At 29.2% G+C, this 57,671-nt stretch carries 53 protein-coding genes (1 of these 53 running past the window's edge); 27 read left to right on the top strand and 26 right to left on the bottom strand.

The window, feature by feature from the left end; translation table 11 throughout:
• A protein-coding gene (secA, locus tag FDT66_RS03460) for a preprotein translocase subunit SecA (protein WP_138534769.1) crosses the window boundary here: on the top strand, positions 1 to 346 show its final stretch. 2,996 nt of this gene lie to the left of the window's left edge; the window shows 346 of its 3,342 coding nt (coding positions 2,997-3,342); its start codon lies beyond the left edge, outside the window; its stop codon occupies positions 344 to 346.
• Between the two features lie 59 nt (positions 347 to 405).
• On the opposite strand, the gene FDT66_RS03455 is transcribed toward secA, so the two are convergent.
• The 5 genes from FDT66_RS03455 to FDT66_RS03435 all read right to left on the bottom strand — a co-directional run bounded on the left by FDT66_RS03455 (position 406) and on the right by FDT66_RS03435 (position 4,708).
• The gene (locus FDT66_RS03455) at positions 406 to 747 is read right to left on the bottom strand and encodes a hypothetical protein (RefSeq protein ID WP_138534768.1); all 342 of its coding nucleotides are present in this window, start codon (positions 745 to 747) and stop codon (positions 406 to 408) included.
• A 13-nt stretch (positions 748 to 760) separates the two neighbouring features.
• On the bottom strand, positions 761 to 1,798 hold the full coding sequence (locus tag FDT66_RS03450; RefSeq protein ID WP_171032307.1) for a DUF4097 family beta strand repeat-containing protein: 1,038 nt from the start codon (positions 1,796 to 1,798) through the stop codon (positions 761 to 763).
• Positions 1,799 to 1,800: 2 nt separating this feature from the next.
• Positions 1,801 to 2,412, bottom strand: a complete 612-nt coding sequence (locus tag FDT66_RS03445; RefSeq protein ID WP_138534766.1) for a HEAT repeat domain-containing protein — start codon at positions 2,410 to 2,412, stop codon at positions 1,801 to 1,803.
• Positions 2,413 to 2,417: 5 nt separating this feature from the next.
• The gene (locus FDT66_RS03440; RefSeq protein WP_262709555.1) at positions 2,418 to 2,891 is read right to left on the bottom strand and encodes an RNA polymerase sigma factor; all 474 of its coding nucleotides are present in this window, start codon (positions 2,889 to 2,891) and stop codon (positions 2,418 to 2,420) included.
• A 197-nt stretch (positions 2,892 to 3,088) separates the two neighbouring features.
• Entirely contained in the window at positions 3,089 to 4,708 is a 1,620-nt protein-coding gene (locus FDT66_RS03435; protein ID WP_138534764.1) for an ABC-F family ATP-binding cassette domain-containing protein, read from the bottom strand.
• Between the two features lie 184 nt (positions 4,709 to 4,892).
• Between FDT66_RS03435 and FDT66_RS03430 the strand changes: the two genes are divergently transcribed.
• Together FDT66_RS03430 and FDT66_RS03425 are read left to right on the top strand one after the other, a co-directional pair.
• Positions 4,893 to 6,275 carry a TlpA family protein disulfide reductase gene (locus FDT66_RS03430; protein ID WP_138534763.1) on the top strand — a complete coding sequence of 461 codons (1,383 nt, stop codon included), beginning with the start codon at positions 4,893 to 4,895 and terminating at the stop codon, positions 6,273 to 6,275.
• Between the two features lie 154 nt (positions 6,276 to 6,429).
• Positions 6,430 to 8,235 carry a DEAD/DEAH box helicase gene (locus FDT66_RS03425; protein WP_138534762.1) on the top strand — a complete coding sequence of 602 codons (1,806 nt, stop codon included), beginning with the start codon at positions 6,430 to 6,432 and terminating at the stop codon, positions 8,233 to 8,235.
• Between the two features lie 77 nt (positions 8,236 to 8,312).
• On the opposite strand, the gene FDT66_RS03420 is transcribed toward FDT66_RS03425, so the two are convergent.
• On the bottom strand, positions 8,313 to 8,537 hold the full coding sequence (locus FDT66_RS03420) for a hypothetical protein (protein ID WP_138534761.1): 225 nt from the start codon (positions 8,535 to 8,537) through the stop codon (positions 8,313 to 8,315).
• Between the two features lie 24 nt (positions 8,538 to 8,561).
• Positions 8,562 to 9,962, bottom strand: a complete 1,401-nt coding sequence (locus tag FDT66_RS03415; protein ID WP_138534760.1) for an MATE family efflux transporter — start codon at positions 9,960 to 9,962, stop codon at positions 8,562 to 8,564.
• Between the two features lie 126 nt (positions 9,963 to 10,088).
• Here FDT66_RS03415 and tpx point away from each other — a divergent pair, with 126 nt between their 5' ends.
• From tpx to ribB, 6 genes are all read left to right on the top strand, one after another.
• Positions 10,089 to 10,586, top strand: coding sequence for a thiol peroxidase (tpx, locus tag FDT66_RS03410; RefSeq protein WP_138534759.1), 498 nt, complete (start codon positions 10,089 to 10,091; stop codon positions 10,584 to 10,586).
• A gap of 4 nt (positions 10,587 to 10,590) precedes the next feature.
• Positions 10,591 to 10,971 carry a diacylglycerol kinase family protein gene (locus FDT66_RS03405; RefSeq protein ID WP_138534758.1) on the top strand — a complete coding sequence of 127 codons (381 nt, stop codon included), beginning with the start codon at positions 10,591 to 10,593 and terminating at the stop codon, positions 10,969 to 10,971.
• 42 nt (positions 10,972 to 11,013) lie between these two features.
• A complete protein-coding gene (locus tag FDT66_RS03400; protein WP_138534757.1) occupies positions 11,014 to 13,452 on the top strand; it encodes an FtsK/SpoIIIE family DNA translocase in 2,439 nt (812 codons plus the stop codon).
• 32 nt (positions 13,453 to 13,484) lie between these two features.
• Positions 13,485 to 14,141, top strand: a complete 657-nt coding sequence (locus tag FDT66_RS03395; RefSeq protein WP_138534756.1) for a LolA family protein — start codon at positions 13,485 to 13,487, stop codon at positions 14,139 to 14,141.
• Positions 14,142 to 14,202: 61 nt separating this feature from the next.
• On the top strand, positions 14,203 to 15,657 hold the full coding sequence (locus FDT66_RS03390; RefSeq protein WP_138534755.1) for an LptF/LptG family permease: 1,455 nt from the start codon (positions 14,203 to 14,205) through the stop codon (positions 15,655 to 15,657).
• Positions 15,654 to 16,799: a 3,4-dihydroxy-2-butanone-4-phosphate synthase gene (gene ribB / locus FDT66_RS03385; protein ID WP_138534754.1), complete on the top strand. Its 1,146-nt coding sequence runs from the start codon at positions 15,654 to 15,656 to the stop codon at positions 16,797 to 16,799. Before FDT66_RS03390 ends, ribB begins: the two co-directional genes overlap by 4 nt.
• A gap of 20 nt (positions 16,800 to 16,819) precedes the next feature.
• On the opposite strand, the gene pepE is transcribed toward ribB, so the two are convergent.
• On the bottom strand, positions 16,820 to 17,521 hold the full coding sequence (pepE, locus tag FDT66_RS03380) for a dipeptidase PepE (protein WP_138534753.1): 702 nt from the start codon (positions 17,519 to 17,521) through the stop codon (positions 16,820 to 16,822).
• Positions 17,522 to 17,631: 110 nt separating this feature from the next.
• Here pepE and FDT66_RS03375 point away from each other — a divergent pair, with 110 nt between their 5' ends.
• From FDT66_RS03375 to FDT66_RS03355, 5 genes are all read left to right on the top strand, one after another.
• The gene (locus FDT66_RS03375; protein ID WP_138534752.1) at positions 17,632 to 18,441 is read left to right on the top strand and encodes a carboxypeptidase-like regulatory domain-containing protein; all 810 of its coding nucleotides are present in this window, start codon (positions 17,632 to 17,634) and stop codon (positions 18,439 to 18,441) included.
• Positions 18,442 to 18,537: 96 nt separating this feature from the next.
• Positions 18,538 to 19,344 carry a peptidase associated/transthyretin-like domain-containing protein gene (locus FDT66_RS03370; protein WP_138534751.1) on the top strand — a complete coding sequence of 269 codons (807 nt, stop codon included), beginning with the start codon at positions 18,538 to 18,540 and terminating at the stop codon, positions 19,342 to 19,344.
• A 29-nt stretch (positions 19,345 to 19,373) separates the two neighbouring features.
• Positions 19,374 to 19,871 (top strand): DUF6702 family protein, encoded by a 498-nt coding sequence (locus tag FDT66_RS03365; protein ID WP_138534750.1) that lies wholly within the window; start codon positions 19,374 to 19,376, stop codon positions 19,869 to 19,871.
• Positions 19,872 to 19,903: 32 nt separating this feature from the next.
• Positions 19,904 to 22,033 carry a M1 family metallopeptidase gene (locus FDT66_RS03360; protein WP_138534749.1) on the top strand — a complete coding sequence of 710 codons (2,130 nt, stop codon included), beginning with the start codon at positions 19,904 to 19,906 and terminating at the stop codon, positions 22,031 to 22,033.
• Between the two features lie 149 nt (positions 22,034 to 22,182).
• Positions 22,183 to 24,390 (top strand): M1 family metallopeptidase, encoded by a 2,208-nt coding sequence (locus tag FDT66_RS03355; RefSeq protein ID WP_138534748.1) that lies wholly within the window; start codon positions 22,183 to 22,185, stop codon positions 24,388 to 24,390.
• Between the two features lie 84 nt (positions 24,391 to 24,474).
• On the opposite strand, the gene FDT66_RS03350 is transcribed toward FDT66_RS03355, so the two are convergent.
• Positions 24,475 to 24,888, bottom strand: coding sequence for a 6-pyruvoyl trahydropterin synthase family protein (locus tag FDT66_RS03350; protein ID WP_138534747.1), 414 nt, complete (start codon positions 24,886 to 24,888; stop codon positions 24,475 to 24,477).
• Positions 24,881 to 25,399 (bottom strand): isopentenyl-diphosphate Delta-isomerase, encoded by a 519-nt coding sequence (idi, locus tag FDT66_RS03345; protein ID WP_138534746.1) that lies wholly within the window; start codon positions 25,397 to 25,399, stop codon positions 24,881 to 24,883. The genes FDT66_RS03350 and idi overlap by 8 nt, the downstream gene beginning before the upstream one ends.
• Positions 25,400 to 25,518: 119 nt before the next feature.
• Between idi and FDT66_RS03340 the strand changes: the two genes are divergently transcribed.
• The 5 genes from FDT66_RS03340 (at position 25,519) to FDT66_RS03320 (ending at position 32,640) form a co-directional block, all read left to right on the top strand.
• The gene (locus tag FDT66_RS03340; RefSeq protein WP_138534745.1) at positions 25,519 to 26,205 is read left to right on the top strand and encodes a peptidylprolyl isomerase; all 687 of its coding nucleotides are present in this window, start codon (positions 25,519 to 25,521) and stop codon (positions 26,203 to 26,205) included.
• Between the two features lie 200 nt (positions 26,206 to 26,405).
• Positions 26,406 to 27,998, top strand: coding sequence for a peptide chain release factor 3 (locus tag FDT66_RS03335; RefSeq protein WP_138534744.1), 1,593 nt, complete (start codon positions 26,406 to 26,408; stop codon positions 27,996 to 27,998).
• Positions 27,999 to 28,002: 4 nt separating this feature from the next.
• Positions 28,003 to 29,556 (top strand): hypothetical protein, encoded by a 1,554-nt coding sequence (locus tag FDT66_RS03330; RefSeq protein ID WP_138534743.1) that lies wholly within the window; start codon positions 28,003 to 28,005, stop codon positions 29,554 to 29,556.
• Between the two features lie 117 nt (positions 29,557 to 29,673).
• On the top strand, positions 29,674 to 30,606 hold the full coding sequence (locus FDT66_RS03325) for a peptidylprolyl isomerase (protein ID WP_138534742.1): 933 nt from the start codon (positions 29,674 to 29,676) through the stop codon (positions 30,604 to 30,606).
• 189 nt (positions 30,607 to 30,795) lie between these two features.
• Positions 30,796 to 32,640 carry a PLP-dependent aminotransferase family protein gene (locus tag FDT66_RS03320; RefSeq protein ID WP_138534741.1) on the top strand — a complete coding sequence of 615 codons (1,845 nt, stop codon included), beginning with the start codon at positions 30,796 to 30,798 and terminating at the stop codon, positions 32,638 to 32,640.
• A gap of 65 nt (positions 32,641 to 32,705) precedes the next feature.
• Here the strand turns inward: FDT66_RS03320 and leuB are convergent, their stop codons facing one another.
• The 6 genes from leuB to holA all read right to left on the bottom strand — a co-directional run bounded on the left by leuB (position 32,706) and on the right by holA (position 39,389).
• Positions 32,706 to 33,761 (bottom strand): 3-isopropylmalate dehydrogenase, encoded by a 1,056-nt coding sequence (gene leuB, locus FDT66_RS03315; protein WP_138534740.1) that lies wholly within the window; start codon positions 33,759 to 33,761, stop codon positions 32,706 to 32,708.
• Between the two features lie 71 nt (positions 33,762 to 33,832).
• Positions 33,833 to 35,353 carry an alpha-isopropylmalate synthase regulatory domain-containing protein gene (locus FDT66_RS03310; protein ID WP_138534739.1) on the bottom strand — a complete coding sequence of 507 codons (1,521 nt, stop codon included), beginning with the start codon at positions 35,351 to 35,353 and terminating at the stop codon, positions 33,833 to 33,835.
• Positions 35,354 to 35,376: 23 nt separating this feature from the next.
• A complete protein-coding gene (gene leuD / locus FDT66_RS03305; RefSeq protein ID WP_138534738.1) occupies positions 35,377 to 35,976 on the bottom strand; it encodes a 3-isopropylmalate dehydratase small subunit in 600 nt (199 codons plus the stop codon).
• A gap of 87 nt (positions 35,977 to 36,063) precedes the next feature.
• Positions 36,064 to 37,464: a 3-isopropylmalate dehydratase large subunit gene (gene leuC / locus FDT66_RS03300; RefSeq protein WP_138534737.1), complete on the bottom strand. Its 1,401-nt coding sequence runs from the start codon at positions 37,462 to 37,464 to the stop codon at positions 36,064 to 36,066.
• Between the two features lie 469 nt (positions 37,465 to 37,933).
• Positions 37,934 to 38,386 (bottom strand): DUF1569 domain-containing protein, encoded by a 453-nt coding sequence (locus tag FDT66_RS03295; RefSeq protein ID WP_138534736.1) that lies wholly within the window; start codon positions 38,384 to 38,386, stop codon positions 37,934 to 37,936.
• A 1-nt stretch (position 38,387) separates the two neighbouring features.
• Complete coding sequence (gene holA, locus FDT66_RS03290; RefSeq protein WP_138534735.1) at positions 38,388 to 39,389, bottom strand: DNA polymerase III subunit delta; 1,002 nt, start codon at positions 39,387 to 39,389, stop codon at positions 38,388 to 38,390.
• Between the two features lie 17 nt (positions 39,390 to 39,406).
• Between holA and FDT66_RS03285 the strand changes: the two genes are divergently transcribed.
• On the top strand, positions 39,407 to 39,850 hold the full coding sequence (locus FDT66_RS03285; RefSeq protein WP_138534734.1) for a type I restriction enzyme HsdR N-terminal domain-containing protein: 444 nt from the start codon (positions 39,407 to 39,409) through the stop codon (positions 39,848 to 39,850).
• Between the two features lie 67 nt (positions 39,851 to 39,917).
• Positions 39,918 to 40,916: a glycosyltransferase family 2 protein gene (locus tag FDT66_RS03280; RefSeq protein WP_138534733.1), complete on the top strand. Its 999-nt coding sequence runs from the start codon at positions 39,918 to 39,920 to the stop codon at positions 40,914 to 40,916.
• Positions 40,917 to 40,918: 2 nt separating this feature from the next.
• Here the strand turns inward: FDT66_RS03280 and FDT66_RS03275 are convergent, their stop codons facing one another.
• The 8 genes from FDT66_RS03275 to nusB all read right to left on the bottom strand — a co-directional run bounded on the left by FDT66_RS03275 (position 40,919) and on the right by nusB (position 47,438).
• Entirely contained in the window at positions 40,919 to 41,536 is a 618-nt protein-coding gene (locus tag FDT66_RS03275) for an L-threonylcarbamoyladenylate synthase (RefSeq protein WP_138534732.1), read from the bottom strand.
• A gap of 97 nt (positions 41,537 to 41,633) precedes the next feature.
• On the bottom strand, positions 41,634 to 42,335 hold the full coding sequence (locus FDT66_RS03270; RefSeq protein ID WP_138534731.1) for a response regulator transcription factor: 702 nt from the start codon (positions 42,333 to 42,335) through the stop codon (positions 41,634 to 41,636).
• Between the two features lie 12 nt (positions 42,336 to 42,347).
• Entirely contained in the window at positions 42,348 to 43,916 is a 1,569-nt protein-coding gene (locus tag FDT66_RS03265; protein WP_138534730.1) for a sensor histidine kinase, read from the bottom strand.
• A 103-nt stretch (positions 43,917 to 44,019) separates the two neighbouring features.
• Entirely contained in the window at positions 44,020 to 44,616 is a 597-nt protein-coding gene (coaE, locus tag FDT66_RS03260) for a dephospho-CoA kinase (protein ID WP_138534729.1), read from the bottom strand.
• A 3-nt stretch (positions 44,617 to 44,619) separates the two neighbouring features.
• Positions 44,620 to 45,558, bottom strand: coding sequence for a YbbR-like domain-containing protein (locus FDT66_RS03255; RefSeq protein WP_138534728.1), 939 nt, complete (start codon positions 45,556 to 45,558; stop codon positions 44,620 to 44,622).
• 101 nt (positions 45,559 to 45,659) lie between these two features.
• Positions 45,660 to 45,980, bottom strand: coding sequence for a preprotein translocase subunit YajC (gene yajC, locus FDT66_RS03250; protein ID WP_138534727.1), 321 nt, complete (start codon positions 45,978 to 45,980; stop codon positions 45,660 to 45,662).
• Between the two features lie 9 nt (positions 45,981 to 45,989).
• Positions 45,990 to 46,451, bottom strand: a complete 462-nt coding sequence (locus FDT66_RS03245; protein ID WP_138534726.1) for a DUF1573 domain-containing protein — start codon at positions 46,449 to 46,451, stop codon at positions 45,990 to 45,992.
• A gap of 51 nt (positions 46,452 to 46,502) precedes the next feature.
• Positions 46,503 to 47,438, bottom strand: coding sequence for a transcription antitermination factor NusB (gene nusB, locus FDT66_RS03240; RefSeq protein WP_138534725.1), 936 nt, complete (start codon positions 47,436 to 47,438; stop codon positions 46,503 to 46,505).
• A gap of 262 nt (positions 47,439 to 47,700) precedes the next feature.
• On the opposite strand from nusB, the gene FDT66_RS03235 reads away from it, so the two are divergent.
• Both FDT66_RS03235 and FDT66_RS03230 read left to right on the top strand, forming a co-directional pair.
• Positions 47,701 to 49,482, top strand: coding sequence for an ABC transporter ATP-binding protein (locus FDT66_RS03235; protein WP_138534724.1), 1,782 nt, complete (start codon positions 47,701 to 47,703; stop codon positions 49,480 to 49,482).
• Between the two features lie 78 nt (positions 49,483 to 49,560).
• Complete coding sequence (locus FDT66_RS03230; protein WP_138534723.1) at positions 49,561 to 49,920, top strand: PUR family DNA/RNA-binding protein; 360 nt, start codon at positions 49,561 to 49,563, stop codon at positions 49,918 to 49,920.
• 134 nt (positions 49,921 to 50,054) lie between these two features.
• Here the strand turns inward: FDT66_RS03230 and FDT66_RS03225 are convergent, their stop codons facing one another.
• Both FDT66_RS03225 and FDT66_RS03220 read right to left on the bottom strand, forming a co-directional pair.
• On the bottom strand, positions 50,055 to 51,116 hold the full coding sequence (locus FDT66_RS03225; RefSeq protein WP_246034749.1) for a chorismate-binding protein: 1,062 nt from the start codon (positions 51,114 to 51,116) through the stop codon (positions 50,055 to 50,057).
• A gap of 9 nt (positions 51,117 to 51,125) precedes the next feature.
• The gene (locus FDT66_RS03220) at positions 51,126 to 51,548 is read right to left on the bottom strand and encodes a PaaI family thioesterase (RefSeq protein WP_138534722.1); all 423 of its coding nucleotides are present in this window, start codon (positions 51,546 to 51,548) and stop codon (positions 51,126 to 51,128) included.
• Between the two features lie 71 nt (positions 51,549 to 51,619).
• Between FDT66_RS03220 and FDT66_RS03215 the strand changes: the two genes are divergently transcribed.
• The 4 genes from FDT66_RS03215 to FDT66_RS03200 all read left to right on the top strand — a co-directional run.
• Positions 51,620 to 52,123, top strand: a complete 504-nt coding sequence (locus FDT66_RS03215) for an IS1096 element passenger TnpR family protein (protein ID WP_138534721.1) — start codon at positions 51,620 to 51,622, stop codon at positions 52,121 to 52,123.
• A 151-nt stretch (positions 52,124 to 52,274) separates the two neighbouring features.
• The gene (locus tag FDT66_RS03210; protein WP_138534720.1) at positions 52,275 to 53,174 is read left to right on the top strand and encodes an ABC transporter ATP-binding protein; all 900 of its coding nucleotides are present in this window, start codon (positions 52,275 to 52,277) and stop codon (positions 53,172 to 53,174) included.
• Between the two features lie 23 nt (positions 53,175 to 53,197).
• Positions 53,198 to 54,043 carry an ABC transporter permease gene (locus tag FDT66_RS03205; protein WP_138534719.1) on the top strand — a complete coding sequence of 282 codons (846 nt, stop codon included), beginning with the start codon at positions 53,198 to 53,200 and terminating at the stop codon, positions 54,041 to 54,043.
• A gap of 44 nt (positions 54,044 to 54,087) precedes the next feature.
• Positions 54,088 to 57,671 (top strand): PKD domain-containing protein (locus FDT66_RS03200; protein ID WP_138534718.1); only part of this gene is annotated, 3,584 nt, incomplete at its 3' end.

Here is a 57,671-nt window from a genome sequence, read left to right as displayed (position 1 = left end):
ATTTAAAACAACTGTTGATGAAATTAATAAAGAAGTACTATCTTTCTTATTCAAAGGTGAATTACCTGCACAAGATCGTTCTCAAATTTCTGAAGCTAGAAACCAAAAAAGAGAGCGATTAAACACTAGTAAAGCAGATGTGCAAAACTCTACAGAGCAAGCCATTCAAAACTCAAAACAACAAGCTACAGAACCTGTAGAAACAATTGTTAGAGAACAACCAAAAATTGGTAGAAACGAACGTGTTACCATTAAAAATGTAATGAGTGGTGAAGCTAAAGAGGTTAAATTTAAACAAGCAATTCCATTGATTGAAAAAGGGGAATGGGTTTTGGTAAATAAATAAAAACGATAAAAATATTGCATAAAAAAACCGTTTAGAAAATTCTAAACGGTTTTTTTTATTTATTTACTTAAAGTATTCGCTGTAAAGTGAATTTCTTCTTTATCCCAATCTTCTTTAATAATTAGATTGGTAAACTTTTTTCTCACCAATTTTAAGGCTTCTCTGTAAGTTATTTCTTCTTTATTCTGATAAAACTTTGCATTGTGCCTATTTAAAACTTTAATACCTGCTAATGCCTCTCTTTTAGTTTTTGGATACTTAAATGTAGGTTCTTCAATTTGTTTATCAGGTTTTTCAACATTTATATTTGTATTGTTTACTGGTAAAACATCACTTGTATTTTGTCCGTTTATAACCATTACAGTAAATGACAAAATAGTTACTATTATTTTAAATTTCATAAGGTATAATTTTTTACTGTTTTCTTAAATATATGTTTCCTAAACCTGCATTTAACTTCATTAAAGTTTTTCCTGAGTTTAGTTTTAATTTCATTTTTTGCAAACCTTCAGTTTCTTTTTCGTCCATAATTTTAAAGTTGATGTCACTAAAAATATCACTAGCAATTGCATCTACATTTAGGCTAGCTACAGTTGGTAATGTAATATCAATAAAACCATTATTTGAATAAACTGAATATAGTTTTTTAGGTGTTTTCTTATCAAATTCAATAGTTACATTTCCTCCAATTGTATTAATTGTTACAGGACCACTAACATCTTTTAAATTAATATTATGTATTGAGGTGGATATGGCTGCTTCACCCTCAAAGTTAGATAAACTAGATTTTTCTGAATTAAAGAAAAAATAATTTCTGTCCTTTTTTTCTGTGGAACATTTTGTTGACCAATTTAATCGAATAGAATTAGGAATTTTAATTTTGTATTGTTCTCTATTACTTGTCATGATAAAACGAGATTCTGTATCGTCTTTAAAAAGCAATTCATTACCATTTTGTTCAATAATAAAGTAAATTGCCAATTCACTATTTTCATTTTTCTTCCCTAATTTTTTTAAACCATCTTTTCGTTTTGTATCATGCATTTTAAAAAATACAGTTTTTGGTCTTACAGTTGTATCATTTTCAGAATACACACCACTTACTGCAGTAGAAGTTACTTTCCAGTTTTCTCTATTTTTTCTTTTTAAATAATTACTAGAAGCGCCTTTAAAAGAATATACTCTACCATTTAAATAGTTTGATTTGAGCGAGTCTTTTTTAGATTTGTCATTTATTTTTCCACTAACAAATGCTTTAAAATTATTTTCTCTTTTTTGATGTAAACTTTCAATAATTACTTCATCACCATCATAACCTTCAATAATAAAGCTTTTAGAAGAACATATTTTTAAAGTTCCTTTGTTAAATTTAATTTTTTTCTCTTGTGCATTTGTACTTAAAAAACAACATACAATTGCTAAAATAAATGTGTGTTTGATATTTTTCATCATGTTTATTTGTTTATTTCAACCATAGCTAAAGTGGCATTATTTTTAACTATAGGAAAGGTTTCTTCATTATTTATTAATTTTTCAAGAGGTTTTTGTGCACGATTTTCTCTTAAAATACTTAATGCTTTTATCAACTTAATTTGTACTAAAGGTGTTTCTTCATTCTCTAAAGCTGCTATTAAATTTTTTCTAATTTTTTCGTTTGAAGGAAACTTTAAAAGTGCATCAATGGTTGCTATTTTTACATTTGCATTATCATCTTTATGCAATAAACTGCACAACCTATTAATTATTTTTTTGTCCTCTTTTTCATACTCATCATTAAATTTATAAACACCTTCCAAACGTTTACCTGCAGAATCTGCATTTAAATTTGCTAATAATTCTTTTTTATTTTGACTAGATTTCACAGTGTTTTGAAACCAAAAAATTGATGCAATTACAACCGCAAAACAAGCTGCAATAGAAATGTATTTTAAATACAAAAGTTTTTGTTTTTTAGGTTGATGTAACTTTGATTTTAATAAAGCTTCAAAATTTGCATCAGAATTTGATGACATTTTATCGCTTGTAAAAGCTGCTTTATGTTCTTGTATAAATTCTTTAATTTTCATTTTCTTTATTTTTTTTGAATCATTTTTAAAAGTTGGTCTTTACCTCTTTTATATTGATTTCTAACGGTGCTTTCTTTTAATTTTAATATTGTTGAAATTTCTCTATGATTGTAATCTTCAATCATGTACAAAATCAAAATTATTCTATATTTTTCTTTGAGCTTGTAAATACATTTTTTAATAAAATCTACAGAAATTTCTGAAGGAACTTCATCTATTGTATTCGCTTGTTCTGTTTCTAAAACAAATGTTTCATCAACAAAAACAATGTTTTTCCTTTCTCTAATTGTATCTAAAGCTTTATTAATTACAATTCTTTTTAACCAAGCTCCTAAATTTGCATCATCTTTTAGTTGATGTATTTTTTCAAAACCTTTTATAAACGAATCTTGAACGAGATCTTCTGCTTCTTCCCTACTTTTTACAATTCTTACAGCACTACAAAACATCATATTCTTGTAGTTATGATATATTTCCATCTGAGCAGAATAATCATTCTTTTTACAATTTTGTATGAGTTGTTTTGTGTTCAAAAAAAGGTTGGTTAATTTTCTCTTACAATATAAGAACGCAAATTTTGTAAATGTGTCGCACTTTATTTTATTTTTTTTATAAAAAAAAAGACCTAACAGATTTTAACTTCTGTTAGGTCTTCATATTTATAAAAATATATGTTTTAAGAATACATTTTATCTCTTAACTCTTTTATTTTTGGATCCGATAAATAATCATCGAAAGTAGAATACCTATCAATAGCTCCTTTTGGAGTCAACTCTATAATTCTGTTTGCCACAGTTTGAGCAAACTCATGGTCATGTGTAGAAAACAAAATGGTTCCTTTAAAGTTAATTAGTGCATTGTTTAAAGATTGAATAGATTCCAAATCTAAGTGATTGGTAGGTTCATCTAAAAGTAATACATTTCCTCTTTTCATCATCATTCTTGACAACATACAACGTACTTTTTCACCTCCAGAAAGTACGTTGCTTTTCTTTAAAGCTTCTTCTCCAGAAAAAATCATTTTCCCTAAAAAACCTCTTAAAAAAACTTCTTCACGTTCTTCTTCAGTTTGTGCATATTGTCTTAACCAATCTACTAAGTTTAAATCACCATTTTGGAAAAAATCAGAATTATCTAATGGTAAATAAGATTGTGTTGTAGTTACACCCCAAGAAAACTTTCCTGCATCTGCTTTTTCATTTCCTGATATAATTTGATAAAAAGCAGTAATTGCTCTAGAGTTTCTAGAAATTACAGCAACTTTATCTCCTTTATTTAAATTGATGTGAATGTCATTAAATAGTTTTTCGTCTTCAAACGTTTTTGATAAGCCTTCAACATTTAAAATTTGATCTCCTGCTTCTCTATCTCTATCAAAAATAATGGCAGGATAACGTCTGCTTGAAGGTTTTATATCTTCTACATTTAATTTATCAATCATTTTTTTACGAGAAGTTGCTTGTTTTGATTTTGCAACGTTTGCTGAAAAACGACGAATAAATTCCTCTAATTCCTTCTTTTTATCTTCTGCTTTTTTGTTTTGTTGTGCTCTTTGTTTAGCTGCTAACTGACTAGATTCATACCAAAAAGTATAGTTTCCAGAGTAGTTATTTATTTTACCAAAATCAATATCAGAAATATGCGTACAAACAGCATCTAAAAAGTGTCTGTCGTGAGAAACTACAATTACAGTATTTTCAAAATTTGCTAAGAAGTTTTCTAACCAAGCAATGGTTTCGAAATCTAAATCGTTGGTAGGCTCATCCATTATTAAAACATCTGGATTACCAAAAAGCGCCTGTGCAATTAATACACGTACTTTTTGTTTACCATCCAAATCTTTCATTAACGTATAATGTAAATCTTCAGAAATACCTAAATTAGAAAGCATTGCTGCAGCGTTAGAATCTGCGTTCCAACCATCCATTTCTTCAAATTTAATTTGCAATTCACCAATCTTTTCTGCATTCTCGTCTGTATAATCTGCATACAACTCATCAATTTGTTTTTTTATTTTAAACAAATTTTTGTTTCCCATAACCACAGTTTCTAAAACAGGATATTCATCGAAAGCATAATGATCTTGAGATAGAACAGACATTCTTTTTCCTGTTTCTAAATGAACATGACCTGAAGTTGGCTCTTGCTCACCTGAAATAATTTTTAAGAAAGTAGATTTTCCTGCGCCATTTGCACCAATAATTCCGTAACAATTTCCTTGTAAAAACTTGGTGTTTACTTCATCAAACAAAACACGCTTACCAAATTGAACTGATAAGTTAGATACTGATAACATAGTACTCTTTTTAAATTTTGTGCAAAAGTACAAATTCCATTTTGGTTTTTGGACGAAATAATGATTAGTTTTTTATCGAAAAATTAACAGTAAATACAATATAAATACAACCATTTTTAACAGTGAATTAACAAGGTTGCCTGTTTTGAATTTTTACATTTGTGTGTTACATTAACAATAATAAATGAATAAAAATATATTTTACATATTACTATTTTTAGCAACTTTTATTAGTTGTACAAACAATAAAAACACAGAAACTTTTTTTGGTGGTAAAATTATTAATCCAAAATCAAGACATGTTGTTTTGTACTCTATGAAAAATGTAATTGATACGTTAAAATTAGACGCTAGAAATAAGTTTATAAACAAGTACAAAGGTTTAAATGAAGGACTTTACTACTTTGTTCATGGTGTAGAAAACCAATATATTTATATTGAACCTCAAGATAGTTTGATGCTGCGTTTAAATACTTGGGATTTTGATGAATCGTTAGTGTATACTGGAAAAGGTGCAGAAAGAAATAACATTTTAATTGATTGCTTTTTAGAAAACGAAAACGACAACCGTTTTTTTTACGCTTTAAATGAATTAAAACCAAACGCTTACAAGAAGAAAGTAGATTCCATACTAGCAATAAGACTGCAAACTTACAATAGCTACATTACAGAACACCCAAATGAAACTGAAGGCTATAAAAAAATATTAAAAACAGCTTTAACTTTTCCTATTTATTCACATATGGAAAGTTATCCTATTGAACATGTTAAGTATAAAAGACTTAAAAGTTTTCCAAAAATAGATGCTGCCTTTTATGATTACAGAAAGAAAATAGATTTAAATAGTGATTCTTTAATGTATTACACACCTTATGCTGAATACATTAGAAATTATTTATATAACATTACTTATTCTTTAGGGCACAAACCAATGATGAAGAACTATTCATCTAAGTTTACAATGGATTTGTTATCTACAATCAACTCAAAAATTGATTCTGAAGACTCTAAAAATGCTTTTCTTAAAAGAACTGTTTTAGATCATTTTTACAAAAAATCAAGCTGTAACATTAATGAAAATACATTTCAGTCTTTTTTCGAATATTCTAGTAATAAAGAAGATAAAGAACTCATTAAAAAACTTTTAAGCGATAATAAAACTTTAAAGAAAGGTACCAAATTAAAAGGCTTTCCTATTCTTGATTTTACAAATCATGAAATTGATATTGAAGAAATTATAAAAGATAAAAAAACCGTACTTTATTTTTGGAATCCAGAATATGTTTCAAGAAACTATATTGCTTCAAAGTTTAAATATTTTAAAAACAATTATAAAAACATACAATTTTTAATTGTTAAGATTGATGGAAATAATAAAGACCAAATAAATCGTATAGACATTAAGGACCAATATTTTATCAATGCAGAAAATCCTGCAAACTCCTTTTTAACGAGCAAAATGCCAAGAACCATTTTAATTAATAAAAACGGAATTATAGAAAACGGTTTTGCATCAATATCTTCTCCAAAAATTTACACTCAACTTAGAGAATTGAACAAAAATTAAATAAATTGTTTAAAAATTGCTATTCATTTAATTTAATGTACCTTTGCACGTTTTTAATTTTGATTTTTTTTCAATAAAAATCAATAAAAAAACAAGTCGAAAATTATAATTTGATTTGCAGGTGGGCGTTCTGTGAATCTACAAAAACACAGTAATGTCAACATTTAAAGAAATAGGGCTAAAAGCACCTATAGTAAAAGCATTAACAGATTTAGGTTATGAAAAACCAACTGTTATACAAGAAAAAGCAATTCCTCAAATCATATCTTCTAATACAGATTTAAAAGCATTTGCTCAAACAGGTACAGGAAAAACTGCAGCATTTAGTTTACCAATATTAGAACTTTTAGATGAAAGTAATAGCAATGTACAAGCAATAATACTATCTCCAACAAGAGAACTTGCAGTACAAATTGGTAAAAACATTGAAGACTTTTGTAAATACTTACCAAATGTAAAAGTTACAACAGTTTATGGTGGTGCAAATATGGAACAGCAAATAAGGTCGTTAAAAAGAGGATCTCAAATTGTTGTTGGAACTCCAGGTAGAACTGTAGATTTAATCAACAGAAGAGCTTTAAAATTAGGTAATGTTCAGTGGCTAGTTTTAGACGAAGCTGATGAAATGTTAAACATGGGCTTTAAAGACGAACTTGATAAAGTTTTAGAAGCAACTCCAGAAACAAAACAAACCTTATTATTTTCTGCAACATTTCCAAGAGAAGTGGAATCTATTGCAAGAAATTATATGACAAAGCCAGTAGAAATTACTTCTGGTGAAAAAAATCAAGGTTCAGATAATGTAAGTCACGAATATTATTCGGTTACCGAAAGAACACGTTACCCAGCTTTAAAGAGAATTGCGGATTTAAATCCAGATATTTATGCCATCATTTTTTGTAGAACTCGTAGAGAAACGCAAGAAGTTGCTGATAATTTAATAAAAGATGGTTACAGTGCAGATTCTTTACATGGAGATTTATCTCAAGGTCAAAGAGATTCTGTAATGGGCAAATTCCGTAAAAAAACAATTCAAATTTTAGTAGCAACAGATGTTGCAGCTCGTGGATTGGATGTTACTGAATTAACACACGTTTTAAACCACAAATTACCAGATCAAATAGAAAACTATACTCACAGAAGTGGTAGAACTGGAAGAGCAGGTAATAAAGGAATTTCCATTGTTTTAGTAAATGGAAAAGAAAAAGGTAAGCTTAGAGCAATTGAGAGAATTATTAAAAAGAAATTTGTAGAAACCAAAGTTCCTACAGGTAAAGAAATTGTTCAAAACCAATTAATGAATTTAATTGATAAAGTTCAAAATACAGAAGTAAACGAATCTGAAATTAGCGAATTCTTACCAAATATTTACGAAAAATTAGAAAGTTTAAATAGAGAAGAATTAATTCAAAAATTTGTTTCTTTAGAGTTTAATACCATGTTAGCATACTACGAAAATGCTAAAGATTTAAACGATTTATCATCTAGAGATAATTCTAGAGCTAGATCTACTAATGAAAACATGACACGTTTTTTTATTAATATTGGTAGAAAAGACAGCTTAAATCCTGGAAAATTAATTGGTTTAATCAATGAGCAAAATATTGGAGATAAAATAGAAATTGGTGCAATTGATATTTTAGATACTTTTTCATTTTTTGAAATTGATAAAAATTTCGAAGATAAAACTTTAGAAGCTTTTGCTGCTAATCAACCAGATTTTGATGGACGTTCAGTAAATGTAGAAATTACAAAAAAAGAACGTTCTGGAGGAGGAAGAAGAGGAGGAAAAAAACCTTTCGGTAAAAAAGATGGAGGTTTTGGAAGACGTAGAAGTACAGAAGGTTCTTCTAAAAGAAGTAGCGATTTTGGAAGAGGAAAATCTGACAGACGCTCATCTAACTCTAGCAAAGACAGAAAACCAGGTGGTTTCGGAAGAAAGCGTAAAGAAAAATCTTAATATGTATCTTACAACATAAAAAACCTCATTTCTTAACTGAAATGAGGTTTTCTTTTTTTTAATTGTTTGATAAATTATTATTGATATTGTTTCATCTCTTCATCATAAAACTCACCAGCTTTGTCCATCAAATCTGCTAATTCTGTTGCAATATCTTCTTCACTTTCTCCAGTTAAATCTTCAAACCACTCAATTTCATCATCTTTTAAATTAATTACAAATCGTGGAAACTCAGTATGTAATACAAAAATATCATCTGGAAAATTACTGTTATCTGCTAATAAAAATTTTGGTAAATTCATTTTAATTTGTTTTTTATGAAAGCCTTAAACCTGTTGTGGTATTTCTTGTTCTTGTTTTTCTCTTATTAATTTTAAAGTTAAGAAATTAAATCTTATAAATAATAAAATAGAAGCAGTTGTTAAACCTGCCAATAATCCTAACCAAATTCCAAAACTTCCATACATATCTTCTTTACCTAAAAAGTAAGAAACAGGAAAACCTACAATCCAATATGATATAAAAGTTAAAATAGTTGGTATTTTAACATCTTGCAAACCACGTAAAGCCCCTAAAACCACCACTTGAATACTGTCTGATATTTGAAAAAAAGCAGCTGCAAGTAATAAATTTGAAGCAATTGATAAAACCTCCATATTATCATTAAAATTTACGGAGTCATTTAAATCTACATAAATGTTAGGTAAACTTTTATGAAAGATAAAAAATATCAAAGCAAAAAAAGTTGCCAATAAAGTTCCAAGAAAAAAAAGTGAAAAAGCAATTCTACGAAGTTCTTTAAAATTTTGCAATCCTTTTTGGTTTCCTACTCTAATCATTGAAGCTACACTCAACCCCATTGCAACCATAAAAGTCATTGATGATAAGTTTAACGCTATTTGATTTGCTGCTTGCGGATTTTTACCCAACAAACCACTCAACCAAATAGCTGCTGTAAAAATAGCAACTTCAAAAAACATTTGCATCGCGCTTAAAGAACCTAAATTAATAATCTTCCTAATCATTAAAATATCTAAAACAAAAAATTGTATTCCTTTTACAATTCGTCCAGATCTTTCTTTAAATCGCAAAACCAACCATAAATAAATAACCATAATTATTCTAGAAACTAAAGTTCCATATGCCGCACCAACTATACCTAATTCAGGAAAACCAAATTTCCCAAAAATTAGTAAATAGTTTAAAATTATGTTTATAATATTTGCCAAAAGTGTTGCATGCATTGGATATTTAGTCATAGACATTCCATCACTAAATTGCTTAATAGCTTGAAAAACAATTAAAGGAATTAGTGAAAAAGCAACCAAGTCTAAATAAGGAATTGCCAACGCAACAACTTCCTTTGGCTGTTGCATTAAATGCATTAAAGGTTTGGAAAAGAAAACGACTAAAAACATTAAAATACCTAAAACAGTACATAGAAATAGTCCGTGTTTATAGGCAGACCTTGCTTGTTGAAGGTTGTTTGAAGAGTCTGCTTCAGCAATTAAAGGTGTAATCGCTGTAGAAAAACCAATTCCAATTGACATTGCAATAAACATAAAACTATTTCCCAAAGAAACTGCAGCCAATTCAGCAGTTCCAATTTGACCAACCATTATATTATCAACAAAGCTCACAAAAGTATGACCCAGCATACCTAACATTACTGGTGCTGCAAGTTTCCAATTGTATTTGAACTCAGATGTGTATTGAGAAATATTCAATTTTATTCATTTTTCGGAATGCGAAGATACATATATCATAAAGATTTTTCGCATAACAACTTCCGCAATTTTGCTTGAAGTATTAGAAGAAATTTAGTTATTTTTGACAAACTAAAATTCTTAAAAATGGCAGATATCACTTTAAAAGGAAACGCAATACAAACTATAGGAAATTTACCTAAAATTGGTGAAAGCGCACCAGATTTTAAATTAACAACAGTAGAATTAGGACATAAAGGTTTGACCGATTTTTCAGGAAAAAACATCATTTTAAATATTTTTCCTTCTGTTGATACTGGAACTTGTGCAACTTCCGTTCGTGAATTTAATAAAAAAGCATCTGCATTAGAAAATACAGTTGTTTTATGTATTTCTAAAGATTTACCTTTCGCTCAAGCTCGTTTTTGTGGTGCAGAAGGAATTGAAAATGTAGAAATGCTTTCAGATTTTGCTACTGGTAGCTTTGGTAAAGATTATCAATTAGAAATTAAAAACGGACCACTAGCCCACTTACTTTCTAGAGCTGTAATTATTGTTGATACGAATGGAAAAGTAATATATACAGAGCAAGTTCCTGAAATTGTAGATGAACCAAATTACGAAAAGGCTTTAAAAGCGTTATAATTTCATGAAAAATCCTAACGACGGTTTTTTTAGAGGAAGATTGCGAAGTTTAAAATTTGCATTTAGAGGTGCTTGGTTACTAATTACTACTGAAGATAGTATAAAAGCACAACTTTGCATAGCTCTTTTTGCTATTGGATTGGGATTTTATTTTGATATTTCTAATACAGAATGGATGCTACAATTTTTAGCAATTGGTCTTGTTTTAGTAGCAGAAGCTGTAAATACAGCTATTGAAGAAATCGCAGATTTTATTCATCCAGAATTTCATGTAAAAATTGGTTTTATTAAAGACATTGCTGCAGGCGCACCAACTTTTGCAGCTATTATTTCTTTAATAATTGCGGGTTTTATCTACCTACCAAAAATCAATTTATTATTTTAGCAAATAAGCACAAAATAACTTTTAAAATTATTTAAAAAATTAATGGCTAAGAAAAAACAAAGCACAAAAAAAATAAGCAGTTCTTCTGAAAACAAACCTTCTGTTTTTGCTTTCTTAAAAACAAAGCAAACCCAAACAATTATTGGTTTTTTTCTGTTATTTCTAGCCTTTTTTTTATGTATTGCTTTTATCTCTTTTTTCTTTAATTGGCAAGAAGATCAAAGCACCATTTCTCAATTGAGTAATAAAGCTGTAAAAAGTAAAAATTTATTGGGTAAAATTGGTGCCAATTTAAGTCACTTTTTTATTTATAAAGGTTTTGGAATTGGAGCTTTCATCATAGCTTTTCAAATTTTTAGAACAGGTTTATTTGTTTTATTTCAACAAAAATTTGCCAAAATTATAATTTCTTGGAATTGGGCATTAATTGCAATGCTATGGCTTTCTATAACTTTAGGTTTTGTTAACGATAAATTTGCACTATTATCAGGTATCATTGGCTTTGAAATTAATGAATATCTTCAAACTTTTACTGGTAAAACAGGGCTAACCATCATCTTAATATTTGTATTAATCACTTACTTAGTTTTACGATACAAATTAACTTTTCATGAGTTTTTAGAACGTTTAAAGCAAAAAAGAGCAGAAAAAGAACAGAAAAAACAAGAAGAAGATGAATTAGAAGTTCCTCAGAATGATTCTATTGAAACAGATCAAAGTAATAAAGTAAATTTAACAACAACGCCAACTGAAGATAAAAAAGAAAAATCGGAGTTTGAGCTTTCTGTTGAAAATTTAACCCCAACTATTTCGAAACATTCAGACGTTAGTGCTAAAAAAGAAAAACTAACACTTACTGTTGAAGAAAAAAATGAAGAAGATTCAGAACCTGAAGTAGAAATTGATGTTGCCATTCATAGAGAAGAAGAACACGAAACAGAGAATTTGTCTGACAAATTAGTAAAAGATTTTGGTGAATTTGATCCAACTTTAGAGTTGGCGAATTTTAAATTTCCGACTTTTAATTTACTAAAACAGTATAATGAAACAATTTCTATTGATCCTGAAGAACTAGAAGCAAATAAAGATAGAATTGTAGACACATTAAAAAACTACAAAATTGGTATCGCAGAAATTAAAGCAACTGTTGGACCTACAATTACTTTATACGAAATAGTACCAGAAGCAGGAATTAGAATTTCAAAAATTAAAAATTTAGAAGACGATATTGCACTCTCTTTATCTGCTTTAGGAATTCGTATTATTGCGCCAATTCCTGGAAAAGGAACTATTGGTATTGAGGTGCCAAATAAAAAATCTACCATTGTTTCAATGCATTCTGTAATTTCTTCGAAGAAATTTCAAGAATCTACTATGGAACTTCCTATAGCCTTAGGTAAAACAATTTCTAACGAAACTTTTGTTATAGATTTAGCAAAAATGCCTCACCTATTAATGGCAGGTGCAACAGGACAAGGAAAATCTGTTGGTTTAAATGCTGTATTAACCTCTTTATTGTATAAAAAACATCCTGCAGAAGTTAAATTTATTTTGGTCGATCCAAAGAAAGTAGAATTAACTTTATTCAACAAAATAGAAAGACATTATTTGGCAAAATTACCAGATGTTGAAGAAGCTATTATTACAGATACTACAAAAGTTGTTCATACTTTAAATTCACTTTGTATAGAAATGGATAATCGTTATGATCTGTTAAAAGCAGCTATGGTTCGTAACATTAAAGAATACAATATTAAATTTAAAAAACGAAAATTAAATCCAAATGATGGTCATCAATTTTTACCATACATTGTTTTAGTTATTGATGAATTTGCCGATTTAATTATGACTGCTGGTAAAGAGGTAGAAACACCAATTGCACGTTTAGCTCAATTGGCAAGAGCAATTGGTATTCATTTAATTGTTGCAACTCAAAGACCTTCTGTAAATGTAATTACAGGTATTATAAAGGCAAATTTCCCTGCAAGAATTGCATTTAGAGTTACATCTAAAATAGATTCTAGAACCATTTTAGATGCTGGTGGTGCAGATCAATTAATTGGTCGTGGAGATTTACTATATACAGCTGGAAACGATATAAATAGAATCCAATGTGCATTTGTAGACACGCCTGAAGTAGAAAAAATTACAGATTTTATTGGCTCTCAAAAAGCATATTCTGAAGCATTTTTATTACCTGAATACGTAGATGATGAAAGTGGCACAAGTATTGATATTGATATTGCAGATAGAGACAAATTGTTTAAAGAAGCAGCAGAAATTATTGTTACAGCACAACAAGGTTCAGCTTCATTATTACAAAGAAAATTAAAATTAGGATACAATAGAGCTGGTAGATTAATAGATCAATTAGAAGCTGCAGGAATTGTTGGCGGTTTTGAAGGAAGTAAAGCTAGACAGGTTTTGGTTCCAGATTTAGTAGCCTTGGATGCTCTTTTAGAAAACGAAAAAAACATATAAATACTTTATTTAGGTATATTAGAAAACAAATTATGAAAAAAGTAACATTATTATTTTTAAGTTTATTTTTAACAACAATAGCCTTTTCTCAAAGCGGAGAAAAAGCAAAATCTTTATTAGATGAAGTTTCAACGAAAATGGGTGCATATAAAAATATGTACATTGGGTTTAGTCAAACCTTAAGTAATAAAGATGCTGGAATTAAAGAAGGTGATGAACCACCAATTAGAGGTGAAATAAACTTAGAAGGAGAAAAATACATTTTAAATTATCTAGGTAACCAATTTATATATGATGGTAAAAAATTATATGTAATAAACCATGATGAAAAAGAAATTTCTATAACAGATGGCGATTTAGGTGGTGATGATGGTTTCATTTATCCATCAAAATTACTGACTTTTTATAAAGAAGGTTATAATTTTAAAATGGGTAAATTAGAAAACAATCAAGGAAGACAAATACAATATGTTACCTTAAATCCAATAGATAGTAATTCTGATATTGTAAAAGTAGAACTTGGTATAGACGCAAAAACAAAGCATATTTTCAATTTAATTCAAACAGGTTCTAACGGATCTAAAACCACTTTTACCATTACTAAGTTTAAGAAAAATGAAGAATTATCTGAAAATTTTTTCAAATTTAATAAAGCGAAATTTTTAAGTCAAAATTATACGATTGACTAATTTTTTCCAATTAACAGAAAATTAGTAGCATATTTATATTTAAGAAACTACTTTTGCTACAATGAAAATTTTAGATAAATACATCTTAAAAACGTTTCTAGTTCCTTTTTTTGCTACATTTCTTATTGTACTGTTTGTTTTGGTAATGCAAATTCTATGGCAAACATTCGAAAACATAGCTGGTAAAGGAATTAGCCTACCTTTTATTTTAAAATTTTTATACTACACAACTCTTGGTATTGTACCACAAGCATTACCAATTGGAGTGCTATTATCATCTATAATGGCATTGGGTAGTTTGGGTGAAAACTATGAGTTTGCAGCTGCAAAATCTGCAGGAATATCACTTCAAAGATTGGTAAGACCTTTAGTTTTTTTAACTATTATTTTAAGCGGAATTAATTTTCTATTTTTAAATAATATTTTCCCTTACGCTACATTAAAACAACGAAATTTATATTATAATATAAAAAAGAAAAAACCTGCATTAGCATTAGTTCCAGGGAGTTTTAATAGTGATTTACCAAATTATCAAATAAAATTTGATGAAAAATATGGTGAAGAACAAAACCTACTTAAAAATGTACTTATTTACCAATTAAGTAATATATATGGAAACCAAAAAGTAATAACTGCAGAAAGAGGTAAAATTATTTCAGAAGAAGGTAGTCGTTATATGACGTTTATTTTATATGATGGCTATTATTACGAAGATCATACAAAAGCAGCAAGAACTCCAGATAAAAGAGCAAGCATGCCAGCTTCACAAGCAACTTTTAAAGAATATGAATTTAATATTGATATTTCTGAAGTTGTTGGTGATGGTGCCTTAGATGAAGAAAAGTTTAAGAATAGTTATAATATGAGAACGTTAAATCAACTAAATGATACCATTCCCATATTAAAAAATTCTTATGATGAAATGCTTTTATCAAGATCAAAAACTATCGCTAACATTGCATTTGCAAAAGATTTATATCAATATAACGATTCTTTAAAACCTAAAATTGAAAATCAAGAAAATATATTAGAAAATTTTGATTTGCAACAAAAAATCACCATTCTAAACGCATCAATATCAAAAATGAACAGTGCTCATAGCAATGTGAAAAATAATTCCACAAGCATAAAATACAAACGAAAAAGTCTAAATTTTTATGACTCTGAATTTTATGGTAGAATCGCACTTTCTTTTTCTTGTTTAATTTTATTTTTTATAGGAGCACCTTTAGGATCAATTATAAGAAAAGGTGGTTTTGGCTTGCCAATGATTTTAGCAATAGCCATTTATGTAATTTATTTCTTCGGAAATACGCTTGGAAAAAACTTAGCAGAAGAAAGCTCTATATCCTCTTTATTAGGCTCTTGGATTTCTACCATGGTAATGTTACCTGTAGGGATTTTACTAACAAGAAGAGCCACAAAAGACAAAGGTATTTTTAATGTAGATGCTATACTTTTACCTATTTCAAATTTCTTTAAAAAAATGATGTCTAAAAAAGACAAAAAAATATGATGACTCAAACAACCGAAAAAAACACAAAATTGCACAAAATTTCAGAAGCTATAGAAGATATTAGAAATGGAAAAGTAATTATTGTTGTAGATGATGAAAATAGAGAAAATGAAGGTGATTTTTTAGCTGCTGCAGAAAAGGTGACTCCAGAAATGATTAATTTTATGGCAACTCATGGTCGTGGATTAATTTGTGCTCCTTTAACAGAAAAAAGATGTAAAGAGCTAGATTTAGGAATGATGGTTTACAACAACACAGACCCAATGGAAACTGCCTTTACAGTATCTGTAGATTTACGTGGAAAAGGTGTAACCACAGGAATTTCTGCTTCAGACAGAGCTTTAACTATAAAAGCGTTAATAGAAAAAGAAACAAAACCTTTTGACTTAGCAAGACCAGGTCATATTTTTCCATTAAGAGCAAAAGAAGGTGGTGTGCTAAGAAGAACAGGTCATACAGAAGCTGCCATAGATTTTGCACGTTTGGCTGGTTTACAACCTGCAGGAGTCATTGTAGAAATTATGAATGAAGATGGAACCATGGCTCGTTTACCAGAACTTTTAAAAGTTGCCAAAAAATTTGATATTAAAATCGTTTCTATTGAAGATTTGGTCGCTTACAGAATGGAGCATGATTCACTTATTGAAAAAAAGGAAGATTTTGATATCAAAACCAGATTTGGTGATTTTAGACTTAGAGCATACCAACAAACTACCAACAATCAAGTTCATATTGCGTTAACAAAAGGCTCTTGGACAAAAGAAGATGCAATTCTTACTCGCGTAAATTCTACCTTGGTAAATAATGATATTTTAGGAACATTAACCAACAATGCTGATAAAAAGCTTGAAGAAATGTTTCAAGTAATAAATACTGAAGGAAAAGGTGCTATTATTTTTGTAAACCAACAAAACCAATCACAAAATTTACTAAATAGGTTACAAATTTTAAAAGAAAATCAATTAAATAACGATTTAAAAGCTCCTGCAATAAAAATGGATAACAAAGATTTTGGAATTGGAGCTCAAATTTTACATGATATAAATATTAGTAAATTAAAGTTAATTACAAATACGCCTCAGTCTAAAAGAGTAGGTATGATTGGGTATGGTTTAGAAATTGTAGAATATGTTTCTTATTAACCAATAAGAAACATATTTAGTTATATTAAAACCTCTACTCCACTTTCTAATTCTTTTGGCTCTTCGTCTTGCTTAAACAATCTTGCAGTGTATTTTCCTTGAAGTGTTATTTTTGTATCTTCTACAGAAAGCCAACTTCCTTCGCGTAAACCTAAAACAGGTGTTTCATTAAAAACATGAAATTCTTTAATTCTAGTTTCACGTGTTTCCCCCATGTGTTTTGAGTCTTTAATTGGATCTAAATAATGTGCGTTTATATTAAAAGGAATACAGCCTAATGTTGTAAAACTTGGTGGATAAACGATTGGCATATCATTCGTATTCATCATTGTAACTCCACAAATATTACTTCCTGCACTAGTACCTAGATAAGGTATTCCGTTTTCTAAAACCAATTTTAAATCACTTAAAACATCGTTTTTATACAATTGATTCACCAATTCAAATGTATTTCCACCACCTGTAAATATAGCTTCGGCATTTAAAATTGCTTTTTTAGGGTTTTCGTACTCGTGAATTCCTTTTACAGTAATATTTATTTTTGTAAAAGCCTTACCAGCAATAGTTGTATAGTTTTCATAAGAAATTCCTCCTGGTCTTGCATAAGGTATAAAAAGTACTGTTTTTATGCCTTTAAAATGGGTTTGTAAAGTTGGTAACAAATAGTCTAAATATCCACTTCCATAAATGGTTGAAGTACTTGCAATTATCATTTTTTTCATACTTCAAAAATAGTAAAATAGTTTAAGAAACATCAATTTAACAGCATTTTACAATTCCATTAGTAGAGTTTTAAGAGGGTGTTCTATTTTCTTTGTGGCAAATCAACCAAATGAAAAAAACACTACTTCTCTTTTTATTTCTAAATTCTATTTTTTGTTTTTCACAAAAAAAACAAACTTTTTTCTACGGAAAAATAATAGATTCTACTGCAGTTGTAGCAGATGCCCACGTTATCAATTTAAATTCTAAAAAAGGTACTTTTTCTAATAATGATGGTTTTTTTAAACTTACAGCAACAGAAAACGACAGTTTACAAATTTCTTCTATTGGTTATAAAACAACTTTTATTGTAGTAAAATCATTTAATTTTAGAGAAAAAGTAAACTTTATTACTTTGGTAAAAGAAACCTATTCTTTAAATGAGTTTACTTTAAAAAGACATGATTTAACCGGAGTTTTATCATTAGATATAAAAAAGCTACCTGTAAATCGTAAAGAAAAAATAGTAAAAGGTTTGGTTGCTGAAATTAGAGAAATGGGGTTTGATAAAATTTCTAAAATGCCTATTGGTAATGACGAAATACACTTAGCCAAACCAAACGTTGTAAGATTACCAAATACTTTTCAAGGTTTTGGTTTTAGTTTTAGCTTAGGCTTAGGAAATTCAACAGTAAAAGAACAACGTTTAGCTGAAAAATTAGAAGAAAGCGAAAAAACGACAAAGGAAATTATTCTTCTTTTAGGTGATAATTTCTTTTCAAAAGAACTTAAAATACCTAAAGAACACCAATACCGCTTTTTAAATTATTGTGCATTTAAAGGAACTGAGGAGCTTTACAAAAACAATAAAATCTTAAAAATGATTTCTATTTTTAGAAAAGAAAGTATCTCCTTTTTAAAAACCATAAAAAACGATTAAAATAAAAATCAATTTTAACAGAAGTTTGGTCAGAATTTTTTAAATTTATTGACTTATAAATAACTCTATTAATTAGAAAAATCAAACTTCTTTTATATGATAAAAAAAATACTCTTTTTTATTAGTATTTGTCTATTTTCAATTTCAACTTACTCACAATCTGGTAGAGCCATTATAAATGGAAAAGTTACTGACTCTTTAAGTACGGTTAGAAATGCGAACATCATTAACTTAAAAACAAACCAAGGTACTTTTACTACAGATGATGGTGAGTTTAGAATTTTCGTAAAAGTAGGTGATTCTCTTAGAGTTTCGTCTGTACAACACAATACAACATTTGTAATTATCAACAAAAAAAACATTGAAAGTAAGTTTATAAACGTAAAATTATATTACAAAACTATTGTTTTAGATACTTTTGAACTTAGAAGAAATAATTTATCTGGTAGATTAGGAATTGATACGAAAAGCGTCCCAAAAAATAAAAAAGATTCTTTATTGCGAAGTGTTATGGATTTTTCTGACGTAAATATGAAAGTTGTTGAAGGAGATGATTATATTGATAAAAGAGTAAGACCTCCAATTAATAATACAGATCCAACAAGAAATTTTGTTGGTGCAGGTGCTACTGCTATCATTCCATTTAAATATTCTGAACGGTTATGGGCATTAAGAAGAGAATTGGCTGTTAAAAAAGAATTTCCATATAAAATAATGTCAGAGTTAGGTGAAAAATTTTTCTTTGAAGAATTAAAAATTCCTGTAGAAAATTACTTTCATTTTTTAGAGTATTGCAATCCTTTAGGCATCGAAAAATTATATAAAGAAGGTAAAACTTTAGAAATTATAAAAATGCTACAAAGAGAAAGTAAGTCTTATTTAAAAATTATAAAAAAAGAGTAATTTGGCTCAATAATTGTTTTTTAATAAGTATGAAACATAAAAAATACCTATTCCTTTTTATAATAATTCCACTACTCTCCTTCTCTACTCATAAATATTACTTGAGCTTAACTCAAATAAAATTTAAAGAAGAAGCCAAATCTGTACAAATAATTATCAATGTTTTTATGGATGATATTGAAAAGGCTCTTAATGAAGATTATAATATAGATTTACAGTTAACCACAAAAAAAGAACTTGAAAATAACGATGTTTTTTTTGAAAAATATTTAAAAAGTAAACTAGCATTTAAAGTAGATAATCTTTCAAAAGATTTTAAATATTTAGGAAAAGAATATGAAGGCGATTTAGTCTTTTTTTACTTAGAAATAGAAAATATACCAAGCGTAAAGAGTATAGATATTTCTAACAAAATTTTAATAAAACACTTTCCAGAACAACAAAATTTAATAAAATCTAAAGTAGGTAATAAAAATAAAAGTGTATTACTCTCAAAAGACAACTACCAAGAAAAATTAACATATTAACACGAAAATAAATTAATTCAAAACCTCAAAATATGAAAAACATAGGTGCTTTAATCCTTTCTTTATTTTTTGTTTCAACTGCTTTTATGGCACAAGAATCAAAAACGAAACAAGGGCATACAAATGAAAACAAGTTTCGTCAATTGCATGAACTTTTACCAACACCAAATTTACAAAGAACTGCTTCTGGTGCACCAGGTGTAAAATACACACAGCAAAAAGTAGATTATAATATGGACATCATTCTAGACGATGAAAACACAAGAATTTACGGTAATGAAACCATAACATATCACAACAATTCAGATGATAGTTTAGCATATTTATGGGTACAATTAGATCAAAATATGCGTGCAGCAGATTCTAAAACACCAGACATACAATCCACTTCGATTCCTGATAAAACATCTACAACAAGATATAATAAAGCTTATGTAGAAGATCCTTTCGATGGTGGTTTTAAAATAGAAAGTGTTACAAATATGGATGGTAGTAACTTATCACATACAATCAATCAAACCATGATGCGTATAAATTTAAAAAAACCTTTAGCATCTGGTGAAATATTTGAATTTAAAATAAAATGGTGGTACAACATTAATAACCATAGAACTCAAGGTGGTAGATCTGGTTACGAACATTTTACAGAAAACGGAAATAACAATTACGTAATAGCACAATTTTACCCTAGAATGTGTGTATATGACAATGTAGAAGGTTGGCAAAATGATCAATTTTGGGGACGTTCTGAATTTGCACTAGAATTTGGAGATTTTACAGTAAACATCACAACTCCAGATGATCATATGCTTGGTGCAACTGGTGTATTACAAAACCCGAAAGACGTTTTTTCTAAAACAGAATTAAAAAGAATTGAACAAGCCCGTAAATCTTTTGACAATCCTGTAATTATAAGAACTCAAGAAGAAGCTGAAAAAATTGAAAAAAGCAAGTCTAAAAAAACAAAAACTTGGAAATTTTATGCTGAAAACGTTCGTGATTATGCATTTGCTAGTTCAAGAAAATTTATTTTTGATGCAATGGCTGTAAACATTAATGGTAAAACAGTAATGGCAGAGTCTTTATACTCAAAAGAAGCAAACCCTTTATATGGTGATCATTCTACAAGAGCAGTTGCACAAACTTTAAAAACATATTCTAGATATACATTTGATTACCCTTACCACAAAGCAATTTCAGTAGACGGACAAATGGGAATGGAATATCCTCAAATCTGTTTTAACCCTGGAAGACCAAATCCTGATGGAACTTATTCTGATAGAGTAAAATACAGAATGATAAAAGTTACCATACACGAAGTTGGTCATAACTTTTTTCCTATGATTGTAAATTCTGACGAAAGACAATGGACTTGGATGGATGAAGGTTTAAACTCTTTTATGGAAATGTTAGCAGAAAAAGATTATGATGAAAACTTTCCAATCGTTAGAGGTTATCCAAAAAATATTGTGGGTTATATGAGTGGAGATCAATCAAGAATTGCTCCAATTATGTCAAAAGGAGATCATGTATATAGCTTTGGTAACAACGCTTACGGAAAACCAGCAACAGGTTTATGGATGTTACGTGAAACCATAATGGGTAAAGAATTATTTGATCATGCATTTAAAACCTATTCACAACGTTGGAAATTCAAACACCCAACTCCAGCAGATTTCTTTAGAACAATGGAAGATGCATCTGGTGTAGATTTAGATTGGTTTTGGAGAGGATGGTTTTACACCACAGATGTAACAGATATTGGTATTGCAGAAGTAAAAAAGTTTTATGCTGAAGATGCTAATAATGAAACTGTAAACTTTATAGAAGATAAAAGTGAAGGATTAAGTATTAACAAACCAAAAAACGCTAAATCTAAATATTTTTATGAAATTACGTTTAACAAACCAGGAGGTTTAGTTATGCCTATTATTGTAGAATACACTTATGACGATGGTTCTTCAGAGAAAAAAATGTATCCTGCAGAAATATGGAGATACAATGATAAAATGGTTACAAAAACAATTCACTCTAACAAACAAATCACAAAAATCGTAGTAGATCCAGATTTAGAAACTGCAGATGTAGACACATCCAATAATAGTTTCCCAAGAGAAAATAATGATAAGTTTAGTAAATTTAAAAACAAAGTAAAAAATTAAATAAGCTTCTCAACAATTTTAAAGCGATATGATTGAATTTTCATATCGCTTTTTTTTGTAATAAAGATTTGTTAAAACTTTAACTAAATTTAACTTATTTGATAATTATACTTAATTTGCATGATATTTTTAAAATCAATTCAAACAAAATGAAAAAACTTTCTTTAGTCGTATTTTCACTTTTTTTTATCAGTTTTACTGCAATAGCACAAGAAACTAAAAAAGAAGAAAAGAAAACACAGCAAGGTCATACAGACCAAAACAAATTTAGGCAAATGAAAGATCTTTTGGCAACTCCAAACGATCAACATAATGCTGCAGGTGCTCCTGGTCATCAATACACACAACAAAAGGTAGATTATGTAATGGATATTCGTTTAGACGAATCCAATAACAGAATTTATGGTGATGAAGAAATTACATACCACAATAACTCAAAAGACCACTTAGAGTATTTATGGGTACAATTAGATCAAAACATGAGAGCAGATGATTCTAAAACACCATTGGCAAGATCTAATAGTGCATCTGCATTTGTAACTCCAGATAATTTTAAAAGTTCTTACATGGACCAGAAAAAAGGTTTCGGATACAACATTACAAAAGTAGAAAGTGATGGTAAACCATTATCTCACACAATTAACAGAACTATGATGCGAATTAATTTACCAAAAGCATTAGCTCCTGGTAAAACATTCGAATTTAGAATTCAGTGGAATTATTTAATTAATGACATTAATAAAGATGGAGGTCGATCTGGTTTAGAAACTTTCGAAGATGGTAACAATAACTATACAATAGCACAGTTTTTTCCAAGATTAGCAGTTTATAATAATGTTGAAGGTTGGCAAAACATGCAATTCTGGGGTCGTTCTGAATTTGCTCTAGAATTTGGAGATTATGAAGTAAACTTAACTGTACCTTCAGACCATATAGTAGAAGCAACTGGTTCTTTACAAAACGAAAAAGATGTATTAACGAAAACACAACGTAAGCGTTTTGAACAAGCTAGAAAAAGTTTCGACAATCCTGTTTTAATTGTAACACAAGAAGAAGCAGAAAAAAATGAAAAAGGAAGAGCTACAGGTACAAAAACTTGGAAATTTAAGGCTGAAAAAGTAAGAGATTTTGCATTTGCTTCTTCAAGAAAATATATTTGGGATGCAATGGCTGTAAACATTAACGGTAAAACTGTAATGGCTACATCTTTATATCCAAAAGAAGGAAATCCATTATGGGAAGAGCATTCTACAAGAGCAGTTGCAACTACTTTAATTGAGTATTCAAAATTAACTTTTGATTATCCTTATCCAAAAGCTGTTTCTGTACATTCTGAAAGACAAGGAATGGAGTATCCAATGATTTGTTTCAACTTTGGACGTCCAAATCCTGATGGAACATATTCAGACAGAACTAAAAAAGGAATGATTGGTGTAATTGTACACGAAGTTGGTCACAACTTTTTTCCAATGATTGTAAATTCTGATGAAAGACAATGGACTTGGATGGATGAAGGTTTAAACTCTTTTGTAGAAATTTTAGCAGAAGACGTTTATGATCCAGAATTATTCGCAATGAATCCTGCAAAAAATATAACAAGATATATGGGTGGTGATCAATCAAACATCTCTCCTATTATGTCTCAAGGTGATTATGTAAAGCAATTTGGCCCAAATGCATACACAAAACCAGCTGCTGGTTTATATATTTTGAGAAAAACAATTATGGGACCAGAATTATTTGATCATGCATTTAGAACGTATTCTCAAAGATGGATGTTTAAGCACCCAACTCCAGAAGATTTCTTTAGATCTATGGAAGATGCTTCTGCAATGGATTTAGATTGGTTTTTTAGAGGTTGGTTTTACACAACAGATGTTACAGATATTGGTATTAAAAGCGTTAAGCCTTTATACTTAACTGATAAAGAAAACGAAAGAGTTACCAAATTAAAAGAGCAATACAAGCAATATTTTGATAATTTAGGTGATTTAGTATACATTACAGATAAAAAAGAAGACGCTAACCCTAATGCAATGAATAAATATGCAGATGGTAAAGAAGTACCTTCTTACTTATATTCTGTAGAATTTGAAAAACCAGGAGGTTTAATCATGCCACTTATCGTTGAATTAACGTATGCTGATGGAACTAAAAAAAGAGAAACTTTTCCAGCGCAAATTTGGATGAGAGATGACAACTCTGTAAAAAGAGTATTTGCTTCAACTAAAGAGGTAGTAAGTATTGTTGTAGATCCAGATTTTGAAACTGCAGATGTTGATACTTCAAATAACAACTGGCCTAAAAAAGACGGTGACAAGTTTGATGAATTTAAAAATAAGAATAAAAAAGATTAATACAATCTTTATATAAAACTTAAAAGCCTCGTTTGCAAATCGCAAACGAGGCTTTTTTATTATTTATAATAAAATCACATGCAACTAATCTCCAGAATAGCTTACAAAGTTTCTTGGAGTTTCGTACAGCGTTATTTTTAAATCTAAATGATTTGGTAGTAAGTTTCTTAATTTATTATAAGTAACTACGCAAATGTTTTCTGCAGTAGGGTTTAAATCTTTAAACTCAGGAACTTCAATATTCAAGTTTTTATGATCAAAACAATCTTCAATTTCCGTTTTTATATGGTTTCGTAAAATTCCCAAATCATAAACATAACCAGTTTCTTTGTCAATTTCCCCTGTTAATGAAACTATTAACTCATAATTATGACCATGAAAATTTGGGTTGCTACATTTGCTAAAAACTTCAAAGTTTTTATCATCACTCCAATCTTTTCTATACAATCTGTGTGCAGCATTAAAATGTGCTTTTCTATGAACTGTTACTTTAGGCATTGGCTAGTTTTTCGTAAGATTTATCAAAAATAATTTTAAACCACTCTGTATAAATTTCAGGCTTATTTTTTATATCTGCTTTTACAGCTTCCAAAGTCATCCATTTGTAATTTTCAGCTTCCTTTTTATTTAATTTCGGAGCTTCTTCATAATTTCCAACCATTACGTGATCAAATTCATGCTCGGTCAAACCATTGTCAAAAGGTGCCTTGTACATAAAAGAAAAAACCTCTTTTAATTCTGTTGTAAAGCCCATTTCTTCTTGCAATCTTCTTTTTCCAGCTTCAATATTACTCTCTCCTTCTCTTTGATGAGAGCAACATGTGTTTGTCCACAATAAAGGTGAATGATATTTTGATGCAGCTCTTTGCTGTAACATCAATTCTCCTTTTTTATTAAAAATAAAAACAGAAAAAGCTCTATGCAAAAGTGCTTTTTCGTGTGCTTCAATTTTTTCCATCAAACCAATTTGTTGGTCGTTTGTATCTACTAAAATAACTTGTTCTTCCATTATCACAAAAATAAGAAATGATGTAGCAATAAATCTTAAAAATCCATTAAAACCAATAATAATTTTCTATTCTTTTATATCGATGATTTATCTTTGGAGTTTGCAAAACAAATTTAAACGTGAATTTTTTTAATAGAATCTTAATTATTTTAGTTGTTTTTTCATTTTATCAATGTAAGAATCAAGATAAAGCGAAACAAAAATCAACTACATTTCAAAAACAACAAAACAAAAAACCAATCGTAAAGAAAGCTTGGGACAGCTTAAATAGAAATAATACAGAAGCTTTTTTTAATGAATACAGCAAAAAAAATAAAGAAAGTATAGTTCTTATAAAAACCGAATTTGGAAATATAAAATTACGCTTATTTGAAGATGTTCCAATTCATAAAGCTAATTTCATATTTTTAACAAAAATCAAATATTTTGATACTACCGTATTTTATAGAATAGCAAAAAACTTTGTAATTCAAGGAGGTAATTCCGATGAAATGTACACGCAAAAACAACGAAGAAAATACGGTAATTACTTGCTAAAACCAGAGTTTAGAGTACATAGAACCCATAAATATGGTGCATTGGCTGCTGCTAGAGAGTGGGAAGAAAATCCAAATAAATTATCCAGTCCTTTTGAGTTTTACATTGTACATAGCAAAAAAGGAGCACATCATTTAGACAATGAAGATACTGTTTTTGGCGAAGTGATTTCAGGTTTTGATACAATGGATAAAATATCAAAAGTAAAAGTTGGTATAGATGAATGGCCCTTAGAAGATATAAAAATGAAAATTGAAGTGTTAGAATAACTTTTTCTATTTCGTACTTTATTTAAAATAAGAATTTATAATCTTTTAAGCATCAATCAAAAGAATCAAAAAAATCAAAAGAGAACAAGAAAAGATGCATTAAAATGTATTTATCTGCTAAATATGTTTTTGTTTTATCTAGGTTAAATCACTATAAAAATTAATGAATAAAACCTATATTTGCACCTCAAAATTTGAAGATGGGCTTTTTAGAAGAAATCAAACGTAGAAGAACTTTTGGCATAATTTCACATCCAGATGCTGGTAAAACCACATTAACGGAAAAATTACTTCTTTTTGGAGGTGCAATACAAGAAGCAGGTGCTGTAAAAAGTAACAAAATAAAAAAAGGTGCCACTTCCGATTTTATGGAAATTGAACGTCAGCGTGGAATTTCTGTAGCGACTTCTGTATTAGCATTTATTTATAAAGAAAAAAAAATAAATATACTAGACACTCCTGGACACAAAGATTTTGCTGAAGACACTTACAGAACATTAACAGCTGTAGATAGTGTTATTGTAGTAATTGACGTTGCAAAAGGTGTAGAGCCACAAACCGAAAAGTTAGTTGAAGTTTGTAGAATGAGAAGCATACCAATGCTTGTTTTTATTAATAAATTAGATAGAGAGGGTAAAGACGCTTTTGATTTATTAGATGAAGTGGAACAAAAACTAGGTTTACGTGTTACTCCAATGAGTTTTCCTATTGGAATGGGGTATGATTTCAAAGGAATATATAATATTTGGGAAAAAAAATTAAACCTTTTTTCAGGCGAAAATAAAACCACTATTTCTGAGGGTGTGCAGTTTGACGATTTATCAAACCCAGAATTAGATAAAGCTGTTGGTGAAAAAGCTGCGAACACATTGCGTGAAGAAATTGAATTGATTGATGAAGTTTACCCAACATTTGATAGAGACGAATATTTAAAAGGAGAATTGCAACCCGTATTTTTTGGATCTGCATTAAATAATTTTGGAGTTAAAGAATTGTTAGATGCATTTATTGAAATAGCTCCATCACCTCAACCCAAAAAAGCGGAAGAGCGTTTGGTAGATTCTAAAGAGAAAAAAATGACTGGATTTGTGTTTAAAATTCATGCAAATATGGATCCAAAACATAGAGATAGATTAGCATTTATTAAAGTTGTTTCTGGTACTTTTAAAAGAAACTCACCTTATTTACATGTCCGAAATGGGAAAAAAGTAAAATTTTCGAGTCCGAATGCATTTTTTGCAGAAAAAAAAGAAATCGTAGATGAATCTTTTCCTGGAGATATAGTTGGTATTCATGATACTGGAAATTTTAAAATTGGTGATACTTTAACAGAAGGCGAAGAACTAAACTTTAGAGGAATTCCAAGCTTTTCACCAGAACATTTCCGTTATGTAAATAATGCAGATCCAATGAAAGCTAAACAACTATACAAAGGTTTGGATCAATTAATGGATGAAGGTGTTGCTCAGTTATTTATTTTAGAAATGAATGGAAGACGTGTAATTGGTACAGTTGGAGCATTACAGTTCGAAGTAATTCAATATAGATTAGAACACGAATATGGTGCAAAATGTACCTATGAAAATTTACAAGTCCACAAAGCTTGCTGGGTAGAGCCACAAGACAAAAAAAGTGAAGAGTTTAAAGAATTTAAGCGTGTAAAGCAACGTTATTTAGCTAAAGACAAACAAGGTCAATTAGTATTTTTAGCAGACTCTGAATTTACAATACAAATGACCCAAAGTAAATACCCAACTGTAAAATTGCATTTTACAAGTGAGTTTAAAAAATAGACCGATGAAGAAAATATTATTCTTATTATTCGTAATAATTAGTTTACAAGCTTTTTCTCAAAATAATGAATCTTTTTCTTCATTAAAGATAAAAGAACTAAGCAACAAAATAAGATTAAACTATATTTTAATAGAACAACCAACAGATAAAGTTAGTTACCAATTAGAACCAAAAATGGGCTTTTTTGGTTTAAATTATTTAATACCATTAAACGATTGGCTATATACTGGTGCTGGTTTTCATGGAGCTTTAACAGGAGATCAAGGAGGTTTGTTCACATTAGGTGTAACTTTAGGTGTAAATACACCTATTTATAAAAACTTATATTTTGATGCAAATGTCCATTTTGGAGGAGGAGGAGGATATCGTTCTTTGGTAAATGGTGGAGGAATTATTTATCCAAATATTGGATTACAATACAAGAAAAATGATTTTTCTTTTGGTGTACAATATGGTTATATGAATTTCTTTACAGGAATACAGAAAGATAGTAATATTTCTTTCTTTGTAGAAATTCCAACAACATTAAGAGTTGCTTCTTACGAAGATGCAAATAAATCATTTTCAGTAAACGATAACAGTAAACCCGCAGTAAAAAGTGTACAACAAATTACATTCGATTACTTCTTTCCAAGAGGTAATTCTAGAACAGATGCAAGTACAACTCCTCGATACAAACCAATTGACCACACGTTATCTGTTTTAGGATTTGAATATCAACGATATTTAACACCAACAACTTTCATCTACGCTCATGTAGACGCTATGTATGGTGGCTTAACTGCTGGTTTTATGGATGTTTTTTTCGGAGCAGGAAAAAATTTGAGACTAACAAATAGAATTAACCTTTTTGGAAAATTAGGTATTGGAGCTGCAGGTGGAAGAATTTTTCCAGAAGGTGGTTTAACTGCCTATCCAAATTTGGGTGCAGACATTAGAATTACGGATAGGTTTGGTTTAAGTGGTCATGCAGGATATCATAGATCTATTGGAGGTATTGCAAGTTTTGAAGCTTATACAGCAGGTTTTAGCATTAAATACTATGGTTTAAGTGGTGGAACAAAAGATCCTTTTACTGGTGAAGCTGTAACAGAAATTAAAACACAAGGATTAAGAATTAGTGTTGAAAATCAAACGTATTTTGATGTAGCTAAATTCGGAATTCCTGCAAGTGATTTGCAATTAATAGGTTTAAAAGTTCAATACGATTTAAATAAAAGATTTTACATAGCTGGAGAAGCTTCTTTTGCATACGAAGGAAAATCTGGTGGTTATGCGCATGGTATCTTTGGCTTAGGTGTAAAAAGTAATAAATTTTTAAATGATAATTTTTCTTTATTTGCAGAAGCAGCTGCTGGTGTTGCTGGTGGAGGAAGAGTAAATTCTGGTGAAGGAGTGCTAATAAGACCAACTGCAGGAATTAATTACCATGCAAATGACGATTTATCTTTTCATATTTCTGGTGGACAAATGTGGTCACCATTTGGAAATGTAAATTCATCGAACATAAACATTGGATTAACATATGGTTTCTCCATTTTAAATGCAAAAAAATAAATATTTCTGAATTTATTTCAGAATATAAATAAGTGTCCGTTCGAGCGCAGTCGAAAACTATTGTAAATGACCTCTCGACTGCGCTCGAGCAGAAAAAATCGATTAAAATTAAATATTATGAATAATGGAATCTATGCAAAATTCACAACTTCAAAAGGTGAAATTTTAGTACAATTAGAAAATGAAAAAGCCCCAGGTACAGTTGGTAACTTTGTAGCCTTAGCTGAGGGGAATTTAGAAAATGCTGTAAAAGAACAAGGAACTCCTTATTATGATGGCTTAAAATTTCATAGAGTTATACCAGATTTTATGATTCAAGGTGGTTGTCCATTAGGAACAGGAACTGGAAACCCAGGTTATAAGTTTGATGATGAATTTCATCCAGATTTAAAACATGATGCTCCAGGAAAATTAGCAATGGCTAATTCTGGTCCTGCAACTAACGGATCTCAATTTTATATAACTCACGTTCCTACTCCATGGCTAGATGGTAAACATACCGTTTTTGGTTCTGTAGTAGAAGGGCAAGATGTTGTAGATGCAATTTCTCAAGGTGATGAAATTAAAACTTTAGAAATTATTAGAGTTGGCGAAAATGCTGAAAAATTTAATGCAGTAGAAGCTTTTAGAACTTTTGAAGGCGCTAGGGAAAAACGTGAAGCAGAAGCAAAAGCTGCACAAAAAGAATTATTAGATAAAGTGGCTGCTGGTTATGATGAAACAGAAAGTGGTTTACGTTATCAAATATTACAAAAAGGTACAGGAAAAAAAGCGACTAAAGGTGCTGGTGTTTCTGTACATTATAAAGGACAATTATTAGACGGAACTGTTTTTGATTCTTCATACAAAAGAAAACAACCAATTGATTTTAATGTTGGTGTTGGACAAGTAATTTCTGGTTGGGATGAAGGAATTCAATTATTACAAGTAGGTGACAAAGCACGTTTTGTAATTCCTTCTCATTTAGCTTACGGTTCTGCTGGAGCTGGAGGTGTAATACCACCAAATGCAACATTAATTTTTGATGTTGAATTAATGGATGTAAAATAATCTTAAAAAGATATAATTACAAAACCTCAAAACTATTTTAGTTTTGAGGTTTTTTTATGGTTTTATTTTTTTGAAATAGATATTTCATCTATGATAGATAAATAATCAACTTTAACAAAATCATAAAATTTAAAAATTATCAAACAATTGTAATTATTGTAAATTCACAAGCTCAATAAAATAGACGAAATGCAAAACAATAAAATTCAAAAATATATAGAAAACGTCATAGAAAACATGCCTAATGATTGGTTAAATTTAACAACACATAGGTTAGATATTTATGATGAAGAGTTGGCAAAAACACAATTCTTAAAAAATTTTGAAAACTTATTCAACAATAATATCTACGAAAAATCAGCATTAGCAAACCTACCAACTGCATACGATTATATTCGTTTAGGACACCCTTTGTCTTGTATCTTAGAATGGAGTATTGCAAAAAATAATGATTTACCTTCGGAAAACATTATCAGTTTCGACTCTAAAACCATGCCTATACTGGCTGTTTTAAGAAGCAACTTATTACTAAACAAACCTACCAGAATTAACTACGTTAACGAATTACCAGATTTATTTGATGTTGAAAAATTAAAAACTGTTTATGGATATAAGTTCGAATTAAAAAAAGTTAAGCACGTTAAAGAAGTTCATGAGTTTGAGGGAAGTAATATTTTTATTGATCAAAATGAGGAAAATTTAAATTTTAATCTATCATCAAACATAGATTTTTACATTAACTATAAAAATAAATTAGGAAGTATTCTTCTAATAAACGGAAAACAAAATGAAAAGTACGTTTCAGAAATCCAGCATGTAAGAAGACGAGAAACAATTGCTATGACTCCAAAAAACACTCTGCGTGCTTTAAATTCTTTTGTAAAAAAACCTCTCAACAGTAAGGTTGATAATACTTTTGAAAAAGATAAAAAAAATGTATTGCAACATCTTAAAAAAATTACAGGTACAATTACACAACCATTAGTTTCTTCAAGTGGTTTATCTATTCAATATGCCATTATGATGGGTTTAATTGATGATGCTCAAAATAATTACAAAGGAAAAAAAATTAAATTTATTGTACCTCCAAATTGTTATGGTGGTACAAATGACCAAGCAAGAAGAGTTGCAGCGTGTATTAAAAATGTTGAAATAGTAGATTTACCTGTTGACGGTGATAACGATATGATAAAAAGTATAGATACTGTTTTAAATAAAATTGCTAATGAAAATGCTGTACCATTTATCATTGCAGAAATCCCAACAAATCCAAGAGTTGAAGTCCCTAATTTGGTAGCACTAAAAAAGGTTTTAAATGCAAAAAGAAAAACTTCAGAAAACGAAAATGCAATTGCTCCAGTTTTTATTTTAGATCAAACATTTTGTCCGAATGTTCATTTTTTAGGAGAAAACGAAACACTTTCTGATGTTAAAAGTATTTCTTATGCAAGTGGTTCTAAGTTTCCTAGTGGTGGAAAATGTACTGCTGGATATTGTGTTGCTAATGAAAATGCTGCTTATTTAATGAATAAGATAGAAAGTCATTTAAATATTTGTGATAATGAAGCTACAGATTTTCAATATAAAATATTAGCTGAGCAACTTCCTTCTATGACTAATAGAATTTATGATGCTTATAAAAATACACGTGAATTTGTAAGTTATATTCAAAAAGTTTTACCTGAAGCAAAAATAAACTTTGTATCAAAAGAATTAGCAACATTAGGCTTTACACCCTCTGTTTTTTCATTGGATTTACCTACTAAAGGTACTACTGAAATAGAAAAAGAAAATTATAAAAGAACCCTAAACTTAAAGTTGATTCATTTAATGATTTCTGAAATACCTGATGAAAGTAAGTTTTGTGTAAGTTATGGACAGTTGAAAGGTTGTTACTGGACAGTTCCTGCAACTTCAACTCAAGGAACTACAAAAGAAGGTGATAAGGATTATATTGTACGTGTTTCAGTTTCTCCAAATTTGGATTTGGAAAAACATAAAAATGTTTTTTTAGATTTTGTAAAACAACTTTAGCTATCTTTTTTACTAAAACTTTAAATAAAAAAGCACTCTTTTATAAGAGTGCTTTTATTTTTTCTTTAAACATTTTCTGCTAACCAGTCTCCTACTTCTTTTGTTCCGTAAGATTTTCCTCCGTCAGCTAAATCTTCTGTTACTATTCCTTCATTTAAAGCTTTGTTTACAGCATTTCTAATTGCTTTTCCTTCTTCTTGTAAACCAAAGTTTTCGAACATCATTGCTGCAGATAATACTGTAGCCATTGGGTTTGCAATATTTAGCCCTGTTGCTTGTGGATAAGAACCATGAATTGGCTCGAACAAACCAATATCTGCCCCTAATGAAGCACTAGGCATTAAGCCCATAGAACCAGAAATTACTGATGCCTCATCTGTTAAAATATCTCCAAATAAGTTTTCTGTAATCAAAACATCATAGCTATTTGGCCATTGTACCAAACGCATTGCAACAGCATCAACAAACTCATAAGAAACCTCTACTTCTGGATAGTCTTTTTCCATTGCTTGCACAGTTTCTCTCCATAATCTTGAAGTTTCTAACACGTTTGCTTTATCTACACAACATAATTTCTTTCCACGAGTCATTGCTAACTCAAAACCTTTTTTTGCTAATCGTTTTACTTCCTCTCTTGTATATACACAATTGTCAAAAGCAGTTTCTCCTTCATCTCTTCTACCCTTTTCACCAAAGTAAATTCCACCTGTTAATTCACGAAGAAAAACCAAATCTGTACCTTCAATACGTTCTCTTTTTAAAGGAGATTTATCTAATAAAGATGGAAATGTAAAAGTTGGTCTTACATTTGCAAACAATCCTAATTTCTTACGCATTTTTAACAAACCTTGTTCTGGACGAACTTTTGCTGAAGGATCGTTATCAAAACGTGGATGCCCAATAGCGCCAAATAAAACAGCATCAGAAGAAGCACAAATTTCATGTGTTTCATCTGGATAAGGTTCACCAACTGCATCAATAGCAGCTGCTCCTGTTAACGCTGGTTTCCAATTAATTTCGTGATTAAATTTTTTTGCAATAGCATCAGATACTTTTACTGCTTGGTCTATTACTTCTGGACCAATTCCATCTCCTGCTAATAAAGCGATATTTAATTTCATATTTATTTTGACTTTTGGCTCTTTGGCCTTTTGTTATTAGCTAAATGCTAACTCTTAAAAGTAAAAAGCTATTATATAATATTTAACATTTTTTCAGTGGCTTTAATTGCAGATACTGTTTGATCTGAATCTAAACCACGCGTTATAAATTCTTTTTTATCGTTTTTCCAAGTGATAATCGTTTCACATAATGCATCAGAATTACTTCCAGGAGGAATTCTAACAGCATAATCTATCAATTTTGGTAAATCTTTTTTACTGTGTGTTTTGTATAGTTTTTTGAGTGCGTTCATGAAAGCATCATACTGCCCATCACCTTGTGCATGTGCTTCATACAAAACTCCTTCTACCCTAAGTTGTAGTGTAGTTGATGGTTTCATACCTCTTGCATGACCTAATACATAATTCTCTACAACAACTCTTCTTTCAATTGTGTCACTACTTAAAACGTCAGAAATAATGTATGGTAAATCATCTTGAGAAACCACTTCTTTTTTATCTCCCAGTTCAATAATTCTTTGGGTAACTTTTTTTAGTTCCTCATCATTTAAACTTAAACCTAAGTCTTGTAAATTTTTTTGAATATTTGCCTTTCCTGAAGTTTTACCTAGCGCATACTTTCGTTTTCTACCAAAACGCTCAGGCATTAAATCATTGAAATAAAGATTGTTTTTATTATCTCCATCAGCATGTATTCCTGCGGTTTGTGTAAACACATTGGCACCAACAACAGGCTTATTCACGGGAATTCTAAAGCCTGAAAAAGTTTCTACTAGCTTACTGACTTTATTTAAAGCGGTTTCGTTTACAGTAACTTCTACGTCCTTTAAAAAGTCATTAATAACTGCAATGACACTTGCTAAAGGTGCATTTCCTGCACGTTCACCCATTCCATTTATGGTTAAATGCAAACCATTTACACCCGCTTTTACAGCTTCCATAACATTGGCAACTCCCAAATCATAATCGTTATGACCATGAAAATCGAAATGTGTATTTGGGTATTTACTACGAACTTCTGTAATAAATATAAATGTTTCATCTGGAGTTAAAATTCCTAATGTATCTGGTAATAAAATGCGTTCAATATTTTGATCCGTTAAAAAATCTAAATACTCAAATACATAGGCTTTGGAATTTCTCATTCCATTAGACCAATCTTCTAAATAAACATTGGTTTTTATATTATGTTTTGATGCTAAATCAATGGTTGCTTTGATATCTGCAAAATGTTGTTCTGGTGTTTTTTTTAGTTGATATTTAAGATGATTTAAAGAGCCTTTGGTTAATAAATTCTGAACTTTAGCTCCAGCTTCTACCATCCAATCAATGGACTTTCCACCATCAACAAAGGTTAAAACCTCTATTTTTTCTAAAAAATTTTGTTCTTTAGCCCAAGAAGTAATTTTTTGTACAGCTTCTAATTCTCCTTTAGAAACTCTTGCTGATGCAACTTCAATACGATCTACTTTCAGCTCTTCTAACAATAATTTTGCAATTGTTAGTTTTTCTGAAACTGAAAACGACACTCCTGATGTTTGTTCTCCATCACGCAGTGTCGTATCCATTATTTCAATCTTTCTACCAGTCATAAAATCAACCTTAAAATTGCGTTTTAAAATGGTCTTGTTTCAGCAAAAGCAGAAATTTCGTTTTCGATGTTTTTTAAATAATCAATGTCATCAAAACCATTTAACATGTTTTCTTTCTTGTAAGAATTAATTTCAAAAGATTCTGATTCTCCTGTTGCTACTAAAGTTACTGTTTGATTAGGTAAATCAACTTTAATTTCCGTTTTTGGGTCTGCCATAATTGCATCAAATAATTTGTCTGCAAATTCTGGAGAAACTTGAACTGGTAACACACCTACATTTAAACAGTTTCCTTTAAAAATATCTGCAAATTCAGAAGAAATTACACAACGAAGTCCAAAATCATATACAGACCAAGCTGCATGTTCTCTTGAAGAACCTGAACCAAAGTTTCTACCTCCAACTAATATTTTAGAACCAGCATAAATCTCTTTGTTTAATGGAAAATCTGCTTTTGGTGTTCCATCTTGATTGTATCTCCAATCACGGAAAAAGTTCTTATCAAAATCTACACGTTCTGTTGCTTTTAAAAATCGAGCAGGTATTATTTGATCGGTATCTACATTCTCGATTGGTAATGGATATGCTGTACTTGTTAATACATTAAATTTATCGTAAGCCATATTTTTATGCTTTTAGCCTTTAGCTATTAACTATTGGCAATAATTTATAATTTTTAGCTAATGGCTAAAAGCCAAAAGCTATAGCTTTTATGCTGTTAATAATGTTCTTGGATCTGTAACTACACCTTCTACTGCAGATGCTGCTGCTACTAAAGGACTTGCTAATAAAGTTCTTGATCCTGGACCTTGACGTCCTTCAAAATTCCTATTAGACGTTGATACTGATAATTTTCCTGCTGGAATTTTATCATCATTCATAGCTAAACATGCAGAACAACCTGGTTCTCTTAATTCGAAACCAGCATTCGTTATAATTTTATCTAATCCTTCTGCTTTTATTTGATCTACTACTTTATGTGAACCTGGAACTAACCAAGCAGTTACATTTGCTGCTTTTTTTCTTCCTTCTACAATAGAACAAAATGCTCTAAAATCTTCTATTCTACCATTTGTACAAGAACCTAAAAATACAAAATCTATAGGCTTGCCAATCATAGCATCACCTTCGTTGAAAGACATGTACCCTAAAGATTTTTTATATGTTTCTGCTCCTCCTTTTACGTTCGCAGCAACAGGAATTGATTTTGTTACACCCATTCCCATTCCTGGGTTTGTTCCGTATGTAATCATAGGCTCAATATCTGCTGCATCATAATTAAATTCTGCATCAAATTCTGCGCCTTCTTCAGTATATAAAGTTTCCCAGTATTTCATGGCTTTATCCCAATCTGCTCCTTTAGGAGTTTGAGAACGTCCTTTTATATATTCAAATGTTTTTTCATCTGGTGCAATCATTCCTCCTCTTGCACCCATTTCTATAGAAAGATTACAAACAGTCATTCTACCTTCCATAGACATATCTTTAAAAACATCACCAGCATATTCTACAAAATAACCAGTGGCACCAGATGTTGTTTGTTGAGAAATAATATACAAAGCAACATCTTTTGGAGTAACTCCTACACCTAATTTTCCATTTACGTTGATACGCATTTTTTTAGGTTTGGGTTGCATAATACATTGCGTAGACAATACCATTTCAACCTCTGAAGTTCCAATACCAAAAGCAATAGCACCAAATGCGCCATGAGTTGATGTATGAGAATCGCCACAAACAATAGTTGCACCAGGTAATGTAATTCCGTTTTCTGGCCCTACAACATGTACAATTCCGTTGTTTTTATCTCCTAAACCCCAATGAGAAATTCCGTATTTTGCAGCGTTTTTTTCCAAAGCATCTAACTGATTTGCAGACAAAGCGTCTTCTACAGGTAAATGTTGATTTATAGTTGGTGTATTATGATCTGCAGTTGCAAATGTACGCTCTGGATACACAACACTATTTCCTCTACTTTCTAATCCTAAAAAAGCTACAGGACTTGTAACTTCATGTATAAAATGACGATCGATAAAGAACACATCTGGTCCGTCTTTTACACTACGTACTACATGTGAATCCCATACTTTGTCAAATAATGTTTTTGCCATTTTAAATTTATATTTAGTAACAATTTCTTATATCAGCTACCAAATATAGAAGTTTAAGAGGTATTTGTAGTTTTGAAAAAATTATTTACACTATACCCAATCGTTAAAGCAATGTTTATTTTACTGAAAAACAGATGTTTAAACCACTAAAAAATACGATGTCTATCTCGTTTAAAGTGTTTCATTTTTTACTAAAAACTCTAATTTTGAAATCTATTTCCTTAAATTATGAAAGTGTTTTTTGAGATATTCACTCATCAAAAAGTGTAGATTCTATGTAGGTTAAAGTTTAAAAAGTAGCTTGTGTTATTTGGTTTGGAGTTAGATATTTATAGTCTCTAATAAAATCAATAATTGTATTTGCTCTACAAGCAGTAGATGTTTTTTAACATCTAGTTATAACTGTATCTAAAACATCTAATAAATAAAAAATTTTTTATTAGTAAAGAATTATACTTTGATAAAAAAATTACACACCAAATTGTGTTAAGTGATGGTCTAGATGTTTATAAAACATATTATTCCACTCGTTTTTAGTTAGTTTTCCAAAAGAGTGAGATTCTTTGTTATCAAATTCATTTTCACCTAATTGTTGTGTCTTATTAATAAAATCAATTAATCTTTTCTTTTCTGTTTCAAAAAGCTTTTCTTCTTTAATTAAAAATTGCGGTGCGGTTTTACCGTTTTTTGGGTATGGTTTTTCAGAAACTACTGAGTTTTTAATTACTGTTTTTAAAATCCATCTTGTAAAAGCATTTGGTTTTGGATGTTTATTTGTATAAACCATTTCATATGTTACACAACAGTGTGCTAGCATTTGTGCTACAGACATTGTACCCCAATTTGGCTGTGTTTCTGGAGTTAGTTTTTCAATTCTAGAAATTACCTCATTAGAAACTTCTTTTGTAAAAATATTTTTCATTTTAATGTAAAATTTTAAATAATAGTTCCTTTAAAATATCATCTGGAGTTTGTTTTGCTCCAACTCCTTTACTTTTTACGTCTGCATCTCTTAAAAAAGCAATTACTTGTGCAACTTTACGCATTGGGTAATTTCTTGCAGCTGCAAAATATTCATCCACAAAATAAGGATTTACACCCAATGTTTTTGCTACCGAATTTTTGGATTTGTCTTGTAAACCGTGAAACATGAGTAATTGTGTAAAAAAACTATTTAACAGTGAAACTGTCATTATTAATGGATTGTTTTTTGGGTTTTCGGCAAAATAATTGATAATTCTGTTGGCTTTTACGATGTTCTTCTCTCCTACAGCCTTTCTTAATTCAAAGTTATTAAAGTCTTTAGAAATACCAATATTCTCTTCAATATGTTTATCATTAATGATTGTTTCTTTTGGAAGAATAAGCATTAACTTATTTAATTCGTTTGAAATTTTACTTAAATCTGTTCCTAAAAACTCCACTAACATTAAAGCCGCTTTAGGTTCAATTTGATATTTTTTTCCGCTCAAAACTCTACGAATCCAATCTGAAACTTGATTTTCATACAATTTTTTACTTTCGAAAACCAGTCCTGATTTTGCAATTACTTTGTGTAGTTTTTTACGCTTATCTAGTTTTTTATATTTATAATTGATTACTAAAACTGTAGTAGGTTGTGGATTTTCTGCATAAGCAACTAATTTTTCAATATTTCTACTTAAATCTTGTGCTTCTTTAACAATTAAAACTTGCTTTTCTGCCATCATTGGAAAACGTTTTGCTGCAGATACAATGTCTTCTATAGCTACGTCTCTTCCATACATTACCTGTTGGTTAAACCCCTTTTCTGTTTCATCTAATACAGTATCTTCAATAAAATCAGAAATTTTATCAATATAATATGGCTCTTCGCCCATTAAAAAATAAATGGGTTTTAAATTTCCTTTCTTAATATCTGAAACAATTGCGTTTATTTCGTTCATTTTCTTACTTTTGATTGATGCAAAAACTCAATCTACCTAACTATAATTTTAAACTCAAAAGTAACGAAAATAAGACGCTTATTTTTGATAATTTGAGAAAAAAATATATGGTACTAACTCCAGAGGAATGGGTTCGCCAACATTTTGTACAGTTTTTGATTGATGTTAAAAAATATCCTGTTTCTTTAATTGCCTTAGAAAAGCAATTGGTAATTAATAACCGTAAAAAAAGAACAGATATTTTAATTTTTAATAATGAAGGTAAACATGATATTATTGTTGAATGTAAAGCTCCCTCAATAAAAATCACACAAGATACTTTTGATCAAATTGCACGTTACAACTTAAAACTAAGAGCTAATTATTTAATTGTTACCAATGGTTTGTCTCATTTTTATTGCAAAATGGATTTTGAAAATGAAACATACGTTTTTTTAAAGGAAATTCCAGATTACCAATAAATTTTTGAATTTCAAATTAACTTATTCTTATAAGGCAAACTAATTTTTAAAATGTAAATTCGCAACCTTGAAAACAGCCATTGTCATATTAAATTGGAACGGACAAAAACTTTTAGAACAGTTTTTACCTTCAGTTGTAAGTTTTAGTTCAGAACTTGCAGATATTTACGTGGCTGATAATGCATCTACAGATACTTCTATTTCTTATATAAAAGAATTTTTTCCTTCCGTGAAAATTATAGAAAATGCTATAAATGGTGGATACGCAAAAGGCTATAATGATGCTTTACAAATTATTGATGCCGATATTTATTGTTTACTAAACTCTGATGTAGAAGTTACAGAAAATTGGTTAGTACCTATTTTACATCTTTTTAAAACTGAAGAGAAAACTGCTATAATTCAACCAAAATTATTAGATTTTAAGGATAAAAAAAAGTTTGAATATGCTGGTGCTGGAGGTGGTTTTGTAGATTTATATGGTTACCCATATTGTAGAGGACGTGTTTTTAATAATTTAGAAACTGATGATGGACAATTTAATGATACAAAAGAAATATTTTGGGCTTCTGGAGCTTGTTTGTTCATAAGGTCTAAAATATATCATCACGTAAAAGGTTTAGATGAAGATTATTTTGCACACCAAGAAGAAATTGATTTATGCTGGAGAACACAAAATATTGGGTACAAAGTAAAATACGTTGGTAGCTCCACTGTTTATCATGTTGGTGGTGCAACTTTACAAGAAACAAACCCACATAAAACTTATTTAAACTTTAGGAATAGTTTATTAAATGTCATTAAAAACGTACCTAAAAAATGGTTTTTATTTGTTGTTTTTTCACGCTTGATTTTAGATGGAATCGCTGGAATTAAATTTATTGTTGAATTAAGACCAATTCATACATGGGCTATATTAAAAGCTCATTTTAGTTTCTATAAAAACTTTTTCAAGTTTTTAGGAAAACGAAGAAAACTGCAGAAAAAACAAGACTACAATTTGCATACAAGTATTGTTTGGCAATATTTTGTATTGGGTAGAAAAAAGTTTGATGATTTAAAATAGATTTATAAAATATCTAAACTTCCTTTCCCTTCTCTAACTACTGTTGGCTCATCTGTTAAGTCTATTACAGTTGAGGCTTGATTATCACCATAACCACCATCTATAACTACATCAACTAAATTTTGCCACTTCTCGTAAATTAACTCTGGATCTGTGGTGTATTCTAAAACTTCATCATCATCTCTTATGGAAGTAGATACAATAGGGTTTCCTAAAGCTTCTACTAATGTTCTTATAATATTATTGTCTGGAATACGAATACCTACAGTTTTTTTCTTTTTAAATACTTTAGGTAAATTGTTACTTCCTGGTAAAATAAAAGTATATGGTCCTGGTAATGCTCTTTTTAGAATTTTAAAAGTGGGTGAATCTATTTGTTTTATGTAGTCAGATAAATGACTTAAATCGTTACAGATAAAAGAGAAATTCGCTTTTTCTAGTTTAACGCCTTTTATTTGTGCTATTTTTTCTAAGGCCTTATTGTTAGATATATCGCAACCTAAACCATAAACAGTATCTGTAGGATATATAATTAAACCTCCAGCACGCAAAACTTTTACCACCTTCGCGATTTCTTTTGGATTTGGGTTTTCGTTATAAATTTTTATGAATTGCGCCATCTACCTCAATTTGAGTTAAAATAATTGTACTAAAAATACAAAAAACTCAGTTTGTTTGCAAACTGAGTTTTTATTTTATAGGGAAGTTGTTTTTAGATTAAGTTTTATCTACCAATCTAAAACCTTCTCCATGAATATTTAAAATTTCTACGTTTTCGTCTTCTTTTAAATATTTTCTTAATTTGGCGATGTAAACATCCATACTTCTAGATGTAAAATAGTTATCATCTCTCCATATTTTTGTTAATGCTAATTCTCTTGGCATTAAATCGTTTTTATGAATTGCTAACATACGTAACAATTTTGCTTCTTTTGGAGATAATTTTGTTGGTTCTCCATCTTTTCCTACAGACAAATGTCTTAATTTAGAGTTGAAGAAAAAACCACCAATTGTAAACTCAAATTGTTCGCTTTCTGCAGTACTATCTGTTTCTTTACGTTGTAAAATTGCTTTAATTTTATGCAATAATACTTCAGAATCAAAAGGTTTGTTTAAATAATCGTCTGCTCCTACAGCATATCCTTTTAAAACATCTTCTTTTAATGTTTTTGCCGTTAAAAATATAATTGGCACTTCTTTATTAGTGCTTCTAATATCTTGTGCTAAAGAAAAACCATCTTTTCTAGGCATCATAACATCTAAAATACATAAATCATAATCGCTGTTTTTAAACATGATTAATCCTTCTATACCGTCTTTTGCATGTGTAACGTTGTAGTCGTTTAATGCTAAATAATCTTTTAAAACTGTTCCAAAATTTGGATCGTCTTCTACTAATAAAATCTTTTTACTTCCCATTGTTTTACTTTTTTAAATTAAAGGTAATTTTACTGTGAACGTACTTCCTTGTCCCTTTTCACTTTCGACAAAAACCGTTCCATGATGTTTTTCTACTATTTCTTTTACATAGGCCAAACCTAAACCATGACCTTTTACGTTGTGAATGTTTCCTTTTTGTTCTCTATAAAATTTATTGAAAATTTGTTTTTGTACAGCTTTTCCCATTCCTATTCCTTTGTCTTGAATTTTGAATATGAAAAACTTGTTTGTGCTTTCTGTATAAACGTCTATTATTGGTGCTCCTTCAGAATATTTTATTGCATTTTCTAACATATTTACAACCACATTTGTTAAATGAAATTGATTTCCAGGTAGTTCTGAAACTACTGCTTTGAAATATGTTTTTATGCGTCCTTTTCTATCATCTACCAATAAACTCACGTGTGTGATTGCGTCTTCAATTACGTCGTGAATATCTATGGTTTCCTTACTTAAATCAATTTGATTTTTTTCTAATCTAGAAATTCGTAAAACGTTTTCAACTTGTGAATGCATTCGTTTATTTTCATCTCTAATCATTTGCACGTATCGTAAAACTTTATCATTATCTCCTAAAATTTTAGGATTTTTAATAGAGTCTAAAGCCAAATTTATGGTTGCAATTGGCGTTTTAAATTCGTGTGTCATATTATTAATAAAATCAGTTTTAATTTCTGATATTTTTTTCTGACGAATTAGTTGATACAATGAACTTGAAAATGCAATAATTATAATTAGTATAAAAAATAAAGAGAGCAACAAAATACTAGATATACCTGATAATATGTGCTCATTTTTTTTAGGAAAGGTTATGTATAAATCATATTCAACATCTCCATCTTCATCATTAAACAACGGATAAGGATAGCTGTTTTTTCTGTTGATTGTATAATAACCTGACTTTAATTTTGTAGCTAAACCATCTTTTGTATACACTCCATATTTGAAATCTAAAAAAATGTTTCTTTTCGCTAATTCTTCTTTTATGGTGTTGTTTAGCTCTTTGTTGCTAATTCTTAAATGTATTGGTTTTCTGCTATTATAATCTTTATATAATTTATCAATTTGTATGTCTTCTAAATCTTGATAATTTTTGGTAAATGTAAATTTTGTTTCGTCGTTAGATTTAAACAAATCATCAACACTTGTGGTAATTCTTGTTTCAAAATAATCTTTTTTAGCTTTAAACCTTTTAAATATAACTGAATCGTTATTTAAAAAATCGGTTGGCAGCTTAAAATTTTCTTCTAAAATGGTACTTCCGTAAGTAAATTTACGTTTGGTTGTTGTATCAATTTCTTGAATTAGCAAACTTTTTAGTTGTGCGTTATCTGCACTCCCTTTTTCTTTAATGAAATTTTGAATTTTTTTCCTAAAAAGGCTCGTTTCACTGTTCTTAATTCTTTCGGTTGCACTACCTAAAGATATTTGAACATCATTTTTAAATTGTTCTTGCCTACTTTCTAATGCATTGTTTATCCAATACAGTTGTACAGTAATAATTCCTATTAAGGAAATACTCATCAAAACAACGATGGTAATAAACATTTTTCTTCGCATAAATCAAATTTAATACATTCAAAATTTGAAATTATAGTTTTTAACTTTAATTAACTGATTTAGTGAAATTTTAAGTGTTTTTTAACAAAAAAACTGAATAATATTAAATCAAGGTTGTTTTTTGTGTTAAAATATTATGAATATTATTTACCTGTTTTGAATTTTTTTCAAGTAAAATATTCTCTATTAAGTAGTTAGATTGAAGTAGTTTTTTTTCTTCTTTAAATTGGCTATTTATTCTTGCTAAAATTTCTGATTTTGTAGCATTATCTCTTTTTTGAATTCTTAAAATTCGTTCTTCTAAAGGCACATAAACAGAAATTATAAAATCACACATTTTGTCTGCTTTACTTTCAAACAGAATTGCATTTTCATATATGATATAAGTTTTGTTTTGATGTTTTTGTACAAAGTTTTTAAAATGAAGTTTTACTTCTGGATGTACTATGCTATTTAAAATTGCTAATTTACTTTTGTTATTAAAAACAATATTTGCAATAAACTGCCTGTTTAATTGGTTGTTTTGGTAAGTGTTTTCTCCAAATGCTTCAATTAATTTTGTTTTAATTGTTTTTGAAGAATTCATTAGTTTTTTTGCTTCCAAATCTGCAATGTAAATAATTACATTTTCTTTTTCAGCAAACATTTTTGCAACAGTTGTTTTACCACTTCCAATACCACCTGTTAAACCAACTATCATTTTTTATTTCTGAATTAAAAAATCAACTTTATTTGGTACTATTTTATAACTTTTCACAAATTTTGATGCTTGTGTTACTTTAGGTATCAAATAATTTAAATTATTTTCTTTAGCAACATTGTAATTGCATTCAACTTGAAAAGAACCTTCATTAATTTTATTGAAGTTAGAGAGTGAAACTACAAAAACAATTTCTACCGTTTTTGGTAAGGTAGTTAACTTTACATCTGAAGGTAAATTTGTTATTCTGTATGGAACTTTTAAAGTACCTTCTGTAAATTTTTCCACTTTACCTTCTACATAAACCTTGGTTTTTTTAAATTTTAAGTTTGTACTGTTTTTAGGTTTTAAAATGCTTACTTCTTTTTTAAAATCGCTTTTTACGTCTTTCATTACTAAGGAAGATAATTCTAACGCTGATAAGCTATCTATTTCTTTTTTAGGCCCTGAAACTACAATACTATCTGGTATTATTTTTATTTCGTTTGATAAATCGTAACCAATAAAATACTGAATATCTACATTTGGTTTTAAAGCAATTTTTTTACTTGTTAAAGTTCCTAAATCTAACAATAAAGAGTCTTGTAATATTTCTTGAACACGAACACCTGAAGGAAGTTGTTTTTGAATACTACCCAATTGATTTTTGGTAAGAATATAATAAATATCATTCTTCTTTCTTGATAAATTGTTCGCTTTAATTTGTATTGGTTTTTTACCAAAATTGGTTTTTAAAAGTTTAAAACCTGAAGCTTTTACAATAAGGTTGATTTCTTTTCTGGGTGCAGATTGTAATAATTTATTTTGAGAAATGCTATTATATTCTATTGGATAATTTAGCGTAGTAACATACTCTTTGGAAAGTGTAATTAAAAACCAAATAAGTACTGAGGCTAATAAAAAGCCTACAAATGTTTTGGGTATTTTACTTTTTGATTTCAATAGTTTTTATTTTAATGCAATCTACATAAAAGCAGGGAAACAAAAAAGTGAGTATCATCTAAAAAAAGACCATACTCACTTTAAATATTGTTTGTGTGTTTTTATTTTTTGTCTGCTGGTTTTAAGTATTTTTTACTTAATTCCATAGAAATTGCAGAGCGTTCAAATTTTATTCTTCCAGCACCAGTTTCAATAGTTACAGTATTATCTGCACTATTTACGTCTGTAATTTTACCGTGAATTCCACTTGAAGTAATTACTTTAGAACCTGTTTTTATTTCTGCTTGAAAAGCTTTTTCCTTTTTTTGACGATTCATTTGTGGTCTTATCATAAATAAGTATAAGACTAAAATCATTGCTGCAAAAGGTAGCATACTCATTAAACCTCCTGATTCTGCTTGTAATATTATTGTTTGAAACATTCTTTTAATTTATTTTGCTTTTGGTGTTACTGAACCTTTTAAAGTAAGAATTTCTCTACCAGATTCTGTATTTGTAGTTAAAGTTACTGTTTTCATTTGTCTGTTAGGTTTTCCTGAAGTATTAAATTTCACTTCAACATCACCAGTTTCTCCTGGTTTTATTGGTGCTTTTGGCCAAACAGGAACTGTACAACCACAAGATCCAGTTGCATTTGTAATTACTAAATCTGTTTTACCAGTATTTGTTACTTTAAATACAGTTTCTACAATATCGCCTTCATTTACAGTACCAAAATCATACTCTTTTTTATCTAAAGAAATTGATGCTGTTCCTTTTTTAATTTCAGCATCTCTAGTTTTTGCATTTTCTAAATTTCCTTTATTAATTTTTGAAGTAGCATTGTCATTTCCACAAGAAACTAAAGTTGCAGAAGCAATTACGAATGCGAATAAGAATGATATTTTTTTCATTTTGATTATATTTTTTGTAAAAATAATAAATTAATTATGGTTTACAAGATTTTAAAGTAAACCTCTACCTATTTTAACAATTTTTTTCTCGTTTACAAACTCCTTAGAAATTCTGTCTAAAACTCCGTTTATAAAATAACTACTTTTAGAGGTAGAATAGTCTTTAGAAATTTCTATGTATTCATTTATTGTTACTCTGGTAGGTATTGAAGGAAAATTAATAAACTCTGTAATTGCCATTTTTATTAAAATCATGTCAATATCTGCAATTCTATCCGATTCCCAATTTGGAGTTTTGTCTACAATATCTTTTTCATAATCGGCTTGTTTTAAAACAGTTTTACGAAACAAGTTTGAAACAAAATCTTCATCATCTTTGTCTTTATATAAAGAACCTAAAACAAATAATGTGTTTTTTTGTTTGCTTAAAGATTTTACAACCCAAGTATTTACAAAAGGAATATCATCTACCCAAGAAATCATTTTATCTTCAAAATAGTCACCTAATTTTTCATTTGGTGCAATAATTTGCTTGAAAAAATCAATAACAAATGTTTTATCAACTTTAAAAGAATCTTCTTCTGTATTTAAATATTTTTGATACAAATCACTTTTTTGTAATTCGTCAAAAATAATTTTTACATATTCGTCATCTAACTCCCAATTATTTAATTTATTTAACTCAATATAGCCTTCTACACTCACGCTTTCGGCAATTGCATTGATTAATTTGTTGTCAATAAATTTTGTGTTGGGTTTTAAATCTGCTGAAGTTGCTAAGATTTTCTTTTTAGAAAGTGCAATTTTTTTGGATGCCAATTTTTGTACTTCTACCAACAATTGTAGGTTTAAAACGTACAAATCAAACATTTTTAAAATACTATGTTTTAAAAATTTTTCTTCTCTAACAAGGTCGTCATTATGAGATTGTGCCATTGCATACACAGATTGCATTACTTTAACTCGAATATGTCTTCTGTTAATCATTTTCTAAAAGAACTTAAATATGTAAATTGTTAAATGTTTTTTTAACACGCTGCAAAAATAGTATTATTTTATTTTAAATGATATTGTTTTTAAAATCTTTTAAAGAAACTTCACATTAAAAATACGTACCCATTTTGGCAAAATTTTAAGTGATTAAATAGTATCTTCGTAGCTTAAAATATTCTTTTTTTCGGTGTATTTTATTCAAAATTTATCGAAAACATAAAAACTTTATACATTTTAAACAATTTAAATAACAGAATTGAAGGCTTTAAAATACATTAATAAATACTTTATTAAATACAAATGGCGATTGTTAATAGGTATATTAATAACCATTCTTTCTAAAATTTTAGCATTAAAAGTACCGCAAATTGTTGGAGATTCTTTAAATGTTGTTGAAGATTACCAAACAGCAAAAAAAAATAATGTTTCTGAAGCAGAACTAGCTATTTTATTAAAAGAAGTTGAGCACGAACTTTTAATGAATATATTAATAATTGTTGGAGTTGCAGTTTTAGCTGGTTTTTTTACTTTTTTAATGCGCCAAACCATTATTGTAACTTCTAGATTAGTGGAGTTTGATTTGAAAAACGAAATTTATCAACAATACCAAAGGTTATCACTAAATTTTTACAAAAAAAACAGAACTGGCGATTTAATGAATCGAATTTCCGAAGATGTTTCTAAAGTACGTATGTATGTTGGTCCAGCTGTTATGTACAGTATGAATATGATTGTACTCTTAGCAGTAGGTTTTACGCAAATGATAAGCATTGATGTAGAACTAACAATGTATACATTAATTCCATTTCCTTTTTTATCTATTTCAATTTTTGTTTTAAGCAAAGTAATTCATAAAAGAAGCACCATAGTGCAGCAATACTTATCAAAATTAACCACTTTTAATCAAGAATTTTTCTCTGGAATAAGCGTAGTAAAGTCTTATGGAATAGAAAAACAAATCATACAAGATTTTGATGAAATTGCAAATCAAAGCAAAGAAAAAAACATACACTTACAACGAGCAAATGCACTTTTTTTTCCATTAATGATTTTATTAATTGGCTTAAGTAATTTGATTGTAATTTATGTTGGCGGACAAAAATATATAAATGACGAAATTCAAATTGGTACCATTATAGAGTTTTTATTATATGTAAATATTTTAACATGGCCAGTTGCAGTTGTTGGCTGGGTAACTTCTATGATACAACAAGCTGAAGCTTCACAAGCAAGAATTAATGAATTTTTAGATGAAGTACCAGAAATACAAAATCATAATAATTCACCAACAAATTTAATAGGTGAAGTTGCTTTTAAAAATGTAACATTTACTTATGATGACACCAATATTACTGCATTAAAAAATATCAGTTTTACAGTAAAACCTGGAGAAACTGTTGCTATTCTAGGAAAAACTGGTTCTGGAAAATCTACCATTATAGAACTAATTGCACGTTTATACGATACCAAAGAAGGAGAAATTCTTTTGGATGGAAAAAATATTGAAGATGCAAATTTAAATGATATTAGAAACCAAATTGGTTTTGTACCACAAGACCCATTTTTATTTTCTGAAACAATTGAAAATAATATAAAATTCGGAAAAGAAGATGCCACAGAACAAGAAATTATAAAAGCAGCAAAAGATGCTGTTGTACATGAAAATATAATCGATTTTCCAAGAGGCTATAAAACCATTTTAGGTGAAAGAGGTGTAACACTTTCTGGAGGACAAAAACAACGTGTTTCCATTGCAAGAGCCATTATTAAAAATCCTAAAATATTAATTTTTGACGATTGTTTATCAGCTGTAGATACTGAAACTGAAGAAAGAATTTTAGAAAATCTTAAAAAAGTATCACAAAATAAAACCACTTTTATTATCAGTCACCGAGTTTCATCTGCCAAAAATGCCGATAAAATTTTAGTTTTAGACGATGGTAAAATTACACAACAAGGAACTCACAATCAGTTATTAACAGAAAAAGGTTATTACAAAGAGCTGTATGAGCAACAACTTTTAGAAAAAGAAAATTAATCTTTAACATTGCTACATTAAATATTTTGTTAGATTTGTTACATAAAATAAAAATTATAACTACTATTTATAAAGATTATGGCAGAGAGAGTTGAACAGGAAGAAATTTTTTCACAAGTATTAAGAGCAGGAAGAAGAACCTACTTTTTTGATGTAAGAGCAACAAAGGCAGATGACTACTACTTAACAGTTACAGAAAGTAAAAAATTTACGCACGATGATGGAACTTTTCATTATCAAAAACACAAAATTTACTTGTATAAAGAAGATTTTGCAGATTTTCATGAAATGCTAAAAAAAGCAACAGATTACATAGTTACCGAAAAAGGAAATGAAGTAATTAGCGAGCGTCATCAAAAAGATTTTAAGAAAGAAGATACTTCTGAGGAAACAAAATCTACAGGAAGCTTTACAGACGTATCTTTTGAAGATATATAAGATTTAAAACTTAAATCGTATCAACTATTTTAATGAGCAATTTCAAAATTTAGTTCATACAAACAATTTCAATTCAAATTCAATTTTACACATTGCAAAAAGCCACAAATTTACTATTTGTGGCTTTTGTTTATTTATAAAACTTGTTTCATTGTTTTTGCTTTGGAAACTGTTTCTTCCCATTCATTCTCAGCATTACTATCTTTTGTAATTCCACCGCCAACAAAAACCGAAGCAACATCATCCTGAACCTTCATACAACGCAAATTAACAAATAACTGAGTTTTTTTTAATGTTGAAGTTGCATTTTGAAGGTTTAATTCACCTAAAAAACCTGTATAAAAACTTCTGTTATAAGATTCGTTAGTATCAATAAAATCTTTGGCTATTTTTCTAGGCAAACCACATACAGCTGGTGTTGGATGCAAAGCTCTAATTAATTGTTCTAAAGTTGAACTTTCTTTTAGCATTCCAGATACTTTGGTTCTTAAATGCAATAAATTTCCGGCTCTAATGGTTTCTGTTTTATCAATTATTAAATTAGTAGTGCTATCTTTTAATTGATTTTTAATAAAGTTAGTTACCAATTGTTGCTCTTCTAACTCTTTCGATTTCCAAACTGGTTTTTCAGTGTTATTATAAACTTGAGTTCCTGCCAATGACATGGTTTTAAAAGCCTCATCTTCAATTATTAAAAGTGTTTCAGGGCTTGCACCAAACCACAAACCTACTTTTGGATGAAACCAAACATACACAAAAGCATTTTTGTAAGTAAAAAGTAATTGTTTGTAAATTTCTAAAACATCGAAATAAGAAATTTTTACAAGTTCTTCTCTAGAAATTACCACCTTTTGCAAATCTGTAGTTTTTATTTCATGAATTGCTTTTTCAATTATTTGAACATGTTTTTTTTTGGAGGAATCATCAACAGAAAAAGGTTTTTTTTCAATAATTTTTTCTTTGTTAACTAATTCTTCTGAAATAAAAAGTGCTCTATTTAATGGAAATAAAATTGATTTTTCAGCACTATCAAAAGGTGCAAAAACAAAACCACTTTCCGTAAAATTATCTACAAAATGTAACTCATCATCATTCATAAAAAAACCAGTAACAGTAGTTTCGTTAGGTTTTCTATAAACTACAAATGGTAATTTATCATTAAAATGATAGGTGATTTTTTCGAGTAAATTATTCAATACTAAACGTTATTTTTTATGAATATCTAAAACAATGTTGGTCATTTTTGCTACGGAAATAAGCTGATTATTTTCATCAACAATTGTAACTTCCCACAAGTGAGTTGTTCTACCTTTATGAATGTTTTTAGCAGTAGCAAAAACGGTACCTTCTCTTTTACCTTTTATATGATTTATAGAAAGTTGAATTCCGTTTATAAACTGATTTTTATGATCAATAAAAAAGTTAGAAGCTGCACTACCAACACTTTCTGCTAAAGCAGCTGTTGCACCTCCATGTAATTGTCCATAAGGTTGATGAACTCTAGTATTCACAGGCATTTTTGCAGTTAAAAAATCATCACCAACATTAACATATTCTATATCAAGAGTTTCCATAAGCGTGTTTTTAGAGCGCTCATTAAATGCTTTCAAAATTTCAGTTTTGTTCATTTACTATTATTTAATATGTAAAAATACACATAAAAATTTGTATTTTTGCACTCGAAAAGTTAAAGCATTATATGTACAAAATACGCGTAATTTTAGACACTAACGAAGATGTAATTAGAACCATTTTAGTAAATGATGCTATTAATTTAGAAGATTTACACTTTACAATTGCGAAGTCTTTTGGCTTTGAAGGGCAAGAAATGGCATCTTTTTACAGAACTGATGAAGAATGGAATCAAGGTGAAGAAATTCCGTTATTTAATATGGCAGAGGCAGGTGAAGGACTTTCTATGAAAACCTGTGCTTTATTAGAAACTTTACCTGAAGAAAATGACAAACTTATTTATGTTTATGATTTTCTTAAAATGTGGACTTTTTATGTAGATGTTGTTCAAATTTCTGATGAACAAAAAGATGATTTACCAGCCATTATTTTAAACGTTGGTGAAATTCCAGAAAAAGCACCTGAAAAAGAATTTATTGCAGAAAATCCAGAACAACTTTTTGGGGATGAAGGAGATATAGATGATGATTATGGTCATTTTGATGATGATTTTGATTACACTGAGTATTAATCAAAATAATTTGCTACCTACCTTAAAATATGGTTGTTATATAATCATATTACCAATTACACAAATACGCTTTTAAACAATAACAAATTTTTCCCGTAACAATTTTGTAAATTAGTCGTCTTACAATTATAACTGACTAAATACAATTTCTTTGGAAACTATCTTATCACTCAAAAATCTCGATAAAAAATATGGTGCTGTTCATGCAGTAAACAACCTTTCTTTTGATATTCAAAAAGGAAATGTTTATGGCATTTTAGGACCAAATGGAAGTGGAAAATCAACCACTTTAGGTATTATTTTAAATGTTGTAAACAGAACTTCTGGTGAATTTTCATGGTTTGACGGAAAATTATCTACACACGAAGCATTAAAAAAAGTTGGTGCTATAATTGAAAGACCAAACTTTTACCCATATATGACAGCTGTACAAAATTTAAAATTAATTTGTACTATTAAGGGAATTTCTTCAGAAAAAATCGACGAAAAATTAAAAACCGTAAATCTTTACGATAGAAGAGATAGTAAATTCAAAACATTTTCTTTAGGAATGAAACAACGTTTAGCAATTGCATCTGCATTGTTAAATGATCCAGAAATTTTAATTTTAGATGAACCTACAAATGGTTTAGATCCTCAAGGAATTCATGAAATTCGTCAAATAATTCAAAAAATTGCAAGTACAGGAACAACTATTTTATTAGCCTCTCACCTTTTAGATGAAGTAGAAAAAGTATGTTCGCATGTTGTTGTAATACGAAAAGGAATAAAGTTATACAGTGGTAGAGTTGATGAAATGACAACCTCAAATGGTTTGTTTGAACTAAAAGTAGAAGAAAACGAAGCTAACTTGTTATTAGAACTTGAAAAACACCCTTCCATACTTAAAGTTACCAAAGAACATGACATCGTAATTGCGACTTTAAATGATACATTAACGGCATCAGAAATGAACTCATTTTTATTTAAAAAAGGTATTGTTTTAAGTCATTTGGTAAAACGTAAACCAAGTTTAGAACAGCAATTTTTAGATTTAACAAACAACAACTAATCATCATTTTAAAAAATAAAGTCATGCTAAGACTACTAACTATAGAATTTCATAAATTAAAATACAATAGAGCCAGTAAGGTTTTATCGCTAATTTATTTTGGCTTATTAACTTGTATCGCTTTAATAGCTGCTATTAAGTTTGATATTGGTCCAATAAAATTTCATTTGGCAGAAATTGGTATTTTTAACTTTCCATACATTTGGCATTTTAACACCTATATTGCTGCTATTTTAAAATTCTTTTTATTATTAGTCATTGTTTCTATGATGTCTAATGAATATAGCTACAAAACATTAAAACAAAACTTAATTGATGGTTTGAGTAAAAAAGAATTTATACTTTCTAAGTTTTATACTGTTATTGTTTTTGCTTTAATTTCTACATTATTTGTTTTCTTAGTATCTTTAATCTTAGGCTTATTTTATTCAGATTATACAGAACTTGCAATTATTACTTCCGATTTACAATACCTTCTTGCCTTTTTTATAAAACTGGTAGGTTTCTTTTCTATGGGATTATTTTTCGGAATCTTAGTAAAACGTTCTGCATTTGCAGTGGGTGCTATGGTTGTATGGTTTTTTATTGAAAGTATTTTTAAAGGATACTTATTTTGGACTTTTAAAGACTCAGAAAATACAACTGAAAAAGTAGATGGTGTAATGCAATTTTTACCTTTTGAAGCGATGGCTAACTTAATAAAAGAGCCATTTTCAAGACTAGGTGCTGTAAGGTCTGTAGCAAGTCAAATTGGTGAAACTTTTTCTAAAAGTTACGCTGTAGATTTTTCTACTGTTGTAATAGTTTCTGTTTGGACATTCATATTTATTTATTTGTCTTTTACACTGTTAAAAAAGAGAGATTTGTAGTACTTTTTAAATATATTTGACGTTTACTATACAAATAGCGTCAAATGAAGAATTTTTTACCTCTTTTTATACTTTTTTTTACATTAAATTTATTTTCTCAAAAAGAAGCCAATTTTTGGTATTTTGGAAATAATGCTGCTTTAGATTTTAATTCAGGAACTCCAGTTCCTGTTTCTGGTAGTCAATTAAATACACTTGAAGGTTGTTCATCGTTTGCAGATGCTGATGGTAATTTATTATTTTACGTTGGAGCATCTACACCAACCACTAATAATTTAACAATTTGGAATAAAAACAATACTCCCATGCCAAACGGGGTTGGTTTAGAAGGAGATTCTTCTAGTTCTCAATCTGCATTAACAGTTCCTGCTCCTGGAAAACCTAATATTTATTATCTATTTACAGTGGGTGCTCAACAACCTAGTAATAATGCAGGTTTTTGGTATTACACAATAGATATGTCTTTAAACGGAGGTTTGGGTGAGGTTGTTGCTGGTCCTCAGGATTTAGGAAACCCTGTAGATCACTCTAATTGGTCTGAAAAAGTAACAGCTGTTAGAGCAAAAGATTGCAATGCTTTTTGGGTAATTTCCGCTCATGGAAATAATTTTTATGCATATAAAGTAGATGATATGGGTGTTAATGTCGGAAACCCAACTATAAGTAATATAAACGGTTACAATGCAAGTGCTGATCCTAGAGGATATTTAAAAGTATCTCCTGATGGATCTAAATTAGTTTCTGCGAATATGTCAAATGGAGCGTATCTATTTGATTTTAATGATGAAACAGGTGAAATTACCAATTTTAATGGAGCAAGATTTGCTGTACAATTTGATCAATCTCAGGTTAATGGAGATGTATATGGTGTAGAGTTTTCTGCATCTAGTAGAAGGCTTTATCTGTCTACAGGTAGAATTAATAGTTCTAATGAAAATTTATATCAAATAGATCTTACTCAACCAACTATAGAAGACATGAATAATAGTGTTTTTCTTGTTCATACTTATTTTAATTCTAGAGGAGCTTTACAACTAGGACCTGATGGTAAAATATATTGGACCTCAAATGAATCTAATTTTATAAGTGTTATTAATAATCCTGAAAAATTAGGGAGAGATTGTGATTATTCACATCTTTCTGTAAAAGTTGGTGATGGTAGTGTCACTGCAAGTCAAGGTTTACCTCCATTTTTATCATCCTTATTACTACCAATTGAAATTACTGACGCGGATACAAATACAGCCATAAATAATCAAGATTTAAAATTTTGTATTGGACAAGATAAAACTATAGTATCAGAAATAGTTAGTGGAAGTGGTATAACTTATGAATGGAACTTTGACAATGGAACTAGAATTTCTTCAGTTTCTTCAGATAAGGATTTATCTCTCATAAATATAATGCCTGATGATGCTGGTTCCTACACATTAACTGTAAAACTTACGGACGATTGTGGAAATGTTACTCAATATAACGCAACTTTTAACGTAGATATTTTCGAATCTGCAACCGCAACACAACCCTCTAATATTGATTTTTGTGATGTTGATAGAGACGGATTTAATGAATTTGATTTACAAGCAGACAGAACCTCTGATATTTTAAACGGACAAGACACTACTACTTTTGAAGTTTTGTATTATACAAATTTAGCAGATGCAACTTCTGGTGATAACCCTATTGCAAATCCATATACAAATCCAACCGCATTTAGTCGACAAACAATTTTTGCTAGAGTTCAAAATAAAAATGCATCAGAAGCTTGTTTTGATATTACTAGTTTTGAATTAAATGTAAATGATTTACCTGTACCAACACAACCTACAGATTATAGAATATGTGATGATACTGCAAGTGGTAGTGATACAGATGGAATCATTGAAACCTTTTTACTAAGTTCAAAAGACTCAGAAATTTTAGGTTCTTTAGACGCTAGTTTGTACAATATCACTTACCACACAACACTTACTGGAGCTCAAACTGACAATACTACTGATGCTATTGATAAAAACACAAATCGTACTGTTACAAATTCAGAAAGAATTTTTGTGCGTATAGAAAATGTAAATAATACTAGCTGTAATGCTGTTTCAAATGATGCTGCAGGAAGTTCGTTTACTTCTTTTCAATTAATTGTAGATCCTTTACCTGTATTAAAAGCAAATCCTGAACTAGATCATTGTGTTGCATTAGGTACAACTAACCCAACAGTAAATTTAACGTTGGCAGAAAGTAGTATTTCTGATACACCAAATGTTAGATTCGAATACTATGTAGATGCTGCAGGAACAAACAGAATAACAGATGAAACTGCATATCCAGTTATTTCTAACACAACACAATCTGTATTTGTAAGAGTTATTTCTGATCAAGATTGTGCCAGAGATTTAATTGAGCTAAAAATTAACGTTGGTGAAACTCCAGACAATGCTTATGACGATTTACAACCTCCTGCCTGTGACGATTTTTTAGATGCAGATGGAAATGATACTCCTGGTGCCAATGATGATACCGATTTTATAACTAATTTTATTTTAGACAAAACTAGTATTGAAAATGAAATAAAATCAAACCTTACGAATCCTATCAATATAGAAATTAAATATTTTGAAAATGAAACTGATAGAAACAACACCTTAAATGAGATTGATATTACAAATTACCGAAATGATATCAACAAAATAGATATTACAACTAATTCAGATGGAATTAGATTCCCAATCTATTACAAAATATTAAGTACAGTTAATAATAATTGTCAAGGTTTAGGAGAGTTTTACTTACAAATAAATGCTGTTCCAACCGCAAATCCTGTTACAGATTTAGAATTGTGTGACGATGGAAACGATGGTGATGCTACAAATGGACTTGTACAAAGCTTCGATTTAGATTCACAAACAAATGATATTTTGGGCTCACAACCTTCCTCTGATTTTACAGTAACCTATCACCTTTCTGCTGCAGATGCCAATGCTGGTTCTAATCCTCAAAACACACCTTTTACAAATACAATTCCAGATTCACAAGAAATTTTCGTGAGAGTTACCAATAATACAACTGGTTGTTTTACAGACCATACCTCATTTAACGTAATTGTAAATCCTTTACCAATTGCCAATTTTGTAGATGATTTAGAAGTGTGTGACGATAATTCTGATGGTTCTGCCAGAAATGGTTTTTCGCAAAGTATTGATTTAGATGCTCAAACTGCTACAATTTTAGGCAGTCAAGATGCCACCATAAACTCAGTAAGCTATCATAGAACTTTGGCAGACGCACAAAGTGGAAACAATCCTTTAAGTTCACCATATTCAAACTTAACACCTAATAGAGAAACCATTCATGTAAGAGTTTACAATTCAGCAACCATGTGTGCCAACGGAATTTCTAATTTTGATGTTATTGTAAATCCAGAACCAACATTTACACCTGTTTCTAACCTTTCTTATTGTGATGATGATTTAGATGGTGATGACACCAATGGAATTATTCAAAATATAGATTTAGACAGTCAAATTATTAATTTGTTAGGCGCTTCACAAGATCCTGATGACTTTAACGTCACTTTTCATAGTTCGCAAGCTGATGCTACTTCTGGTGATAATAATTTAACTTCTCCATACAC

The sequence above is a fragment of the Polaribacter aestuariivivens genome, from assembly GCF_005885675.1.
GTDB classification, from domain to species: Bacteria; Bacteroidota; Bacteroidia; order Flavobacteriales; family Flavobacteriaceae; genus Polaribacter; species Polaribacter aestuariivivens.
The sequence above is the reverse complement of the archived record's forward strand: the minus strand, read 5'-3'. Positions and strand labels throughout refer to the sequence as shown.

Bases quoted from the DNA above. Each gene is read 5' to 3' on its own strand.
- FDT66_RS03365 (WP_138534750.1), top strand. From the start codon at position 19,374: ATGAAACATAAAAAATACCTATTCCTTTTTATAATAATTCCACTACTC.
- coaE (WP_138534729.1), bottom strand. From the start codon at position 44,616: ATGATAGTTGGTTTAACAGGTGGTATTGGAAGTGGTAAAACAACTGTT.
- ribB (WP_138534754.1), top strand. From the start codon at position 15,654: ATGATGACTCAAACAACCGAAAAAAACACAAAATTGCACAAAATTTCA.
- idi (WP_138534746.1), bottom strand. From the start codon at position 25,399: ATGGAAGAACAAGTTATTTTAGTAGATACAAACGACCAACAAATTGGT.
- FDT66_RS03370 (WP_138534751.1), top strand. From the start codon at position 18,538: ATGATAAAAAAAATACTCTTTTTTATTAGTATTTGTCTATTTTCAATT.
- FDT66_RS03270 (WP_138534731.1), bottom strand. From the start codon at position 42,335: ATGGGAAGTAAAAAGATTTTATTAGTAGAAGACGATCCAAATTTTGGA.
- FDT66_RS03405 (WP_138534758.1), top strand. From the start codon at position 10,591: ATGAAAAATCCTAACGACGGTTTTTTTAGAGGAAGATTGCGAAGTTTA.
- FDT66_RS03330 (WP_138534743.1), top strand. From the start codon at position 28,003: ATGAAGAAAATATTATTCTTATTATTCGTAATAATTAGTTTACAAGCT.
- leuD (WP_138534738.1), bottom strand. From the start codon at position 35,976: ATGGCTTACGATAAATTTAATGTATTAACAAGTACAGCATATCCATTA.
- FDT66_RS03435 (WP_138534764.1), bottom strand. From the start codon at position 4,708: ATGTTATCAGTATCTAACTTATCAGTTCAATTTGGTAAGCGTGTTTTG.
- FDT66_RS03350 (WP_138534747.1), bottom strand. From the start codon at position 24,888: ATGCCTAAAGTAACAGTTCATAGAAAAGCACATTTTAATGCTGCACAC.
- leuB (WP_138534740.1), bottom strand. From the start codon at position 33,761: ATGAAATTAAATATCGCTTTATTAGCAGGAGATGGAATTGGTCCAGAA.
- FDT66_RS03430 (WP_138534763.1), top strand. From the start codon at position 4,893: ATGAATAAAAATATATTTTACATATTACTATTTTTAGCAACTTTTATT.
- FDT66_RS03220 (WP_138534722.1), bottom strand. From the start codon at position 51,548: ATGAACAAAACTGAAATTTTGAAAGCATTTAATGAGCGCTCTAAAAAC.
- FDT66_RS03395 (WP_138534756.1), top strand. From the start codon at position 13,485: ATGAAAAAAGTAACATTATTATTTTTAAGTTTATTTTTAACAACAATA.
- nusB (WP_138534725.1), bottom strand. From the start codon at position 47,438: ATGATTAACAGAAGACATATTCGAGTTAAAGTAATGCAATCTGTGTAT.
- FDT66_RS03245 (WP_138534726.1), bottom strand. From the start codon at position 46,451: ATGAAAAAAATATCATTCTTATTCGCATTCGTAATTGCTTCTGCAACT.
- FDT66_RS03400 (WP_138534757.1), top strand. From the start codon at position 11,014: ATGGCTAAGAAAAAACAAAGCACAAAAAAAATAAGCAGTTCTTCTGAA.
- FDT66_RS03355 (WP_138534748.1), top strand. From the start codon at position 22,183: ATGAAAAAACTTTCTTTAGTCGTATTTTCACTTTTTTTTATCAGTTTT.
- FDT66_RS03335 (WP_138534744.1), top strand. From the start codon at position 26,406: ATGGGCTTTTTAGAAGAAATCAAACGTAGAAGAACTTTTGGCATAATT.
- FDT66_RS03450 (WP_171032307.1), bottom strand. From the start codon at position 1,798: ATGATGAAAAATATCAAACACACATTTATTTTAGCAATTGTATGTTGT.
- FDT66_RS03420 (WP_138534761.1), bottom strand. From the start codon at position 8,537: ATGAATTTACCAAAATTTTTATTAGCAGATAACAGTAATTTTCCAGAT.
- FDT66_RS03375 (WP_138534752.1), top strand. From the start codon at position 17,632: ATGAAAAAAACACTACTTCTCTTTTTATTTCTAAATTCTATTTTTTGT.
- yajC (WP_138534727.1), bottom strand. From the start codon at position 45,980: ATGTTTCAAACAATAATATTACAAGCAGAATCAGGAGGTTTAATGAGT.
- FDT66_RS03285 (WP_138534734.1), top strand. From the start codon at position 39,407: ATGCAAAAACTCAATCTACCTAACTATAATTTTAAACTCAAAAGTAAC.
- FDT66_RS03275 (WP_138534732.1), bottom strand. From the start codon at position 41,536: ATGGCGCAATTCATAAAAATTTATAACGAAAACCCAAATCCAAAAGAA.
- holA (WP_138534735.1), bottom strand. From the start codon at position 39,389: ATGAACGAAATAAACGCAATTGTTTCAGATATTAAGAAAGGAAATTTA.
- FDT66_RS03215 (WP_138534721.1), top strand. From the start codon at position 51,620: ATGTACAAAATACGCGTAATTTTAGACACTAACGAAGATGTAATTAGA.
- tpx (WP_138534759.1), top strand. From the start codon at position 10,089: ATGGCAGATATCACTTTAAAAGGAAACGCAATACAAACTATAGGAAAT.
- FDT66_RS03425 (WP_138534762.1), top strand. From the start codon at position 6,430: ATGTCAACATTTAAAGAAATAGGGCTAAAAGCACCTATAGTAAAAGCA.
- FDT66_RS03440 (WP_262709555.1), bottom strand. From the start codon at position 2,891: ATGGAAATATATCATAACTACAAGAATATGATGTTTTGTAGTGCTGTA.
- FDT66_RS03310 (WP_138534739.1), bottom strand. From the start codon at position 35,353: ATGACTGGTAGAAAGATTGAAATAATGGATACGACACTGCGTGATGGA.
- FDT66_RS03390 (WP_138534755.1), top strand. From the start codon at position 14,203: ATGAAAATTTTAGATAAATACATCTTAAAAACGTTTCTAGTTCCTTTT.
- FDT66_RS03325 (WP_138534742.1), top strand. From the start codon at position 29,674: ATGAATAATGGAATCTATGCAAAATTCACAACTTCAAAAGGTGAAATT.
- FDT66_RS03295 (WP_138534736.1), bottom strand. From the start codon at position 38,386: ATGAAAAATATTTTTACAAAAGAAGTTTCTAATGAGGTAATTTCTAGA.
- pepE (WP_138534753.1), bottom strand. From the start codon at position 17,521: ATGAAAAAAATGATAATTGCAAGTACTTCAACCATTTATGGAAGTGGA.
- FDT66_RS03230 (WP_138534723.1), top strand. From the start codon at position 49,561: ATGGCAGAGAGAGTTGAACAGGAAGAAATTTTTTCACAAGTATTAAGA.
- FDT66_RS03205 (WP_138534719.1), top strand. From the start codon at position 53,198: ATGCTAAGACTACTAACTATAGAATTTCATAAATTAAAATACAATAGA.
- FDT66_RS03455 (WP_138534768.1), bottom strand. From the start codon at position 747: ATGAAATTTAAAATAATAGTAACTATTTTGTCATTTACTGTAATGGTT.
- FDT66_RS03445 (WP_138534766.1), bottom strand. From the start codon at position 2,412: ATGAAAATTAAAGAATTTATACAAGAACATAAAGCAGCTTTTACAAGC.
- FDT66_RS03320 (WP_138534741.1), top strand. From the start codon at position 30,796: ATGCAAAACAATAAAATTCAAAAATATATAGAAAACGTCATAGAAAAC.
- leuC (WP_138534737.1), bottom strand. From the start codon at position 37,464: ATGGCAAAAACATTATTTGACAAAGTATGGGATTCACATGTAGTACGT.
- FDT66_RS03360 (WP_138534749.1), top strand. From the start codon at position 19,904: ATGAAAAACATAGGTGCTTTAATCCTTTCTTTATTTTTTGTTTCAACT.
- FDT66_RS03265 (WP_138534730.1), bottom strand. From the start codon at position 43,916: ATGCGAAGAAAAATGTTTATTACCATCGTTGTTTTGATGAGTATTTCC.